The organism is Kitasatospora sp. GP82 (assembly GCF_029892105.1).
Taxonomy (GTDB): Bacteria; Actinomycetota; Actinomycetes; order Streptomycetales; family Streptomycetaceae; genus Kitasatospora.
Genome location: NZ_JARZAJ010000017.1, coordinates 57,672 through 114,440, shown reverse-complemented (window position 1 = coordinate 114,440; position 56,769 = coordinate 57,672). Strand labels below are relative to the sequence as shown.

50 protein-coding genes, 7 tRNA genes and 1 pseudogene (1 of these 58 cut by a window edge) are annotated in these 56,769 nt (G+C 71.5%); 34 read left to right on the top strand and 24 right to left on the bottom strand.

Annotation, left to right across the window (positions count from 1 at the left end; genetic code table 11):
- The 3 genes from pheS to P3T39_RS19795 all read left to right on the top strand — a co-directional run.
- Positions 1–542: the final stretch of a phenylalanine--tRNA ligase subunit alpha gene (gene pheS, locus P3T39_RS19805; protein WP_280699547.1), read on the top strand. Its footprint begins 580 nt before the window's first position; 542 of the gene's 1,122 nt are visible here — the last part of the coding sequence; its start codon lies off the left edge, out of view; its stop codon occupies positions 540–542.
- Positions 542–3,037: a phenylalanine--tRNA ligase subunit beta gene (gene pheT, locus P3T39_RS19800; protein WP_280699543.1), complete on the top strand. Its 2,496-nt coding sequence runs from the start codon at positions 542–544 to the stop codon at positions 3,035–3,037. Before pheS ends, pheT begins: the two co-directional genes overlap by 1 nt.
- Positions 3,038–3,527: 490 nt before the next feature.
- Positions 3,528–4,364, top strand: coding sequence for a chitosanase (locus tag P3T39_RS19795; RefSeq protein ID WP_280699540.1), 837 nt, complete (start codon positions 3,528–3,530; stop codon positions 4,362–4,364).
- Between the two features lie 76 nt (positions 4,365–4,440).
- Here the strand turns inward: P3T39_RS19795 and P3T39_RS19790 are convergent, their stop codons facing one another.
- The 3 genes from P3T39_RS19790 to P3T39_RS19780 form a co-directional block, all read right to left on the bottom strand.
- On the bottom strand, positions 4,441–5,439 hold the full coding sequence (locus P3T39_RS19790) for a phospholipase D-like domain-containing protein (protein WP_280699538.1): 999 nt from the start codon (positions 5,437–5,439) through the stop codon (positions 4,441–4,443).
- 218 nt (positions 5,440–5,657) lie between these two features.
- Positions 5,658–6,215 (bottom strand): DoxX family membrane protein, encoded by a 558-nt coding sequence (locus tag P3T39_RS19785; protein WP_280699536.1) that lies wholly within the window; start codon positions 6,213–6,215, stop codon positions 5,658–5,660.
- 289 nt (positions 6,216–6,504) lie between these two features.
- The gene (locus P3T39_RS19780; protein ID WP_280699534.1) at positions 6,505–7,374 is read right to left on the bottom strand and encodes a 3-hydroxybutyryl-CoA dehydrogenase; all 870 of its coding nucleotides are present in this window, start codon (positions 7,372–7,374) and stop codon (positions 6,505–6,507) included.
- Positions 7,375–7,697: 323 nt separating this feature from the next.
- On the opposite strand from P3T39_RS19780, the gene P3T39_RS19775 reads away from it, so the two are divergent.
- Positions 7,698–8,516, top strand: a complete 819-nt coding sequence (locus P3T39_RS19775; RefSeq protein WP_280699532.1) for an SDR family oxidoreductase — start codon at positions 7,698–7,700, stop codon at positions 8,514–8,516.
- A gap of 22 nt (positions 8,517–8,538) precedes the next feature.
- On the opposite strand, the gene P3T39_RS19770 is transcribed toward P3T39_RS19775, so the two are convergent.
- The 6 genes from P3T39_RS19770 to P3T39_RS19745 form a co-directional block, all read right to left on the bottom strand.
- A complete protein-coding gene (locus P3T39_RS19770) occupies positions 8,539–9,558 on the bottom strand; it encodes a 2-dehydropantoate 2-reductase N-terminal domain-containing protein (RefSeq protein WP_280699529.1) in 1,020 nt (339 codons plus the stop codon).
- Between the two features lie 40 nt (positions 9,559–9,598).
- The gene (locus P3T39_RS19765) at positions 9,599–10,798 is read right to left on the bottom strand and encodes a polysaccharide deacetylase family protein (RefSeq protein ID WP_348534362.1); all 1,200 of its coding nucleotides are present in this window, start codon (positions 10,796–10,798) and stop codon (positions 9,599–9,601) included.
- Complete coding sequence (locus P3T39_RS19760) at positions 10,791–11,000, bottom strand: hypothetical protein (protein WP_280699525.1); 210 nt, start codon at positions 10,998–11,000, stop codon at positions 10,791–10,793. Before P3T39_RS19760 ends, P3T39_RS19765 begins: the two co-directional genes overlap by 8 nt.
- A 105-nt stretch (positions 11,001–11,105) precedes the next feature.
- Positions 11,106–12,002, bottom strand: coding sequence for an alpha/beta hydrolase (locus P3T39_RS19755; RefSeq protein ID WP_280699523.1), 897 nt, complete (start codon positions 12,000–12,002; stop codon positions 11,106–11,108).
- Positions 12,003–12,140: 138 nt separating this feature from the next.
- Positions 12,141–12,671, bottom strand: a complete 531-nt coding sequence (locus P3T39_RS19750; RefSeq protein WP_280699521.1) for a GNAT family protein — start codon at positions 12,669–12,671, stop codon at positions 12,141–12,143.
- 12 nt (positions 12,672–12,683) lie between these two features.
- A complete protein-coding gene (locus P3T39_RS19745; RefSeq protein WP_280699519.1) occupies positions 12,684–13,100 on the bottom strand; it encodes a VOC family protein in 417 nt (138 codons plus the stop codon).
- A 417-nt stretch (positions 13,101–13,517) separates the two neighbouring features.
- On the opposite strand from P3T39_RS19745, the gene P3T39_RS19740 reads away from it, so the two are divergent.
- Positions 13,518–13,643: a hypothetical protein gene (locus P3T39_RS19740; protein WP_280699517.1), complete on the top strand. Its 126-nt coding sequence runs from the start codon at positions 13,518–13,520 to the stop codon at positions 13,641–13,643.
- A gap of 6 nt (positions 13,644–13,649) precedes the next feature.
- Here P3T39_RS19740 and P3T39_RS19735 read toward each other — a convergent pair whose 3' ends face one another.
- On the bottom strand, positions 13,650–14,003 hold the full coding sequence (locus tag P3T39_RS19735) for a hypothetical protein (protein ID WP_280699515.1): 354 nt from the start codon (positions 14,001–14,003) through the stop codon (positions 13,650–13,652).
- A gap of 183 nt (positions 14,004–14,186) precedes the next feature.
- Between P3T39_RS19735 and P3T39_RS19730 the strand changes: the two genes are divergently transcribed.
- A complete protein-coding gene (locus tag P3T39_RS19730; protein ID WP_280699513.1) occupies positions 14,187–15,362 on the top strand; it encodes a methyltransferase in 1,176 nt (391 codons plus the stop codon).
- On the opposite strand, the gene P3T39_RS19725 is transcribed toward P3T39_RS19730, so the two are convergent.
- Together P3T39_RS19725 and P3T39_RS19720 are read right to left on the bottom strand one after the other, a co-directional pair.
- Complete coding sequence (locus tag P3T39_RS19725; RefSeq protein ID WP_280699512.1) at positions 15,272–15,931, bottom strand: TetR/AcrR family transcriptional regulator; 660 nt, start codon at positions 15,929–15,931, stop codon at positions 15,272–15,274. The two genes, P3T39_RS19730 and P3T39_RS19725, sit on opposite strands and share 91 nt — an antisense overlap.
- Positions 15,932–16,336: 405 nt before the next feature.
- Complete coding sequence (locus P3T39_RS19720; protein ID WP_280699510.1) at positions 16,337–17,560, bottom strand: beta-ketoacyl-ACP synthase II; 1,224 nt, start codon at positions 17,558–17,560, stop codon at positions 16,337–16,339.
- A gap of 245 nt (positions 17,561–17,805) precedes the next feature.
- On the opposite strand from P3T39_RS19720, the pseudogene P3T39_RS19715 reads away from it, so the two are divergent.
- Positions 17,806–17,985: pseudogene (locus tag P3T39_RS19715) on the top strand (IS5/IS1182 family transposase); the annotation flags it as partial.
- A gap of 280 nt (positions 17,986–18,265) precedes the next feature.
- Positions 18,266–18,988 carry an alpha/beta hydrolase gene (locus P3T39_RS19710; protein WP_280699508.1) on the top strand — a complete coding sequence of 241 codons (723 nt, stop codon included), beginning with the start codon at positions 18,266–18,268 and terminating at the stop codon, positions 18,986–18,988.
- 28 nt (positions 18,989–19,016) lie between these two features.
- On the opposite strand, the gene P3T39_RS19705 is transcribed toward P3T39_RS19710, so the two are convergent.
- Positions 19,017–19,244: a hypothetical protein gene (locus P3T39_RS19705; protein ID WP_280699505.1), complete on the bottom strand. Its 228-nt coding sequence runs from the start codon at positions 19,242–19,244 to the stop codon at positions 19,017–19,019.
- A 519-nt stretch (positions 19,245–19,763) separates the two neighbouring features.
- Here P3T39_RS19705 and P3T39_RS19700 point away from each other — a divergent pair.
- Positions 19,764–20,078 (top strand): hypothetical protein, encoded by a 315-nt coding sequence (locus P3T39_RS19700; protein WP_280699503.1) that lies wholly within the window; start codon positions 19,764–19,766, stop codon positions 20,076–20,078.
- A 307-nt stretch (positions 20,079–20,385) separates the two neighbouring features.
- Here P3T39_RS19700 and P3T39_RS19695 read toward each other — a convergent pair whose 3' ends face one another.
- The gene (locus P3T39_RS19695; protein WP_280699695.1) at positions 20,386–21,210 is read right to left on the bottom strand and encodes an aspartate/glutamate racemase family protein; all 825 of its coding nucleotides are present in this window, start codon (positions 21,208–21,210) and stop codon (positions 20,386–20,388) included.
- Positions 21,211–22,387: 1,177 nt separating this feature from the next.
- On the opposite strand from P3T39_RS19695, the gene P3T39_RS19690 reads away from it, so the two are divergent.
- From P3T39_RS19690 to P3T39_RS19600, 19 genes are all read left to right on the top strand, one after another.
- Positions 22,388–22,768: a VOC family protein gene (locus P3T39_RS19690; RefSeq protein WP_280699500.1), complete on the top strand. Its 381-nt coding sequence runs from the start codon at positions 22,388–22,390 to the stop codon at positions 22,766–22,768.
- A 222-nt stretch (positions 22,769–22,990) separates the two neighbouring features.
- On the top strand, positions 22,991–24,019 hold the full coding sequence (gene argC, locus P3T39_RS19685) for an N-acetyl-gamma-glutamyl-phosphate reductase (protein WP_280699498.1): 1,029 nt from the start codon (positions 22,991–22,993) through the stop codon (positions 24,017–24,019).
- A 104-nt stretch (positions 24,020–24,123) separates the two neighbouring features.
- A complete protein-coding gene (gene argJ / locus P3T39_RS19680) occupies positions 24,124–25,275 on the top strand; it encodes a bifunctional glutamate N-acetyltransferase/amino-acid acetyltransferase ArgJ (protein ID WP_280699694.1) in 1,152 nt (383 codons plus the stop codon).
- Between the two features lie 10 nt (positions 25,276–25,285).
- Positions 25,286–26,227, top strand: coding sequence for an acetylglutamate kinase (argB, locus tag P3T39_RS19675; protein WP_280699496.1), 942 nt, complete (start codon positions 25,286–25,288; stop codon positions 26,225–26,227).
- Entirely contained in the window at positions 26,224–27,432 is a 1,209-nt protein-coding gene (locus P3T39_RS19670) for an acetylornithine transaminase (RefSeq protein ID WP_280699494.1), read from the top strand. Before argB ends, P3T39_RS19670 begins: the two co-directional genes overlap by 4 nt.
- 18 nt (positions 27,433–27,450) lie before the next feature.
- Positions 27,451–27,999: an arginine repressor gene (locus P3T39_RS19665; RefSeq protein WP_280699492.1), complete on the top strand. Its 549-nt coding sequence runs from the start codon at positions 27,451–27,453 to the stop codon at positions 27,997–27,999.
- A 153-nt stretch (positions 28,000–28,152) separates the two neighbouring features.
- Positions 28,153–29,346, top strand: coding sequence for an argininosuccinate synthase (locus P3T39_RS19660; RefSeq protein WP_280699490.1), 1,194 nt, complete (start codon positions 28,153–28,155; stop codon positions 29,344–29,346).
- Between the two features lie 77 nt (positions 29,347–29,423).
- Positions 29,424–30,848 (top strand): argininosuccinate lyase, encoded by a 1,425-nt coding sequence (gene argH / locus P3T39_RS19655; RefSeq protein ID WP_280699488.1) that lies wholly within the window; start codon positions 29,424–29,426, stop codon positions 30,846–30,848.
- Positions 30,849–31,018: 170 nt separating this feature from the next.
- The gene (locus tag P3T39_RS19650; RefSeq protein ID WP_280699486.1) at positions 31,019–32,401 is read left to right on the top strand and encodes an FAD-binding oxidoreductase; all 1,383 of its coding nucleotides are present in this window, start codon (positions 31,019–31,021) and stop codon (positions 32,399–32,401) included.
- Positions 32,402–32,405: 4 nt separating this feature from the next.
- Positions 32,406–32,957: a sigma-70 family RNA polymerase sigma factor gene (locus P3T39_RS19645; RefSeq protein ID WP_280699484.1), complete on the top strand. Its 552-nt coding sequence runs from the start codon at positions 32,406–32,408 to the stop codon at positions 32,955–32,957.
- Between the two features lie 224 nt (positions 32,958–33,181).
- Positions 33,182–33,682: a GNAT family N-acetyltransferase gene (locus P3T39_RS19640; protein ID WP_280699481.1), complete on the top strand. Its 501-nt coding sequence runs from the start codon at positions 33,182–33,184 to the stop codon at positions 33,680–33,682.
- Between the two features lie 483 nt (positions 33,683–34,165).
- Positions 34,166–35,191 carry an ATP-binding cassette domain-containing protein gene (locus P3T39_RS19635; RefSeq protein WP_280699479.1) on the top strand — a complete coding sequence of 342 codons (1,026 nt, stop codon included), beginning with the start codon at positions 34,166–34,168 and terminating at the stop codon, positions 35,189–35,191.
- Complete coding sequence (locus tag P3T39_RS19630; RefSeq protein ID WP_280699477.1) at positions 35,188–35,925, top strand: methionine ABC transporter permease; 738 nt, start codon at positions 35,188–35,190, stop codon at positions 35,923–35,925. Before P3T39_RS19635 ends, P3T39_RS19630 begins: the two co-directional genes overlap by 4 nt.
- A gap of 93 nt (positions 35,926–36,018) precedes the next feature.
- Positions 36,019–36,846 carry a MetQ/NlpA family ABC transporter substrate-binding protein gene (locus tag P3T39_RS19625; RefSeq protein WP_280699475.1) on the top strand — a complete coding sequence of 276 codons (828 nt, stop codon included), beginning with the start codon at positions 36,019–36,021 and terminating at the stop codon, positions 36,844–36,846.
- A 198-nt stretch (positions 36,847–37,044) separates the two neighbouring features.
- Positions 37,045–37,701 carry a GNAT family N-acetyltransferase gene (locus P3T39_RS19620; protein ID WP_280699473.1) on the top strand — a complete coding sequence of 219 codons (657 nt, stop codon included), beginning with the start codon at positions 37,045–37,047 and terminating at the stop codon, positions 37,699–37,701.
- Positions 37,702–37,860: 159 nt separating this feature from the next.
- Positions 37,861–39,120, top strand: coding sequence for a precorrin-6y C5,15-methyltransferase (decarboxylating) subunit CbiE (gene cbiE, locus P3T39_RS19615; RefSeq protein WP_280699471.1), 1,260 nt, complete (start codon positions 37,861–37,863; stop codon positions 39,118–39,120).
- A 523-nt stretch (positions 39,121–39,643) separates the two neighbouring features.
- Entirely contained in the window at positions 39,644–43,591 is a 3,948-nt protein-coding gene (cobT, locus tag P3T39_RS19610) for a nicotinate-nucleotide--dimethylbenzimidazole phosphoribosyltransferase (protein WP_280699470.1), read from the top strand.
- 97 nt (positions 43,592–43,688) lie between these two features.
- Positions 43,689–44,924, top strand: a complete 1,236-nt coding sequence (gene cobA, locus P3T39_RS19605) for a uroporphyrinogen-III C-methyltransferase (RefSeq protein WP_280699468.1) — start codon at positions 43,689–43,691, stop codon at positions 44,922–44,924.
- A 305-nt stretch (positions 44,925–45,229) separates the two neighbouring features.
- A complete protein-coding gene (locus tag P3T39_RS19600) occupies positions 45,230–46,039 on the top strand; it encodes an RNA methyltransferase (RefSeq protein ID WP_280699466.1) in 810 nt (269 codons plus the stop codon).
- A gap of 181 nt (positions 46,040–46,220) precedes the next feature.
- Here the strand turns inward: P3T39_RS19600 and P3T39_RS19595 are convergent, their stop codons facing one another.
- The gene (locus P3T39_RS19595) at positions 46,221–48,326 is read right to left on the bottom strand and encodes a serine/threonine-protein kinase (RefSeq protein ID WP_348534361.1); all 2,106 of its coding nucleotides are present in this window, start codon (positions 48,324–48,326) and stop codon (positions 46,221–46,223) included.
- Between the two features lie 463 nt (positions 48,327–48,789).
- Between P3T39_RS19595 and P3T39_RS19590 the strand changes: the two genes are divergently transcribed.
- Positions 48,790–48,960 carry a hypothetical protein gene (locus P3T39_RS19590; protein WP_280699464.1) on the top strand — a complete coding sequence of 57 codons (171 nt, stop codon included), beginning with the start codon at positions 48,790–48,792 and terminating at the stop codon, positions 48,958–48,960.
- A gap of 255 nt (positions 48,961–49,215) precedes the next feature.
- On the opposite strand, the gene P3T39_RS19585 is transcribed toward P3T39_RS19590, so the two are convergent.
- From P3T39_RS19585 to P3T39_RS19565, 5 genes are all read right to left on the bottom strand, one after another.
- Positions 49,216–49,287: transfer RNA gene (locus P3T39_RS19585), tRNA-Val, on the bottom strand.
- 41 nt (positions 49,288–49,328) lie between these two features.
- A tRNA-Val gene (locus P3T39_RS19580) sits at positions 49,329–49,400 on the bottom strand.
- A 43-nt stretch (positions 49,401–49,443) separates the two neighbouring features.
- Positions 49,444–49,515, bottom strand: a tRNA-Val gene (locus P3T39_RS19575).
- Between the two features lie 33 nt (positions 49,516–49,548).
- Positions 49,549–49,622, bottom strand: a tRNA-Cys gene (locus tag P3T39_RS19570).
- Positions 49,623–49,661: 39 nt separating this feature from the next.
- A tRNA-Gly gene (locus P3T39_RS19565) sits at positions 49,662–49,734 on the bottom strand.
- A gap of 427 nt (positions 49,735–50,161) precedes the next feature.
- Here P3T39_RS19565 and P3T39_RS19560 point away from each other — a divergent pair.
- From P3T39_RS19560 to P3T39_RS19550, 3 genes are all read left to right on the top strand, one after another.
- Positions 50,162–51,178 carry a chorismate-binding protein gene (locus P3T39_RS19560; protein WP_280699693.1) on the top strand — a complete coding sequence of 339 codons (1,017 nt, stop codon included), beginning with the start codon at positions 50,162–50,164 and terminating at the stop codon, positions 51,176–51,178.
- 32 nt (positions 51,179–51,210) lie between these two features.
- The gene (locus P3T39_RS19555; protein WP_280699462.1) at positions 51,211–52,044 is read left to right on the top strand and encodes an aminodeoxychorismate lyase; all 834 of its coding nucleotides are present in this window, start codon (positions 51,211–51,213) and stop codon (positions 52,042–52,044) included.
- Between the two features lie 195 nt (positions 52,045–52,239).
- Entirely contained in the window at positions 52,240–53,082 is an 843-nt protein-coding gene (locus tag P3T39_RS19550) for a GNAT family N-acetyltransferase (RefSeq protein WP_280699461.1), read from the top strand.
- Positions 53,083–53,140: 58 nt separating this feature from the next.
- On the opposite strand, the gene P3T39_RS19545 is transcribed toward P3T39_RS19550, so the two are convergent.
- The 3 genes from P3T39_RS19545 to P3T39_RS19535 all read right to left on the bottom strand — a co-directional run bounded on the left by P3T39_RS19545 (position 53,141) and on the right by P3T39_RS19535 (position 55,050).
- The gene (locus P3T39_RS19545) at positions 53,141–53,644 is read right to left on the bottom strand and encodes a DsbA family protein (protein ID WP_280699459.1); all 504 of its coding nucleotides are present in this window, start codon (positions 53,642–53,644) and stop codon (positions 53,141–53,143) included.
- 73 nt (positions 53,645–53,717) lie between these two features.
- A complete protein-coding gene (locus tag P3T39_RS19540) occupies positions 53,718–54,287 on the bottom strand; it encodes a CGNR zinc finger domain-containing protein (RefSeq protein WP_280699457.1) in 570 nt (189 codons plus the stop codon).
- A gap of 349 nt (positions 54,288–54,636) precedes the next feature.
- Complete coding sequence (locus tag P3T39_RS19535) at positions 54,637–55,050, bottom strand: SsgA family sporulation/cell division regulator (RefSeq protein WP_030056266.1); 414 nt, start codon at positions 55,048–55,050, stop codon at positions 54,637–54,639.
- Between the two features lie 381 nt (positions 55,051–55,431).
- Between P3T39_RS19535 and P3T39_RS19530 the strand changes: the two genes are divergently transcribed.
- Positions 55,432–55,503: transfer RNA gene (locus tag P3T39_RS19530), tRNA-Val, on the top strand.
- Positions 55,504–55,724: 221 nt separating this feature from the next.
- Positions 55,725–55,796 (top strand) — tRNA-Val (locus P3T39_RS19525).
- Positions 55,797–55,888: 92 nt separating this feature from the next.
- Here P3T39_RS19525 and P3T39_RS19520 read toward each other — a convergent pair.
- Positions 55,889–56,662, bottom strand: coding sequence for a 3'-5' exonuclease (locus P3T39_RS19520; RefSeq protein WP_280699454.1), 774 nt, complete (start codon positions 56,660–56,662; stop codon positions 55,889–55,891).
- Positions 56,663–56,769: the final 107 nt, after the last annotated feature.

Sequence of the window (56,769 nt, the reverse complement as noted above, 5' to 3'; positions counted from 1 at the left end):
CCTCCCCGGTCCAGGCCCGCACCCTGCTCGACCGCGAGCCCCCGGTCTACGTGGTCTGCCCCGGCCGGGTCTACCGGACCGACGAGCTGGACGCCACCCACACCCCGGTCTTCCGCCAGGTCGAGGGCCTCGCCGTCGACGAGGGCATCACCTTCGCCGACCTCAAGGGCACCATCGAGCAGCTGGTCTCCAAGCTGATCGGCGACGGCCTCGAACTGCGTTGGCGGCCTTCGTACTTCCCGTTCACCGAGCCGAGCGCCGAGATCGACCTGCAGTGCTTCGTGTGCCGCGGCGAGAGTGTCGGCAACCCGGACAGGCCCTGCCGGACCTGCTCCAGTGAGGGCTGGATCGAGCTCGGCGGCTGCGGCGTGGTCAACCCGCGTGTGCTGGTGGCCTGCGGCGTCGACCCCAACCGCTACAGCGGCTTCGCCTTCGGCCTCGGCCTTGAGCGAATTCTGATGAACCGCCACAACGTCGCCGACATGCGCGACATGGTCGAGGGTGACGTCCGCTTCACCCTCCCGTTCGGGATGGAGATCTGATGCGCGTCCCGCTTTCCTGGCTGCGCGAGTACGTCGACCTTCCGGCGGGTGAGACCGGCCGCGATGTGGCGGCCCGGCTGGTCCGCGCGGGTCTGGAGGTCGAGACAGTCGAGCAGATCGGCGCCGACCTCAAGGGCCCGCTGGTGGTCGGCCAGGTGCTCTCCATCGAGGAGCTGTCCGGCTTCAAGAAGCCGATCCGGCACTGCTTCGTCAACGTCGGCGACGCCAACGGCACCGGTGAGCCGCAGGAGATCGTCTGCGGTGCGACCAACTTCGCCGTCGGCGACAAGGTCGTCGTGGTGCTCCCGGGCGCCGTGCTGCCCGGCCCCTTCCCGATCGCCGCGCGGCAGACCTACGGCCACACCTCGGCCGGCATGATCTGCTCCGCCCGCGAGCTCGGCATGGGCGACGACCACAACGGGATCATCGTCCTGGAGTCGCACCACGAGCCCGGCACCGACGCGATCGAACTGCTCGAACTGACGGACGAGGTCCTGGACATCGCCGTCACCCCGGACCGCGGCTACTGCCTGTCCATGCGCGGTGTGGCCCGCGAGGCCGCCGCCGCGTACGGGCTGCCGCTGGCCGACCCGGCGCTGCTGGACGTGCCCCCGGCCAACTCCTACGGTCACCTGGTCAAGGTCGCCGACCCGGCGGGCTGCGACCGCTTCGTCGCCCGTACGGTGACCGGCATCGACCCGAATGCGCAGTCGCCGATCTGGCTGCAGCGCCGCCTGCAGAAGTCGGGCGTCCGCCCGATCTCGCTGACCGTCGACATCACCAACTACGTGATGCTGGAGGTCGGCCAGCCGCTGCACGCCTACGACCGCGGGCGGGTCGACGGCGCGATCCTGGTCCGGCGCGCGGAGGAGGGCGAGTCCCTCACCACCCTGGACGGCGTCCAGCGCAAGCTGTCCGCCGAGGACCTGCTGATCTGCGACAACTCCGGGCCGATCGGCCTGGCCGGGGTCATGGGCGGCGCCTCCACCGAGATCCTCGACCCGGCCGCAGGCCCGGGCACCACCGAGGTCATCATCGAGGCCGCGCACTTCGACCCGGTCTCGGTCGCCCGCACCGCCAAGCGGCACAAGCTGCCCTCCGAGGCGTCCAAGCGCTTCGAGCGCGGCGTCGACCCGGAGGCCGCCCGCGCTGCCGCCCAGCGCGCCGTGGACCTGCTGGTCCTGATCGCCGGCGGCACCGCAGAAGCCGGGGTCACCGACATCGCGGCCCCGCACCCGCTGCGTACCATCGCGATCGCCGCGGACCTGCCGGACCGGGTGGCGGGCACCGAGTACGGCCGCGAGACCGTCACCCGGCGCCTTCAGGAGGTCGGCTGCACCGTCGTGGGCACGGACGTCCTCGAGGTCACCCCGCCGAGCTGGCGCCCCGACCTCACCGACCCGTACGACCTGGCGGAGGAGGTCATCCGGCTCGAGGGCTACGACAACGTGCCCGCCCGGATGCCCACCGTCCCGCCGGGCCGCGGCCTGACCGAGGCCCAGCGCTTCCACCGCCGCACGGGTGTCGCGCTGGCCGGGGCCGGCTACGTCGAGGTGAACAACTACCCGTTCGTCGGCGAGCCCGCACTCGACGCCCTCGGCCTGGACAAGGACGACCGGCGCCGCCGCACCGTCACGCTGGTCAACCCGCTCAACGACGAGGAGCCGGGGCTGCGCACCACGCTGCTGCCGGGTCTGCTCGGTGCGCTGCGCCGCAACGTCGGCCGGGGCAACACCGACCTGGCGATCTTCGAGATGGGCACCGTCTTCCTGCCCAAGGACGAGCTGAAGGTCGCCCCGCGCCTGCCGGTCGACCGCCGTCCGACCGACGATGAGCTCGCCGCGCTCGACGCCGCGCTGCCCGACCAGCCGCGTCGCGTGGCTGTCGCCCTCGCGGGCGAGCGGTTGCCCTCGGGCTGGTGGGGCAAGGGCGCCGGGGCCTCCTGGGCGGACGCCGTCGAGGCGGCCCGTACGGTGGCCGGTGCGGCCGGTGTCGAGCTGACGGTCCGTCAGGGCCAGCTCGCCCCCTGGCACCCGGGCCGCTGCGCCGAGCTGCTGGTCGGCGACCGCATCGTCGGCCACGCCGGTGAGCTGCACCCGCGTGTGATCAAGGCGCTGAACCTGCCGGAGCGCACCAGCGTGATGGAGCTCGACCTGGACCTGCTCATCGCCGACGGCCCGCAGCGGGTCAGTGGCCCCGCCGTGTCCTCGTACCCGGTGGCCACCCAGGACGTCGCCCTGATCGTGGACGCCAAGGTGCCGGCCGTCGAGGTGGAGGCCGCGCTGCGCGAGGGCGCGGGTGAACTGCTTGAGTCCATCCGGCTGTTCGACGTCTTCACCGGCGAGCAGGCGGGCGAGGGCAAGAAGTCGCTGGCGTACTCGCTGCGCTTCCGTGCCGCCGACCGCACGCTGACGGCCGACGAGGCCTCGGCGGCGCGCGAGACGGCGGTCGCCGCCGCCTCGGCGCGTACGGGTGCGGTGCTGCGCGGCGCCTGACGCGCTGGTGCGCTGACGCACTGACGAGGGCCCTGCCCCGGAGCTTCCGCTCCGGGGCAGGGCCCTTCGGTGTTCTGGGGCACCTCACCGAGGATCCGAGCCGGTTTCGGACATTCCCCGGGACCGGGCGTCCGCCGGTGCACGAGGGGTTGTGCACCGGCGGGCCGGACCGCTCGGAAGTCCGTGCTGGTCGTCCGGGGGACCGGGTCCGGCCGAATCTCGCCGCCCGGGATGCGGCTCCGAGAGCGACTCCGGAGCGGTTCGGCGGACGGCCGGCTGATCCGAGGAAGCGACCGTGACCTGCGAAGTCCCGTGTCCCCGGCGGATGTTGAGCCGGGGTTTCCGGCTGTCCTGGTGAGCCGGGCGCGGTGGATCCGGCGCGTCGCGCCTCTTGCGGCGGTCGGAGAGGCAGGCTTTTAATCAGTTAGGAAAGTTTCCTAACTCACTCCTCGGGCATCTCCGTGCCCGGCGACAGAAGACGGAGCGTCATATGAACTCGCAGCACCGGGTCGGCCGCATCGCCCTCGCAGTCGCACTTGCCGTGATACCCGCAACGCTCGCCACCGCCGGGGTCGGTCACGCCGCCGCGCCGGCCGCCGTCACTGTGAAGGCCGGGGTCGGCCTGGACGACGCGCACAAGAAGGACATCGCCATGCAGCTGGTGTCCAGCGCCGAGAACTCCTCGCTGGACTGGAAGGCCCAGTACAAGTACATCGAGGACATCGGCGACGGCCGCGGCTACACCGCCGGGATCATCGGCTTCTGTTCCGGGACCGGCGACATGCTCGAACTCGTCCAGCACTACACCGACTTGAAGCCCGGCAACGTGCTCGCCAAGTACCTGCCCGCACTGAAGAAGGTCAACGGGTCCGCCTCGCACTCCGGCCTCGGCACCCCGTTCACCAAGGACTGGGCCGCCGCCGCCAGTGACACCGTCTTCCAGCAGGCCCAGAACGACGAGCGCGACCGCGTCTACTTCAACCCTGCCGTCAACCAGGCCAAGTCGGACGGGCTGCGCGCGCTCGGCCAGTTCATCTACTACGACGCCATCGTGATGCACGGCCCCGGAAACGAGTCCGACAGCTTCGGCGGGATCCGCGCCGCCGCGATGAAGAAGGCCAAGACCCCCGCGCAGGGTGGCGACGAGGCCACCTATCTGAACGCCTTCCTGGACGCCCGCAAGGTCGTCATGAAGAAGGAGGAGGCCCACAGCGACACCAGCCGTGTCGACACCGAGCAGCGGGTCTTCCTCAATGCCAGGAACTTCGACCTCAACCCGCCGCTGAAGTGGAAGGTCTACGGCGACCCGTACAGCATCAACGGCTGAGAACGCCCACCGAGGTGGGGTGACGGCGGCCCGTCACCCCACCTCGGCCGTTCCGGGGGGAACCCGCCCAACAGCCCTAGTACGGCGTGCCGTTGGCGAAGTCGTTGGCGAAGGTGCTCTCGATGCCGCTGAGCACGGCCGGGTCGTCGATGATCAGGCCGAGCTCGCGGTTGCTGTTCAGCGAGTTGTCGGAGAAGTTCTCCGAACCGGCGAAGACCTTGGCGGTCGAGGTGCCGTAGTCGGCGACGATGGCCTTGGCGTGGATATACAGGCCGGTGGTGGAGGAGTACGTGACGACCGAGCCGCCCGCCGCCGTCACCTGGCCGAAGTTGCTCCCGTAGCTGCTCGGGTTCATGCCCACCACGCGGACGGTCACCCCGCGCTGCTCGGCCGCCACGATCGCGTTCACCAGGTTGGTGTCGCCGAACTCCAGCTCCTGGACGTCCAGGGAGGTCTGGGCACCGTTGATCAGGTCCAGCAGGCGGCTCTCGGAGCCGGTCGGCGACCAGACCAGGTTGTCACCGTCGGCCGGGGTGATCGAGGTCTTGGCGTAGTCCGCGTCGAAGACCTGCTCGATCGCCGAGACATCGGCCGAGTCGTTGTCGAAGACGCCGTAGTCACGGCTGGAGGAGTAGTAGGTGGAGTCCAGATTCCCGGTCAGGATCAGGGACTTGGCGCCGTCCACCGTGATGGTCTTCTGGTGCGTGTAGACGTAGGCGGAGGAGGAGTACGTCACGCCGACGCCCGCCGCCTTGAGCGTCGAGTAGGCCGAACCGTTGACCGAGGTGTGCTTGGCGTCCAGGATCACCCGGACCTTCACGCCGGCCTTCTGGCGGTTCACCAGCGCGTTCACCGCGGTGGTGTCCCGCAGCTCGTACATGGTGACGTCGACCGACGTGGTGGCCGACCCGATGAAGTCGTCGACCGCACTGTGGCTCTGGTCCGGGAAGGCGAGCAGCGAGTACGTCCCCGTCGCCGCGGGCGCCTGGCCGGCGCCCACGAGCAGGGATATCGCGGACAGCAGCGCGGTGCCGACAGCGGCACCGGACCGACGGGCGAGACCGAATCTGGACATGCTGAACTCCGGCTCCAGGATGGGGCGTTGGGCCCTTGCGAAGTGGGGGCTTGTTGGTGCTCCGTCATGATGGGCCCGCCGGGGTTTACGCGGGTAGACGCAGAAGGTTAATTTCTGACGGCGCGACAGGATCGGGCGCTTGGTGAGCTCTTGGGATACGGCACGACGGCCGCGCGGGTTCTCTACCCGCGCGGCCGTCGGCTCCGGCTTTCGGCCGGCTACTTGCGCAGCAGCAGGATGACCGAGGCGGTCGCCAGGCCCAGCACGACGGAGGCTGCGCCGTACGCCAGCCGGTGCGAGCGCAGGCCCGGCAGGAAGCGGTCGAGGGCGAGCCGGCCGGGGCCGGTGAGGGTGAGTGCGGCAGCGGCGGCCGTCAGCAGCAGCTCGTACTCCACGCCCTTGGGCGCGAAGAACCCGCCGCCCCAGGTGACCGCGAGAGCGTTGACCATGGTGCCGACGAGGGCCGCGCCCGCCAGCGGAGTGAGCAGCCCGACGGCCAGGCCGAGTCCGCCGAGGGTCTCGGTGAGACCGGCGACGACGGCCATCGCCTTGCCGGCCGGGTAGCCGCTCATGGTGAAGAAGGCGCCGGTGCCGTCGAGGCCCCCGCCGCCGAACCAGCCGAACAGCTTCTGGCTGCCGTGGGCCGCCATGGTCAGGCCCAGTGCGAGGCGCAGCAGCAACAGTCCGGCGTCGTAGGCGTGCGGGGAGGCGGCCGACCGTGGGGCGGTGGCCTGGCCGGTGCGGGCGGCGGACGAGAGGACGGTCGTGTTCGGCATGCGGATCTCCAGCGCTCGGGGTGATTCAAATTTGAACCGAGGGGGAGACTCGACCGTACATGTTTATTCAAGTTCGAACAACTCCCGGGTGTCGCAATCGGACACCTGCTGGCGGATCGTCAGATGAGCCGTGCCGCAGCATGCTTATGCGGCTCTTGCCGCCCACGGCGCGCGCTGGTGCCCGCACAAGGCAGAGCGAGGGTGTCCGTCCCGGCCATCGAGCCCGAGACGGACACCCTCGCTCAGTATCCGCAGCCGCCGCTGCGGATCAGTCATTCGGAACCGCTGGTCAGGCGGTCGCGGTGTAGTCGTAGAAGCCGCGTCCCGACTTGCGGCCGAGCAGACCTGCGTCGACCATGCGGGACAGCAGCGGGGGAGCGGCGTACAGCGGCTCCTTGTACTCCTCGTACATCGACTCGGCGATGGAGACGATGGTGTCCAGGCCGATCAGGTCGCACAGGCGCAGGGGGCCCATCGGGTGCGCGCAGCCCGCCTCCATGCCCTTGTCGATGTCGGAGGCGGTGGCCACGCCCGACTCGAACATCCGGACCGCCGAGAGCAGGTAGGGCACCAGCAGGGCGTTGACCACGAAACCGGCCCGGTCGCGGGCGCGGATCGGCTCCTTGCCGAGGGCCTGCACCGCAAACGCCTCGATCCGGGAGGTGGTCTCGGCGGAGGTGGTGAGGGTGGGGATGACCTCGACCAGCTTCTGCACCGGGGCGGGGTTGAAGAAGTGCAGGCCGATCACCTGCTCCGGCCGGGAGGTGGCGGCGGCGAGCTTGACGATCGGAATGGAGGACGTGTTGGAGGCCAGGATGGCGTCCCGGCGCTCGACCACCCGGTCCAGGGTCTCGAAGATCTGGATCTTGATGTCCTCGCGTTCGGCGACCGCCTCGACCACCAGGTCGCGGTCGGCGAAGTCGGCGAAGTCGAGGGTGAAGGAGAGGCGGGCGAGGGCCTCGTCGCGTGCCTCCTCGGTCAGCTTGCCACGACGGACGGCGGTCTCCAGGGAGTTGGTCAGTCGGGTACGGCCCAGTTCGAGGGCGTCGCCGCTGGCCTCGGCGACCAGGACCTCCAGGCCCGAGCGGGCGAAGACCTCAGCGATGCCCGACCCCATGAGGCCGCAGCCGATCACTCCGACGCGCGCGATGTCACTCACTCAGTTGCCCTTCACGGTGATGCTGGGGATGACCCAGCGAGGTGCTGTGTTCAGCGGGAGGTGTACCCGGCCTGGTGGGCCGGGTACATCGCCTCGACGACGGTACTACTTGTGCTAACGCTCGTTCGCGTCCGGGCGCCGTCCGGCCGGGCTGGGCCGATCGGATGAGATGCGTCACGTTCGCCCGTGTGCCCTGGCCGGGCTGCGCCGTCGGCCCACCGCCGTCCCGCCAGAATCCAGAGTGCGAACGAGACCGACCGGCACGCGACACCGCGGGCCCTACTGCCGGTCGGTCCAAGCCGAGGCGGGAGCGAGGAGCACGGATGCTGACGGGATCGCTCGTAGGAAAGGTCGCACTCGTCACCGGGGCGGGCCGCGGAATCGGCCGGGAGATCGCCATCGGCCTGGCTGCCGAGGGCATGGCGGTGGGCCTGCTCGGACGCACCCAGCAGACCCTGGTCGACACCCTCAAGGAGTGCGTCCGCCACGGCGCGCGCGGCGTCGCGGTGACGGCCGACGTGACCAGACCCGGTGCCGTCCGCGAAGCCGTCCGGACGGTGGAGCGGGACCTCGGGCCGGTCGACTTCCTGGTCAACAACGCCGGACAGGTCGACAGCACCGAGGCGCCGCTGTGGGAGGTGGACGCCAACCAGTGGTGGCAGGTGGTGGAGACCAACCTGCGCGGCCCGTTCAACCTGATGCGCTGCGTGCTCCCGGCCATGGTCGAGCGCCGCCACGGCCGGGTGCTCAACCTCAACTCCGGCTTCGCGCTTCGCCCGGACGGCCGCTACACCGCGTACGCGACCTCCAAGGGCGCGCTGCTCCAGCTCTCCGACAACATCGCCGACTCGCTCGCCGCCCACCACATCGTGGTGCTCGACATCAGCCCCGGTGCGGTGGCCACCGACATGACCGCCGGGATGCCGATGTTCGCCGAGACGACGGAGTGGGGGAGCATCCCGTACATGGTCGCCGTCGTGGTGGACGTCGCGCGGGGGCGCTTCGACGGCATGCACGGCCGGTTCATCCACGCGGACCGGGACAACCTGGGGGAGCTGGTCGCCCGGGCCGAGGCGATCCGCGAAGCGGACGCGCGCACGCTGCGGCTGCGGCCCTACGGCCCGGACGATCCGTTGGCCTAGGCACTGCCCGGCCGGTGCCCTCTCAGCTTCCGGGCCCGGCCAGGGCCGCGAGTTCCTCCTCCGGCAGGCTGCCGGGCGGGCGGCCGGTGCGGGCGAACTCCTCGGCCAGCAGCTGCAGGGCCTCGTTGGCCGGTGTCGGCACCCCGTGCAGGCGGCCGAGCAGCACCACCTCGCCGTTCAGGTAGTCCGTCTCGATGCTGCCGGTGCCCCGGACCAGGCTCTGGGTGGACGAGCCGCCGACCCGCTCCTCGCCCTCCAACGGCCTCAGCTCGATCCGGTCGCGGCGCTCGGCGTCCTGCTCCTCGACGGTGGCGTACGGGATCCCGGCGGCGCGCAGCACCGCCTCGTACTCCGCCCGGGCCCGGTGGTACACCGCCAGTCGCAGCCCATCGGTGACCGGTCCGGCGACCGCCTCCAGCGCGTTGCCGACGTTGCCGAGCAGCTTGCCGTACTTCCAGCGCATCACGTCCTCGCGGACGGGTGCCCCGAAGAGCGACTTCTCCAGGTCGGCCGAGATCTGGCGGGCCGTGTCGTCACTGCCCGAGGGGTAGCGCCCGAGGTGGAGGATGCCGCTCAGCGGGGCCCCGGAGGCGGAGACCCGGCCGGGTTCCAGATGGGTGGAGGGCAGCCAGACACACATCCCGTATACACGGCGGAAGTGCCGCAGGGCGAGCCGCTCGTTCTCCACGCCGTTCTGGGCGCAGACCACGGGCAGCAGCTGCCCGGCCGTGCCGCCGCCGATGCCGGTGTCGGTGACGGAGACCGGGCGGGAGGCCCACTCGGTCAGGGCCGCCTGGGAGTGCTGGGTCTTGACCGCCAGGATCAGGACGTCGTCCGGCCGCAGGTCGATCTCGCCGGGGCCGGTGACAGTCGGGATGGGCAGCGCCCGGACACCCTCCGGAGTGGAGAGCCGCAGCCCGCCGGTGCGCAGCGCGGCACCGTGCGCACCGCGCGCGACCAGCACCACCTCGAACCCGTGCTCGTACAACCGCCCGCCGATCGTGCCGCCGATGGCACCGGCGCCGATGATGATGTAGCGCATGGCCAGCAGCCAAGCACAGGCGGCCGGTTGGGGACAGGCGTTACGCGCAGAGCTGACTCGCCGTCACGGCGGTCAGGCCGAGTCCGGCAAGGCCTTCCAGGATCCCGGGCAGGGCCTCGACCGTGCCCTTGTGCCCCATGTGCAGGGCGACCACCGAGCCGCCGATGGCCGCGTTGAGCACTCGCCGCTGCACCACCTCGGAGCCGGGGTCGGTGTAGTCGCGCGGGTCCACGTCGAAGGAGAGGCAGTGCTCGTACCCGACCAGCCTGGCCTGCTCACGCACCATCGGGGTGGCGTACTGCGCGGCGGAGGGGCGGAACCAGCGGCCGATCGAGCCCGTGAGCCGCTCCAGTCGGTCGGCGCACTGCTGGACCTCGGCCCGGGCCGCAGCCGCGGGCAGGTGGGAGATGTCGCGGTGGTTCTGGGTGTGGTTGCCGAGCTCGTGGCCGCCGTCCAGGATCCGCCGGGCCATCTGCGGCTGCTGGTCGAGCCAGCTGCCGACGACCAGGACGGTGAGCCGGGCGCCGTGCTCCTCGGCGGCGGTGAGCAGGGCCAGGGCCAGTGCCGGATCGCCCTGGCCGTGGAAGGTGAGGGCCACCTGGGGGCGGTTGCGCGGCCCGTTGGTCACCTCGACGGGGGTGTTCGCGGCGAGCGTCGGCAGCGCCGGTGCCGTCGGCTGCGCCGGACTCGCGGGAACGGTCGGGGCTGTGGGGGAAGCCGTGGTCGGCCCGGGACCGACGGGCACGGTGGACGGTGTCGGGCTCCTGCCGGCCCGTTCCGGGGTGGCACCGGCGCCACCGGCGCCATCGCTGTCGCCGCAGGAGGTCGTGACACCGGTGGCGGCGGTGATCGCGGCCAGCCGGGCCGTGGAACGCAGCACTGTGCGGCGGTCGACTGTCATTGCGGGCCAGCCTAGGCAGCGCTGAATGCCGGGGCGACCGGGACGCGCGGAGCACCCGGGTGACGTCGCGGCCGGGGCGCCTTCGGAACTGGGAGTCGTAGGGCGCGGTTGGCTTCGATTGCAGCCCTGTGGCACGGTCGGCCGGTCACTGATGCAGAAACCCAGCAGGTCCATCAGCAGCGAGCGGCGGCCCGCCAGCAGCGGGTCCAGCGCGGCCTCGGTGAAGTGCGCGGGCGAGCTTGCGCCGAGCCCGTGGACGTAGATCCGGACCGGCTCGGTGCCGGGTAGTTCGACCCAGCGGATCAGATCGCCGCCGGGTGCGACGGGAGCGCTACGCATGTGCGGCCGTCTCCTCCACCGTGTTCTCCCTCGTTGCCTGCTGCTCCTTCCAGACCAGGTGGGCCGCGTACACCTTCTGCCAGAGCGCCTCGCGCTCGGCCGGACCGCAGTCGGGCAGTGCGATTCCGAAGCGGTCGGCCACCGTGGCGTACCACTCGGCCTGGTCGGTGATCTCGCGGCGCTGCCGCCCGGTGGCGTCCACCCCGGCACGCAGCCGCGCAGTGCCTCGACGCCGTCGGCGTCCCGGTGGACGGCGCAGCTCGCGCGGGCGAACTGGGACTCCGGCCCGGCCGCGTACCCGCCCCGGTCAGCGGCAGAGGACGTCCCGCGCGGGCCGGCGGCCGTTGAGCAGGAAGTCCGTCACCGTCCGGTCGCCGCAGGCGTTGCCGTTGGCGAGGTAGGCGTCATGGCCGCCCGAGTCCACCGCCACCATCCGTGCCCGTGCGCCGAACGCCTCGCGCAGCCTGAGCGCGCCGCTGAACGGGGTCGCGGGGTCGCGCAGGTTCTGGACCAGCAGGATGTTCGACGGGCCGTCCGGCGTGACCTCGACCGGCGCCTCGGCGGGCGGGGCCGGCCAGAAGGAGCAGGGCATCACATTGACCGGCATTCCGGCCGTCAGCGGGTGTGCGGCCCGGTCGGTGGTGACCGCCTGCTGATAGCCCGCCGTCGAACGCGGCCATACGACGTCGTTGCAGGTGGTGGCGATCCGGCGGGCGGTCTCCACGTTCCTGGCGATTCCGCCGTCCGGGGCGGGCCAGGGCCGGAGCCTGACCATCGACAGGTCCTCGTGCGCCAGATCGCAGCTCACGGGAGTGGAGCGGCCCACACCGCGCGGGTCGAAGCCGACGATGTCGTACGCGTCCCGGACGGCCTGCGGCAGCCGCTTCACCGCGCTGGAAGGGCCGTTGAGGCCGGAGCCGCCCGGTCCGCCCGGGATCAGCAGCAGGACGCCCCGGCGCTGCCCGGGCTGCTCGCCGGCGATGCGCGAGACGGCGATGGTGATCTGCTCGCCGTGCGGGCGGCTGTAGTCCAGCGGCACCGAGACGGTCGCGCACCGCTGACGCGAGTCCAGGCCGGTGCCCTGGCAACTGCCCCAGGAGAGTGGGGATTCGCTCGCACCTGAAGCCCGGGCGACGGGCGCGGCCAGGGAGAGGACGGCTGAGGCTGCGGCCAGCGTCGCAGCTGTGCGGTGGATGATCGGCATGGCGTGAAGTCTTCTCCGCCGGGCCGTGTCACCCAATCCTGCCACCAGGTCCTTCGAGGGTGGGGTTTGCCCTACCGCGGTGCAACCGACGTGTTCTGACGAGGCGTCCGGCGGGTTCGCCGACTTTGACCCGTCGGCTCAGCCGAGCGGCGGGTCCTCGGTCAGCTCCTCCGCCAGCAGGTCCATCAGCAGCCCGTCGTGCCAGCTGCCGTCGGAGGCCCGCTCGTAGCGTCGCAGGATGCCGACCGGCCGGAAGCCGACCTTGCGGTAGCAGGCGATGGCGGCCGCGTTGTCGGCGGCCGGGTCGATCACCAGCCGGTGGAATCCGTGGGCGGTGATCAGATGGCGGGCCAGCGTGCGGACGGCATCCGTGCCGAGGCCGTGGCCGTGCACCTCGGGGTGCAGGAAGATGTCGATCCCGGCGTGGCGGTAGTCCGGCTCGTTCTCGGCGTACCACTGGATCGCACCGACCACGCGGCCCCGGTACTCGACGGTCAGTGTGCTGGTGCCCGGGTCGGCGAGGTCCCGTGCCACCTCGCCCGCGAGGTCCTCGCCACCCCGCCAGCGGGCGAGGACCTCGGGAGTGGCCCGGATCTCGGCGAGCAGCGGGATGTCCTCGAGGGTGGCCGGCCGTAGCGTGACATCGGTGCCGTACAAGGTCCTCTGCATGCCCGGAAGCTATCAGCCCGCCGCGCCCGCCTCGTCCGGGCGCTCCTGGACGGCCCAGCTGTTGCCGTCGGGGTCGTCGAAGAAGACGAAGGAGTTCCAGGGGCCGCCGGGGCCGTCCTGCTGGACGCCGTCCGCGAAGTGCTTGACCCCGCTGACGTCCACGCCCCGCTCGGCCAGCTGCGCCCTTGCCGCCTCCACGTCGGCGACGACCAGTTGCAGGCCCTTGAGCGAGCCCGGTACGCCCTGCGGCAGCCCGGTGCCCACGGTGATGGAGCAGCCCGAGCCGGGCGGTGTCAGCTGGACGACGCGGAACTCCGGGCCGAGCCGGGTGTCGACATCGACGTTGAAGCCGACCTGTTCGCTGTAGAACCTCTTCGCCCGGTCCACGTCCGAGACGGGGACCACGACCACTTCCAGCTTCCAGTCCATGCTGCACCGCCCTCTCCGTGAGCCGCTCTGCGCCTCTCGGTCTCCCGGCCTCTGCGGGCCGCCGGCTCCCCGGCCAGTATCGGCCGGGGAGCCGGGCCCCGCCCTTCGGTAGACACCCCGTCCCGCCCGAAGGAGGTGCCAGCGGATGCCGTCGCCCGGGAAGGCCCGGCGGTACCGGCGCCAACTCCAGTACGTACCAGTCGGGTTGAAGTGAGCTGGGGTGCGGCGACGGCTCGGTCTCCCGTACGTGTGCCGTCCGTCTGCCGCCGCCGGAGCCGTACCGCCGGGTGCGCAGATCACGGGGGCGGAGACAACCAGTTGCGCGGCCCGCCGAGCGCGCCGTCCGCCCACCACCGGCGCTCCGGGTGGACGGTACGCGAACGGGGACGCACTACAGCCGGCGGGCCACATGTGTGGGTGTCGGACGAGCTGAGCGACGGACGGCTGACGGTGCTCTGGGAGGAGCAGCCGCAGACCATGTCGGCATACGTGGGTGATGCCCTCAACGACCGCGCCGATTTCTTTCGCGCCGGCCGTCCCTGATCGCTCTCAATCGGCGGACGGGTCCTCGGCCGAGTCCGAGTCGGGGTCCGAGTCCGAGTCCGAGTCCGAATCCGGGTCCGCCGAGGGCCCGGCCGTGCGGCCTGCGGTCGGGGTGGCCGTCGGGGCCGCTGTCGGGGTTCTGCTCGGGGTCTGACTGTGGGTCCGACCCGAGCTCGCGCTCGCCGAGGACGAGGGTGGACCGGTCGGAGCCAGCGTGACCCGCTCGACCGGTGCCGACGAGCTGTCTCCGTCGGATTCGCCCACCAGGGGCCAGTGCCCGGCCCCGACCAGGTAGCCCGCGAGGAACAGGGTTGCGGCGAGCGCCAGTCCGAGGCTGGCGAGGGTGATTCGTGTGCGCATGGCCACATGCTATGACTACCTGATGTAGTCGTAAGTCAACTCAACGTGCGCACGCCAGTGTCGGCCGCCTCGGAGGTCCGAGCGCTCCCGGCGGGCGGGGTTACCCCGAGCCTCGCCGCCGTCCAGGCCCTCACCTGCCACGATTGCCGTGCGTGCCGGGGACTCGGCTAGCCTGAGGGCACGATGAACTGCTTCACAACGCCATGGGGTGACTTCGAGCTCACCCGCTTCCCCGAGGACCCGCGCGAACGGCTTCGTGCCTGGGACGCCGCCGACGAGTACCTGCTGCGGCACCTCAAGGGGATCAATGGCGAACCCGTGGACCTGTCCGGCACCGTCGTCGTGCTCGGCGACCGGTGGGGCGCCCTGGTCACGGCACTCGCCGACCATCGGCCCGTGCAGATCACCGACTCCTTCCTCGGCCGACAGGCGACCCGGGCCAACCTTGCCCGCAACGCACGCGACGACCGGCCCGGTGGAGTCGATGCGGACGCCGTACGGCTCCTGTCCACCAGGGACACCCCGCCGGAGCGCATCGACGTTCTGCTGATCCGCGTGCCCAAGAGCCTCGCGCTCCTGGAGGACCAGCTGCACCGCTTGGCGCCCGGCATCCATGCCGGCACCGTCATCGTCGGCACCGGCATGGTCACCGAGATCCACACCTCCACGCTGAAGCTGTTCGAGAGCATCCTCGGCCCGACGCGCACCTCGCTCGCCACGAAGAAGGCGCGCCTCATCTTCTGCACGCCGGACCCCGAACTCGCCCCCGCCGCCAGCCCGTGGCCGAGCAGCTACGAGCTGCCCGCCGGCCTCGGCGCCGCCTCCGGGCTGACCGTCACCAGCCATGCGGGCATCTTCTGCGCGGAACGCCTCGACATCGGTACCAGGTTCCTCCTGCACAACCTGCCGCAGCGCCACGGCCGTGAGCATGTGGTGGACCTCGGCTGCGGCAACGGCGTGGTCGGCACGGCAGCGGCCCTGGCCAACCCCCAGGCCGAGCTGACCTTCATCGACGAGTCCTACCAGGCCGTCGCCTCGGCCGAAGCCACCTTCCGGGCGAACGCCGGCTCCGACCGCAGGGCCGAGTTCCTGGTCGGTGACGCCCTCTCGGCCGTCCCGCCCGGCACGGTGGACCTGGTCCTCAACAACCCGCCCTTCCACTCGCACCAGGCCACCACCGACGCCACCGCCTGGCGCATGTTCACCGGCTCCCGCCGGGCGCTGCGCCCCGGTGGCGAACTATGGGTCATCGGCAACCGCCACCTCGGCTACCACCTCAAGCTCCGTCGCCTCTTCGGCAACTGCCAAGTGGTCACCAGCGACCCGAAGTTCGTCATCCTCCGCGCCGTCAGGAACTGACCCCACCCGTCACGCCCCCCTCCTCCTCGTTCGGCTCCACTCCGGTGAAGCACGTCCGGCGACATGAGGGTGACGGCAGGGCGGCCTCGTGCCCCGGTAGGAGCGCTGCCGTCCTGCTGCGCCTGTTCGATCAGGGCGGCGAGAAGCCGCTCCGCGGGCCACGCGTCGTGCAGGAAGACCTTGGCGATGGCCGGATCGGTGAGGCTGCGCGCGTAGTACGCGGCGAACACCCGCAGTGCCATGTGCCGTTGCTCGTCCAGCGGCAGGAACTCCTCCAGGACGGCCCGCAGCAGGGCGCGCGGCTCGACGGGGGAGTGCAGCGCCTGGATCCTGCTCCGCGCTCGCAGCTCGTTCTCCTCGTGCAGCATCTGCAGTGCGGCGACCAGGAGTTGGTGCTTCCCGGTGAAGTGGTACTGGACGACCCGCAGGGAGACGCCTGCCTCGGCTGCGATCTCCCGCATGCTGGCCGCATCCAGGCCCCGCGTTGCGGCGATGCTCCAGACGGCCTCGGCTATCGAATGACGCCTGCCCGTGCGGAGGATCGGTGCGGCGGGTTCGATTCCGCGCACAAGAGGGTGCTGGCGAGTGCGGCGGGTGAGTCGGACTGACGGCCCAGGTGGCGTCCCTGCTCAGCTGTTCACGCAGTCTTCGCGGTGAGCGCACCTGCCCACAGCGGTGTCGTAGGCCAGATGGCTTCCGCCAAGCCGGTCGCACAGGAAGGCGCCCCGGGGCAGAGCAGTAGTACCGTCGGCGCGAGACTCAACTGATGTCGTGTCATATGGCAGGGCTCCCCCCCAGAAGGGGGCACGGTCATCCGGCAGCCCCCTGCCTTCGAGACCTCCTGCCGGCGATGCCCGAGCACAGCTGCAGTGCACAGGGTTCGCCGGCCTGAGCGCTGGAAGTTCTCGGCCACAACGGTTGGGTGGGTCCCGCCGAGGACTGGTGCTCGGCTCGGCGGGGCCGTCGACTCCGATTCAGGGGGTGGGGGTGAACACGAGCGAGGCGTTGTGACCGCCGAAGCCGAAGGAATTCGTCAGAGCTGCCGTCAGCCCGCCGTGCCGCGGTTGGCCGGTGACGATGTCCAGCTTCACCTGCGGGTCGAGGGCATCGAGGTTCTGGGTCGCGGGGATGACGTGGTCGCGGACCGCGAGGATCGCGGCGAGGGCGCCTATTGCTCCCGCCGCCCCGAAGAGGTGGCCGGTCATCGACTTGGTCGCGGTGACGGCCGGGTGGGTGCCGAGGGCTTCGGTGATCGACTGGGCTTCGACGAGATCGCCCTTGGGCGTCGAGGTCGCGTGGGCGTGGACGTGTTCGATGGCGAGCGGGGACAGCCCGGCGGAGGCCAGGGCCAGGCGCATGGCGCGGATTTGGCCGTCGGGATGCGCGGCGGTGATGTGGTGTGCGTCCGAGGTGATGCCGGCTCCGGCGAGCGTCGCATGGACGCGGGCCGCTCGGGCGGCGGCGAACTCGGCGCGCTCCAGGACGATTAGGGCGGCGCCCTCGCCGATGACGAAGCCGTCGCGGTCGACGTCGAAGGGCCGGGACGCCTGCTGCGGTGCGTCGTTGCGTGTCGAGTGCGCCTTGGCCTGCGCGAACCCGGCCAGCGGCAGCGGGCAGATACAGGCTTCGGTACCGCCGGCCACGACCACGTCGGCCCGGCCGAGACGGATCAGGTCCAGGCCCATCGCGATCGCCTCGGCCCCCGAGGCGCAGGCGCTGACCGGGGTGTGGGCACCGCCGCGGGCCCCGAGCTCGATGCTGACCCAGGCGGCGGGCCCGTTCGCCATCAGCATCGGGACGGTGTGGGGCGACACGCGCCGCACCCCGGAGGCTTCGAGCACGTCGTCCTGGCCGAGCAGGGTCAGTGCGCCCCCGGTGCCCGTGCCGATCACGACGGCCAGCCGGTCCGGATCGACATCGGGCCTGCCAGCGTCGGCCCATGCCTCGCGGGCGGCGACGAGTGCGATCTGTTCGCAGCGGTCCATCCGGCGGGCCTGTACCCGGTCCAGGACCTCGGTCGGTTCGACCTTGAGCCTGCCGGCGATCCGCACGGGCAGGTCGGCCGCCCACTCCTCCTCGATCGCGCTGATCCCGGACTGCCCGGCCAGCATCGCGGACCAGGTCGAGGTGACGTCGCCGCCGAGCGGTGTCGTGGCTCCGAGACCTGTGACCACCACGTGGTTGGTGTTGGCACTCACTGGGTGAACCCCCTTTGTAGTGGAGATACAACTTCCCGCACGGACGTTCTGCGGGAAGAGATCGACTCACCGGCCACTCTGCCAGGGGCATGACGGTCGATCAGGTGTGGCGATCCACGGAGTCCGGCGCCCTGGGTTTGTAGGGTATGGCCATCTGCCGTCATGGCCGACACCGGCACGCCCCGCGCGCAGTGCGAAGCAGGTCGAGGATGAGTGCCCCCCGTAGTACTTCAGCGGACTCTTGCCGCGGCCACTCGGGCGGCAGGCCACCCGCGTTCGACCGCGAGGACTACAAGGGCCGCCACGCCGTTGAGTACGGCATCAATCGCCTCAAACGCCACCGGGCCGTCGCCTGCCGCTTCGACAAGCTCGCCGTCCGATTCCAGGCGACCGTGTTCGTCGCAGCGATCGCCGAGTGGCTGTGAAGCAGGCACGCCCGTCCTGGCCTTCCACTCGGGAAGCTGAGATGAGACCCCAAGTAGCTCTGCGTAGTGTTCCGACTCCGTGGCATCCGGCCACGGAGCCTCCGCAAAAACCCGTTGGCGGACCACGGCGACCACTGCTAGCCTGCCGGAGGCCGTGCGAGAGAACGAGGAGGTGGTACCCGTGAACGCAGTATCGACATGGGTGCTCCCCTCCGGGGTCACGGTCGGGCGATAGGTCGTCCGGGAGCGCCGTTCAAGAGCACTCCCGAAAGGCACGACCATGCGATTCACTTCTGAGCAGCGCCTCGACGACGGCGTCCTCGAACGCGAATTCACCCTCGGCGAGATCCCCGGCGTCCTGTGGACGCCTGGATCCGCACCGGCCCCGCTGATCCTGATGGGTCACAACGGCGGCTTGCACAAGCGGGAATCCCGGCTGGTGGCCCGGGCCCGGCACGCCGCGGGGGAGTACGGCTACGCGGTGGCCGCCATCGACGCCCCCGGGCACGGTGACCGGCCCCGTTCCGCCGTCGACGAGCAGGCCCGCGCCGACCTCCGCCGGGCGATGGCGGCCGGCGAGCCGGTCGACGAGATCTTCGAGTCCTTCATCGTCCCGATGGTCGAACAGGCGGTCCCGGAATGGCGGACCACCCTGGACGCCCTCCTTTCGCTGCCCGAGATCGGCGGCCCGGTCGGGTACTCGGGGATGACCGCCATCGGCATTCGGCTGGCGGTGGTCGAACCGCGCATCGCGGCCGCCGGTTTCTTCGCCGGGGGTTACGTGCCCCGCGCCCAACGCGAGGAGGCCCGGCAGGTCACCATTCCGTTGCTGTTCCTGCTGCAGTGGGACGACGAAGGGAACCCCCGGCAGCGGGCCCTGGACCTGTTCGACGCCTTCGGCACCAAGGAGAAGACGCTGCACGCCAATCTGGGCGGGCACGCCGGCACCCCGTGGTTCGAGGCGGACGACGGGGACCGGTTCTTCGCCCGGCACCTGAAGTGAGGCCGGGCCGTCAGGCCGGCAGCAGACGCTAGGCGGTGTCGGCCAGGATGCCGCTCATCGAGGACAGGCCCCGGCCCTCCTCGATGGCGGCGGCCAGCAGATGCACAACCGCCTCGATCGCGGCGGTACCGGCCATCGGCGGTACCGGCCGGTCGGGGCAGCGCTCGGCCACCAGCGCCTCCATCAGCTGGGCCCACGCCGTGAGGCACTCGGCCCGTCCCTTGCGGATCGCCGGGCAGGCGACCGACTCGACCACCAGCGCCCGGGCCGGGGTTGGCGGCCAGCCGCCGGCAGTAGGTATGCATCGCGGCGTTCACATCTTGCTCATCGGTGCTGCAGCGGGCATGTCCGACGCGCCGAGTCTCAGTCACACCTCCAAGTGCTCCGGTTAGCCCCTTTCACCGGGACGGTTCGCGGAACACCTATACGGAAGACCCTGACCTGGGGCTCCGTTCCCGTCGGCCGGTGTTCCGTTGAGGGATCCCCTTACGGAACACCTCGGCAGGTCGATCGTCGGCGCTGTCATTGAGCGAGCACGCTGTCGGCCGACCACACCCCATCACGATCCGTCCGGCCGCGTCGTCTGCCGGCCGTCTGCGAACCAAGCGCAACATGGAGCACGCCAAATCCCACACCGAACGCTGGTCACAGGCCGTAGTGACTACTACGCAGGGCTACTTGGGGTCTCATCGCAGCTTCCCGAGTGAAGAGCCGTCCTGTCAGCCGGACGCGCCATCCTGTCCCGCGTCAGCAACGCGTGTCCCTCGAAGGTTCCGTGGCCGCCACCTACCACCGCGCAGACAGCGAGAACGGTGACCACATCGACGACCCGTCCGAAGACGCCATCTTCATGCTCATCGACGACCTGAACGACTCCGACAGCACCTTCGTCGTCATCCAGCCCGACGAGGACGACCCCACCTGGTACGTCTCCGTGGCCGTCCTCGACACCGGCGAGGGCTACGAAGTAGTCTGCCGCGACACCCGCAGCCGCGAGCGCGATGTCACCACGAGCGACAACATCAGCGACATAGCGCACGAGATCGTGTTGCGGCTCAAGGGCCGTAGCCGCCCCAGGCCAACGAGCTGAGCGGCAGCGTTCCAAAACACGGCGTAGTCGAGGTCGTGGACTTCGGCGCGACCCCGGAGGGCGCCCAGGTGCTGGCCGCGCTGAAGTCGCTGCTGGATCTGATGGGCCGCAAGAAGGTGGGACCTGCCGGGATAGACACCGAGTTGCTGGCCGGGTCGTGGCCCCATCCATTTGACAGCGCGACCACAACTACGGATAAGAGGTCGCGCAGATAGGCTAGTTGTCACGCTCTGTGATTTCCCGGGGTCTGCCGCGAACGGAGTGGCTGTACGCCTGGCCGACGAGATGAAGGGGTTCCGGGGCTTGCTCAGATCGCTGGAGCAGCCATCGAGGCGCGAGTTGCGGCAGTGATGAGAATTTCGCGGGGCACCCGCGCTGCGGCGGCAAGAGCGCGACCCACCGGGTAGGCGTGGGCGCCTGCTGGGAGATTTCCGCGGCGCCCGCTGAGTACCACGTCGATGGAGCCCGTGCTGCTGTGCGATTTTGTGGTTCTGTCCAATCGCCGCAGTGTTTGGCGGGCGACTGCCTCCGCGCTGTCGTACAGGGTGGTTCCGGTGGGCAGGCTCCGCAGAATCTCTGGCGCTACCAGGGGGTAGTGCGTGCATCCCAGCACCACGGAGTCGCAATTCCGGGGGGTCCGCTTTGCCGCGTCGGCGATCGCTTCCGTTGCTGCGGCCATGTCGCCGTGGTCGATCGCCTCGGCCAGACCGGGGCATGCGACACGCGCGACAGGCCGGCCGTTCGCGTAGTCCGCGATCAGGCGATCCTGGTAGTCACTCGACGTGGTCCGGACTGTTGCCCACACGGCGATGCCTTGGCCGGTTGCTGCGGCCGATTTCACGGCGGGCACGGTTCCGATCACAGGCACACGGGGTTCAAAACTCTCGCGCAGAGCGTCGATCGCGGTGACGGTGGCGGTGTTGCAGGGGACCACGATGGCCTCCGCGCCCCGCTGGACGGCCAATTGGGCGGCACTGAACAGACGGTCCGTGACGAAGGAGGCCGTTCTCGATCCCCAGGGGGCGCCGTCGGGGTCCAGAAGCAGAAGCAGATCGAGTTCCGGGGCGAGGTGCCGAAGCCATCCTGTGGTGGAAAGGAGGCCAAGCCCTGAGTCGATCAATGCCACCGTCATGGGAGTCAAGCTACCAGCCGACCACTGGCGCAGGTGGCGGTCCGTCACGGGCGGCTCGGCCAGGGACTGAGCGAAGGTCCGCGCGTCGGCGGCCTCGGTGGCCAGCTGGTCGGCGGGGCTCTCGGGAGTGGTCATGGGTCTGTCCTCCGGGGCGGTGGTCGGCGGGGTGAGCTGCGGTCCGGCGGCTGGGGCGCAGCCGCCGGGGCGGGGTCGGGGCTTGAGGAACATCCATGTCAGATCGTGCGCTAAGCCTTCTCAGTGCTGATTGGCACCTTGACCTGGGGCGATTGCGTGCCGGAGCCTTCGTAGGTCGCTGTTGTCGATCTTCGGAGAGTTGTGACCGACCGGCGGTGCAGTCCGTAGGAATTCGGCGCGTGTCCCTCCCCGGTCGCGGTGCTCGCGCCAGAGCATCGCGTGGGCTGAGCACAGGTCGCCGTGCCCCATCGTGGATCTCTCGCAGTCCGCAGTCAGGCAGTTCCACCGGTAGACCGGGTGGTTCGGCGGGACCTTGACGATGTCGGGGCGGAACAGCTGGTCGAACGACGGGGCGCTTCCCCGCGCGGCCGAGCACCCGCCGGGCTCCCACCGGGGCCCAGGGCCGGCCCGTGTCGGCGCCGTGCAGCTGGACCAGGAGCATGCCGTGCCGGGCGCCACCCGGGTACTCGCTGGTGAGGTAGTCGAAGTAGGTGTGCACCATCGCCGGGCTGACCCGCTTGATCAGCCCTCCTGTCACCGTGCCGTGCTCGATCCGCCAAGGGTGCTTGGTCTTCGCCTCGGCCCGGTTCGGGTTGTCCGGCCGGTGGCAGACGTGCAGGTGAGGACTGCGGCACTCGCCGCAGGCAGCGTTCTCCCGCAGGTGCAGGTCAACCAGGTGCAGCCCGCAGAGCTCGCCGATCCGAAGCCCTCCGTCGGCCAGCCAGGTCACCAGCAGCCGGTCCCGGGCCGAGTTCACCGTCTCCGGCAGCCGCCGACCCCGCCCCCGTACCAACGACGGCGGGACGCGCTTAAGCACTGGGCCCTACCCTGGAGACGCGATGTGGCCAGGCGAGGGCCTGAAATCAATTCGACCCCGCTCGCCTCGCCCGGTACGGTCGCGAGCTTGTTCTCACTGCAGGGAGCCCATGAGATCCGCGTGCGGCCGCCCCGGCAGTTCCCATGCTGAGAGTAGGTTTCGTCAATGGCATGCCGTATCAGTGAGCTCGTGCTCAAGTGCCACGACCCCGAGGTGCTGGCGCGGTTCTGGTGCGAGGTCTTGGACTTCATAGAGCTCGATCGCGAAGAGGAGGGCTGCATCGAGATAGGTCCGCGCGAAGGGTTCGGCGGCCCGCAGCCGACGATCTTCCTCATCCGCAACGACGAGCCGGAGAACGGGCATGCCCGGCTGCACATCGACGTCAACCCCACCGACCGCGATCAGGACGCCGAGCTCGAGCGCCTCCTGGCCGCCGGGGCCAAGCTCGTCGACATCGGTCAGCCTGCGGAGGCGTCCTGGCACGTCCTCGCCGATCCAGAAGGCAACGAGTTCTGCCTGCTCAAGCGCCGCCTCGACCCACTCTGACGGCCCTCGCCCAACCGATGCAGCCGCCACCCCGCAACCGCCAACAGGATCTGGGAACCGCCATCTATAGCTAGGGGTCGCAGCCCGGGCCAACTGCGGCGCTCAGCGGGGCCAACCTGACGCTCACGGGCCAACTCGGCCGGCAGTCCGCTCCGCCGGAGGCTCCTTGCATGAATGTTCCGTGATGCGTATATTCATGCCAAGCTGCTGAGGAGGAACGTCATGGCATTGCGCGTCGCCGTCGCCGGCGCCAGCGGGTATGCGGGTGGTGAGGTGCTGCGCCTCCTGCTCGGGCATCCGGAGGTCGAGATCGGCGCACTGACCGGCGGGTCGAACGCCGGGGTGCGGTTCGGGGAGTTGCAGCCGCATCTGCTGCCGCTGGCCGACCGGGTGCTGGAGCCGACCACGCCCGAGGTGCTGGCGGGGCACGATGTGGTGTTCCTGGGGCTGCCGCACGGGCAGTCGGCGGCCGTCGCCGAGGCGCTCGGCGAGGACGTCCTGGTGGTGGACTGCGGCGCGGACTTCCGGCTGAAGTCCGCCGCGACGTGGGAGAAGTTCTACGGCTCCCCGCACGCGGGTACCTGGCCGTACGGCCTGCCCGAGCTGCCGGGTCACCGGGAGGTGCTCAAGGGCAGCAAGCGGATCGCCGTCCCCGGCTGCTACCCGACGGCCGTCTCGCTCGCGCTCTTCCCCGCGTACGCGGCGAAGCTGGCCGAGCCCGAGGCGGTGATCGTCGCGGCCTCCGGTACGTCCGGTGCGGGCAAGGCGGTCAAGGCGCATCTGCTCGGCAGCGAGGTCATGGGCTCGATGAGCCCGTACGGCGTCGGCGGCGGCCACCGGCACACGCCGGAGATGGCGCAGAACCTGAGCCCGGTGGCGGGGGAGCCGGTCACCGTCTCCTTCACCCCGACCCTCGCCCCGATGCCGCGCGGCATCCTGGCCACCTGCAGCGCCAAGGCCAGGCCGGGGGTCACCTCCGAGTCGCTGCGCCAGGCGTACGCGGCGGCCTTCGCGGGCGAGCCCTTCGTCCGGCTGCTGCCCGAGGGGCAGTGGCCGCAGACCAGTTCGGTCTACGGCTCCAACGCCGCGCTGATCCAGGTCGCCCTGGACGAGCACGCCGGGCGGATCATCGCGATCAGCGCGATCGACAACCTGGTGAAGGGTACCGCCGGCGGCGCGGTGCAGAGCATGAACATCGCCCTCGGCCTGCCGGAAGAGCTGGGCCTCCCCGTGAATGGAGTCGCACCGTGACGGGCACTCGGAGCACCGCAGGTCCAAGCGCCGCAGGTCCAAGCACCACAGATCCGGGCAGCGCAGATCCGGGCAGCGCAGGTCCGGGCACAGGCGGTCGGAACATCGGCGTCACGGCGGCCAAGGGCTTCCGCGCCGCCGGCGTCACCGCGGGGATCAAGGCGTCCGGCACCCCCGACCTGGCCCTGGTGGTCAACGACGGCCCCTCGCTCGCCGCCGCCGGCGTCTTCACCTCCAACCGGGTCAAGGCCGCCCCCGTGCTCTGGTCCGAGCAGGTCCTGAAGGGCGGTCAGGTCTCAGCCGTCGTCCTCAACTCCGGTGGCGCCAATGCCTGTACAGGACCGCTCGGATTCCAGGACACCCACACGACGGCCGAGAAGGTCGCCGAGGAGCTGAAGCTCAACGCGGGCGAGGTCGCCGTGGCCTCCACCGGCCTGATCGGTGTGCGGCTGCCGATGGACATCCTGCTGCCCGGCGTCGAGCTGGCCGCCGAGGCGCTCAGCGCGGACGGCGGCGAGGCCGCCGCCATCGCCATCAAGACCACCGACACCGTCCACAAGACCGCCCAGGTCGCCCGGAACGGCTGGACGGTCGGCGGTATGGCCAAGGGTGCGGGCATGCTGGCCCCGGGCCTGGCCACCATGCTGGTGGTGCTGACCACCGATGCCGCCGTGGACAGCCGGGGTCTGGACGAGGCGCTGCGGGCCGCCACCCGTACCACCTTCGACCGGATCGACTCCGACGGCTGCATGTCCACCAACGACACCGTGCTGCTGCTGGCCTCCGGCGCGGCCCGGGTCACCCCGGACGCGGACGAGTTCGCCGAGGCCGTCCGTACGGTCTGCGACGATCTGGCCCGGCAGCTGATCGGCGACGCCGAGGGTGCCAGCAAGGACATCAGGATCGACATCGTGAACGCCGCCACCGAGCAGGAGGCGGTGGACGTCGCCCGGACGATCGCCCGCAACAACCTGCTCAAGTGCGCCATCCACGGCGAGGACCCGAACTGGGGCCGGGTGCTGGCCGCGATCGGCACCACCCGGGCCGCCTTCGACCCCGACCGGCTGGACGTCGCCATCAACGGCGTCTGGGTCTGCCGGGGCGGCAGTGTCGGCGAGGACCGCGACCTGGTGGGCATGACGGGTCGTGAGGTGGTCATCACCGCCGACCTGAACGCGGGACAGGCCGGTGCCACGGTGTGGACCAACGACCTGACCGCCGACTACGTGCACGAGAACAGCGCCTACTCCACCTGAGCCGGGGGACATGAAGACCGTGCAGATCGCACCCAAGGGCGAACAGGCCCGCAACAACACCGCCCTGCCGAAGGCGATGACGCTGATCGAGGCGCTGCCCTGGCTGGAGCGCTTCCACGGCAAGACCGTGGTGATCAAGTTCGGCGGCAACGCCATGGTGGACGAGGACCTCAAGGCGGCCTTCGCCCAGGACGTGGTCTTCCTCCGCTACGCCGGGCTGCACCCGGTCGTGGTCCACGGCGGCGGCCCGCAGATCAGTGCGCAGCTGGACAAGCTGGGCCTGAAGTCCTCCTTCACCAACGGTCTGCGTGTCACCACCCCCGAGACCATGGACGTGGTCCGGATGGTGCTGGCCGGGCAGGTGCAGCGCGAGCTGGTCGGCCTGCTGAACGAGCACGGCCCGTTCGCGGTCGGGATGACCGGCGAGGACGCGCACACCATGACGGCCGTCAAGCGGTACGCCGTGGTGGACGGTGAGCAGGTGGACATCGGCCTGGTCGGGGACATCGTCAACATCGAGGCCGGCGCGGTGAAGGCGCTGATCGCGGATGGCCGGATCCCGGTCGTCTCCAGCATCGCGCGCGGTGCCGACGGCCATGTCTACAACATCAACGCCGACACCGCCGCCTCCGCCCTCGCGGCCGCGCTCGGTGCCGAGATGCTGGTGGTCCTCACCGATGTCGAGGGCCTCTACGCGGACTGGCCCATCTCCGACGACGTGATCAGCCAGCTCAGCGCGAGCGAGCTGGAGAAGATGCTGCCGAGCCTGGCCAGCGGCATGCTCCCCAAGATGGAGGGCTGCCTGCGTGCCGTCCGCTCGGGCGTCGGCACCGCACGCGTGCTGGACGGCCGGGTGCAGCACTCGCTGCTGCTGGAGATCTTCACCGACGAGGGCATCGGCACGATGGTCGTCCCGGACGACGAGCCGACCGTACTGGGGGGACTGGCATGACGAGCAACGCCCGACTGACCCAGCGCTGGCAGCACTCGCTGATGAACAACTACGGCACCCCCCGGATCCCGCTGGTGCGCGGCGCCGGTGCCAGGCTCTGGGACGCCGACGGCAAGGAGTACCTGGACCTGGTCGGCGGCATCGCGGTCAACGCGCTCGGCACCGGCCACCCGGCCGTGGTCGAGGCGGTCACCCGGCAGATCGGGCAGCTGGGCCACATCTCCAACCTCTTCCTGGCCGAGCCGACCGTACGGCTGGCCGAGCGTCTGCTCGGGCTCTTCGGCCGTGAGGGGCGGGTCTTCTTCTGCAACTCCGGTGCCGAGGCCAACGAGGCCGCCTTCAAGATCAGCCGTCTGACGGGCCGTACGCATCTGGTCTCCGCCCAGGGCGCCTTCCACGGCCGGACGATGGGCGCCCTCGCGCTCACCGCCCAGCCTGCCAAGCAGGACCCGTTCCGGCCGCTGCCGGGCGAGGTCACGCACGTACCCTTCGGCGACATCGAGGCACTGCGCGCGGCCGTCACCACCGAGACCGCCGCCGTCTTCCTGGAGCCGATCCAGGGCGAGAACGGCGCCGTTCCGCTGCCGCCCGGCTACCTCGCGGCGGCCCGGGAGATCACCCGGGCGACCGGCACCCTGCTGGTACTGGACGAGGTGCAGACCGGCATCGGCCGTACCGGGTACTGGTTCGCGCACCAGGCCGAGCAGGGCGTCGAACCGGACGTGGTCACGCTCGCCAAGGGCCTCGGCGGCGGGCTGCCGATCGGCGCCACCGTCGCCTTCGGCGCGGCCGCGGAACTGTTGCAGCCCGGCCAGCACGGCACCACCTTCGGCGGCAACCCGGTGGCGGCGGCCGCGGGTCTCGCGGTGCTGGAGACCATCGAGGCCGAGGGGTTGCTCGAACACGTCGAGAAGATCGGCGAGCACCTGCGCAGCGGTGTCGAGGCGCTCGGCGATCCGCTGATCAGCCATGTGCGGGGTGCCGGGCTGCTGCTGGGCATCGTGCTGACCGAGCCGGTCGCGGCGCAGGTCCAGGCAGTGGCGCAGGAGGCCGGGTTCCTGGTGAACGCGGCGGTCGCGGACGCGGTGCGGCTGGTGCCGCCGCTGGTGCTCACCCGGCAGGAGGCCGACAGTTTCCTGGCTGCCCTGCCGGAGATCCTTCGTTCGGTCCGGGCGGGAGCCCCCGACGCGAAGCACCGAGCGTAGTCCGGGAGAATTATCAGTATGACCGCATCCCACCCCGACCAGCCCGCCGCCGGTCCGACGCCGCAGGTCCCGCAGACCCGCATGGCCCGGCACCGGCGGATCGTGGACCTGTTGACCCGTCAGCCCGTCCGCTCGCAGAGCCAGCTGGCCAAACTGCTGGCCGACGACGGACTCGTGGTCACTCAGGCCACCCTCTCGCGGGACCTGGACGAACTGGGTGCGGTGAAGATCCGCAACCGGGACGGCGCCCTGATCTACGCCGTCCCGGCCGAGGGTGGCGACCGTACGCCGCGTGCGCCGATGGGGGAGTCGGCCAGCGAGGGCCGGATGGCCCGGCTGGCCGGCGAGCTGATGGTCTCCGCGACCGCCTCGGGCAATCTGGTCGTACTCCGTACGCCGCCGGGTGCGGCGCAGTTCCTGGCCTCGGCGATCGACCAGGCGGAGGTGTTCGAGATCATCGGCACCATCGCGGGCGACGACACGGTGCTGCTGATCAGCCGCGACCCGGCGGGCGGCCAGGCGCTGGCCGACCATCTGATGCAGCTGGCCCAGTCCAAGGCCCAGTAACCCGCCTGCCGGGCGCGGTAGTCCACCTGGCGGACAGCACAAGTAAACAGTTTTGAATTTCATACGGTGTCGTGCATACTTATGCCTAACGCCGTATGGGACACGCATACCGCTGGCCCTTGCCCTGTTCGCACTGTTGTGAAGGAGAAAGCCGTGACCGAGCGCGTCGTACTCGCCTACTCGGGCGGTCTGGACACGTCCGTCTGCATCGGCTGGATCGCCGAGGAGACGGGCGCCGAGGTCATCGCCGTCGCCGTCGACGTCGGCCAGGGTGGCGAGGACCTCGACGTCATCCGTCAGCGCGCGCTGGACTGCGGCGCGGTCGAGGCCGAGGTCGCGGATGCCCGCGACGAGTTCGCCGACGAGTACTGCCTCCCGGCCCTCAAGGCCAACGCCCTCTACCAGGGCCAGTACCCGCTGGTCTCCGCGCTCTCCCGGCCGGTGATCGTCAAGCACCTGGTCGCCGCCGCGCAGAAGCACGGCGCCACCACCGTCGCCCACGGCTGCACCGGCAAGGGCAACGACCAGGTCCGCTTCGAGGTCGGCATCAACTCCCTTGCCCCCGGCCTGAAGTGCATCGCCCCGGTCCGCGACTACGCGATGACCCGGGACAAGGCGATCGCCTTCGCCGAGTCCAAGGGCCTGCCGATCGCGACCACCAAGAAGTCGCCGTACTCGATCGACCAGAACGTCTTCGGCCGGGCCGTCGAGACGGGCTTCCTCGAGGACATCTGGAACGCCCCGATCGAGGACGTCTACGAGTACACCCAGAACCCGGCCACGGCCCGTGAGGCCGACGAGGTCGTCATCACCTTCGAGGCGGGCGTCCCGGTCGCCGTCGACGGCAAGAAGGTGACGGTCCTCCAGGCCATCGAGGAGCTCAACAAGCGGGCCGGCGCGCAGGGCGTCGGCCGCCTCGACATGGTCGAGGACCGGCTCGTCGGCATCAAGTCCCGGGAGATCTACGAGGCGCCCGGCGCGATCGCCCTGATCACCGCCCACCAGGCCCTGGAGAACGTGACCGTCGAGCGCGAACTCGCCCGCTACAAGCGGCAGGTGGAGCAGCGCTGGGCCGAACTCGTCTACGACGGCCTGTGGTTCTCCCCGCTCAAGCGCGCCCTGGACGGCTTCGTCAACGAGGCCAACCAGCACGTCAGCGGCGAGATCCGGATGGTGCTGCACGGCGGCCGCGCGGTGGTCAACGGCCGCAAGTCGGACCAGTCGCTGTACGACTTCAACCTCGCCACCTACGACACCGGCGACACCTTCGACCAGTCGATGTCCAAGGGCTTCATCGAGATCTTCGGCATGTCCTCGAAGATCGCCGCCCGCCGCGACCTGGCCTGACAGGCCATCCCCCGCGGTCCCGGCTGCACCCCCACGCAGCCGGGGCCGCCACCCACACCTCGTAAGGAGCCCACGCGATGTCGTCCGACCAGAATGCAGATGTCCGTCTCTGGGGCGCTCGCTTCGCCGACGGTCCTTCCGAGGCGCTGGCCAAGCTCTCCGCGTCCGTCCACTTCGACTGGCGCCTCGCGCCGTACGACATCGCGGGCTCCAAGGCGCACGCCCGGGTGCTGCACAAGGCGAAGCTGCTCAGCGACGAGGAACTCGACGGCATGCTGGCCGGACTCGACCAGCTGCTCGCCGACGTCCGGTCCGGAGCCTTCACCGGCACCATCGCCGACGAGGACGTGCACACCGCCCTGGAGCGCGGCCTGCTGGAGCGGCTCGGCGCCGACCTGGGCGGCAAGCTGCGGGCGGGCCGCTCGCGCAACGACCAGATCGCCACCCTGTTCCGGATGTACCTGCGGGACCACGCGAAGATCATCGGTGGGCTGATCCTGGACCTCCAGCACGCCCTGGTCGGCCTCGCCGAGGCGCACCCCGACACCGCCATGCCGGGCCGCACCCACCTCCAGCACGCGCAGCCCGTCCTCTTCTCCCACCACGTCCTCGCGCACGTGCAGGCCCTCGGCCGGGACGCCGAGCGGCTGCGCCAGTGGGACGCCCGAACCGCCGTCTCCCCGTACGGCTCCGGCGCGCTCGCCGGATCCTCGCTGGGCCTGGACCCGCAGGCGGTGGCCGCCGAGCTCGGCTTCGAAGGCGGCTCGGTCGGCAACTCCATCGACGGCACGGCCTCGCGCGACTTCGTCGCCGAATTCGCCTTCGTCACCGCGATGATCGGGATCAACCTCTCCCGGATCGCCGAGGAGGTGATCATCTGGAACACCAAGGAGTTCGGCTTCATCACGCTGCACGACGCCTTCTCCACGGGCTCCTCGATCATGCCGCAGAAGAAGAACCCGGACATCGCCGAACTGGCCCGGGGCAAGTCCGGCCGCCTGATCGGCAACCTCACCGGGCTGCTCGCGACACTGAAGGCCCTCCCGCTCGCCTACAACCGCGACCTCCAGGAGGACAAGGAGCCGGTCTTCGACTCCTGCGACACCCTCGAGGTCCTGCTGCCGGCCTTCACCGGCATGATGGCCACCCTCACCGTGCACCGCGAGCGCCTCGAAGAGCTGGCCCCCGCAGGGTTCTCGCTGGCCACCGACATCGCCGAGTGGCTGGTCAAGCAGGGCGTACCTTTCCGTGTCGCGCACGAGGTGGCGGGCGCCTGCGTCAAGGTCTGCGAGGCCCAGGGCATCGAACTCGCCGACCTGACCGACGACCAGTTCGCCGCGATCTCCGAGTACCTCACCCCCGACGTCCGCTCGGTCCTCAGCGTCCACGGCGCCATCGCCTCCCGCAACGGCCGCGGCGGCACCGCCCCCTCCGCCGTCGCCACGCAACTCGCCGAGCTCAAGGCCGACCTGGCCACCCAGCAGGACTGGCTCCACCCCTGACCCAGAGCAACTTGCACCTCCCGCCCCGCGCCCCTTGGGAAGTACCCGTAAGCGCAAAGTGCTCACCCAGGCGTTGGTGCAGCGCAGCTTCTCGCGCCCCTTGGGGCAGGCCCGTCAGCGCAAGGGGTTTCGCGCGAGCCGCTGGGGGCGGTCCGGTCGATACTGGGGGCATGGGCGCCAGAGCCGCCGCAGCACTCCAACATGGGTTCCGAGGGCAGCTGATCGCCCCCGGCGACCCGGAGTACGACCGGGCCCGTGCGGTGTGGAACGGGGCGATCGACCGGCATCCCGCCCTGATCGCCCGCTGCAGCGGCACCGCCGACGTCCTCCTCGCCGTCGAGGTGGCCCGTGAGCAGGGGCTGCCGGTGGCGGTCCGCGGCGGCGGCCACAGCATCGCGGGCCTGGCGCTCTGCGAGGGCGGTCTGGTGGTCGATCTCTCGTCGATGCGGGACGTCCGGGTGGACGCCGAACGGCGGATCGCCCATGCCCAGCCCGGGGTGACCTGGGGCGGCCTCGACCAGGAGACCCAGCGCTGTGCCCTGGCCACCCCGGGCGCGCCGATCTCCAGCACCGGAATCGCCGGATTCACCCTCGGCGGGGGTTTCGGCTGGCTCAGCCGCGCGTACGGCCTGGCCTGCGACAACCTGCTGGAGGCCGAGCTGGTGACCGCCGACGGGCGGGTGGTCACGGCCAGCGCGGCCCGGAATCCCGAACTGTTCTGGGGCATCAGGGGCGGCGGCGGCAACTTCGGCATCGCCACTTCCTTCTCCTACCGGCTGCACCCGGTCGGCCCACAGGTGCTCTGCGGCATGCTCCACTTCGCCGCCGACCGGGCTCCGCAGGTCCTCCGTGCCGTCCGTGGACACCTGCGCGGAGCGCCCGACGGTCTCTCCGTCACCTGCCTTCTGGGCACCGCCCCGGCCGATCCGTCCCTGCCCACCGAGGTGCACGGCACCCGGGTGATCAGCGTTGCGATGTGCTACGCCGGGCGGCCCGAGCGGGGCCGTGGCGCGATGGCGCCGCTGCGCGCCCTGCCGGGGGTGCTCGCCGACACCGTCCAGCTCCGCCCGTACACCGTCTGGCAGCAGGCGCTCGACCGGGGCCGCGGCCCGGGTGCGCGCAACTACTGGAAGGCCGAGTACCTGGCCACCCTGAACGACACCGCCATCGCCACCCTCACCGGGGACTTCGCGCGGATCACCTCGCCGCTCTCCCGGATCCAGCTGGTGTTCCTCGGTGGTGCCATCGCCCGGGTCGGTGCGGACGACACCGCCTACACCCACCGCGCGGCCCCCTACCTGCTCGCCGTCGAATCCCGCTGGCACCAGCCCGCCGAGGACCCCGTGCACACCGCCTGGACCGGACGGCTGTGGACGGCCATGCGCGCCTACTCCTCCGGCGGAGCCTCCGTGAACTTCCTCGGCCAGGAAGGCCCGGGCCGCATCCTGGAGGCGTACGGCCCGGCGAAGTACCGGCGGCTCACCGCGCTGAAGGATGTCTACGACCCCGGCAACCTCTTCCGCGTCAACCAGAACATCCCGCCGAGCTCCTGAGCGGGTGACAGAGCGTCACCTGTCGCCGCGATCGGCGGTCATACCCGGTGTGATCCCCGTCGCCGAGCTGCGCCCCGCCTTCGCCCCGCTCGCCGCCGCACTGGCGCACCGGCACCGCCTCGACCCGCAGGACCTGGAACAGGACGTCTGGTTGCGGGTCCTGGAACGGGCCGCCGAGGGCACCCTGCCGCGCGACCGCGTCTCCTGGGTACGGGCCCTGACCGTGCAGTTGGCCGCCCGGCCCGACGTTCAGGATGGCGGGCCGCCGGCCGCCGAGCAGCGCTCGGTGCCCTCCGCCGAGGACCAGCTACTGGCCGCCGACCGCCGCCGCGCCGTCCGCCGGGCCCTGGCCCGGCTGCCCGGACGCTGCCCCGACCTGCTCGCCTCACTGGCCGAGTCACCCGAACTGACGTACCGGCAGGTGGCCGAACGCCTCGGTGTCCCGAGGGGCAGTATCGGGCCCACCCGCTCCCGCTGTCTCGGCTGCCTGAGAGCCCTGCTGTACAGCCATCGGCCGGCGAGTGACGCTCGCCACGTCGTGCGTCCGGAAGGTTGAGAGCGGGGGACGCCTGGGTAGAGCGGTGGCTAACGCCCCCCTTGACGGTGGCCGGGGCGGCCGGATACTGAGCGTGAGCGAAGGTCGGGCTCCGGAGACCGCCGGGGTCCGGCGCTGCGCTACCCCCGGTCAGGGTCGATCCCCGTCCGGGCACACCTCCGGCAGAGCAACCGGCGCCGTACCCAGACCCGGCGTTGGGAACCAACGATGGGGAGGCCCCGCACATGGGCATGAGCGTGATCATCTCGGTGGCGACCGAGGAGGACGCGGAGCAGATCCTCAAGCTCCAGTACCTCGGCTACCAGAGCGAGGCCGAGCTGTACGGCGACTGGGGCATCGAGCCGCTGACGCAGACGCTGGAGAGCCTGCGGGCCGAGCTGGCCGAGCGGCATGTCCTGGTGGCCAGGCTCGGGGACGAGGTCGTCGGCACCGTCCGTGGCCGGGTGGACGAGAGCGGCGTCGCCCGGGTCGGCCGTCTGGTGGTCCACCCCCGGATGCAGCGCCACGGCCTGGGCGGCCGACTGCTGGAGGCCGTCGAGCGGCAGTTGCAGGAGGGGTGCGAGGTGCGCTCCTTCGAGCTCTTCACCGGCCACCGCAGCCTCGGCAATCTCCGCCTGTACGCCCGGCACGGCTACCAGCAGCGCGATGCCCGCGAGGTGAGCCGCCGGCTCACCCTGGTGACCCTGGAGAAGCCCGTCCACGCCGCGTTCGCCGCCACCGCCTGAGGCACTGCCTGTGGTCCAGACCATTGGCGCCCGGTCCGCCCGGACCGGGCGCCCTGTGCTTGGTACGACTGGGGCGTGTCCGTAATGCGGACAGCAGATCCTGGTAATTGGGACCGAGTGCATATGTCTGATTTACTTGCTTCCATGACTGCGACAACGACCTGCACCCCCACCGGCGCCGCGCCGGCAGGTGAGCGCTGCATGTGCTGTCGAATGTGTCACTGCTGAGGGCCACCGCCCCTGCTCGCGCCCCGAAGCGAGCTCCCCGCTGAAAGGTCCGGCGCCCGTAGCGCGGCACTGTTCGGCCCACTCCTTGATCGGACCCGTAAGGGCCACGCCCACGCGCGTCCCCGCCCCCCGGCGGCCACGATCGAGGTATGGCAGCGGGACCTCACCCCCTTCACAGGCGTGCCCGAGGCATGCCGCTGACCGCCACCGGTGCGGCGGCCACAAGCCGTCCGCCCCTGACCAACGGAAGCAGCTGTGATCACCACCAAGGACCTCACCAAGGTCTACCGCTCCCGAGGCCGCGAGGTCACCGCCCTCGACGGGGTCGACCTGCATGTCCGCGAGGGCGAGGTCTACGGCGTCGTCGGAACCAGCGGCGCAGGCAAGAGCACCCTCATCCGCTGCGTGAACATGCTGGAGCGCCCCACCAGCGGCACCGTCACCGTGGACGGTCTCGAACTCACCGGCCTGCCCGGCCAGGAACACCGCGCCGGCCGTGACCTCCGCGAGGCCCGCCGCCGGATCGGCATGGTGTTCCAGCACTTCAACCTGCTCGCCTCGAGGACCGTCCAGCAGAACGTCGAGCTCCCGCTGGAGATCATGGGCCTGGACCGCACCCAGCGCCGCCGCAAGGCCGCCGAGCTGCTCGACCTGGTCGGCCTCGCCGACAAGGCCCGCAACTACCCCAGCCAGCTCTCCGGCGGCCAGAAGCAGCGCGTCGGCATCGCCCGGGCCCTGGCCGGCGACCCCAAGGTGCTGCTCTCCGACGAGGCCACCTCCGCGCTCGACCCGGAGACCACCCGCTCCATCCTGGCGCTGCTGCGCGACCTCAACCGGCAGCTCGGCCTCACCGTCCTGCTGATCACCCACGAGATGGACGTCATCAAGTCCGTCTGCGACTCCGCCGCCCTGATGCGAGGCGGCAAGGTGGTCGAGTCCGGCGAACTCACCGAGCTGCTGGCCACCGAGAACTCCGAGCTGGCCCGCGAGCTCTTCCCGCTCGGCGAGTTCGGCCACGGCAGGCCCGGCAACACGGTGCTGGAGATCACCTTCCAGGGCGACACCTCCGCCCAGCCCTTCGTCTCCCAGCTGGCCCGTACCTACCAGGTCGACATCAACATCCTCGGCGCGGCGGTGGAGCACATCGCCGGCCGGATGGTCGGCCGGATGCGGGTCGAGCTGCCCGGCGGCCACCAGGACAACGTGGTCCCGATCGGCTTCCTGCGCGAGCAGGGCCTGCAGGTGGACGTAGTGAACGAGGCGAACGGAGCCGTCGCATGACCTGGGACCAGATGCAGGAACTGATGTGGCCCGCCACCGCGGAGACCCTCCAGATGGTCGGCGTCGCAACCGTGTTCACGGTGCTGCTCGGTCTGCCGCTCGGCCTCCTGCTGGTGCTCACCGACCGGGGCGGCGCGCTGCAGAACGTGCTGCTGAACCGCGTCATCGGCGTCATCGTCAACGTCGGCCGCTCACTGCCGTTCATCATCCTTATGGTCGCCCTGCAGACCTTCACCAGGACCGTCGTCGGCACCAGCATCGGCTGGCAGGCCGCCAGCGTGCCGCTCACCATCGGCGCCATCCCGTTCTTCGCCCGCCTGGTCGAGACCTCGGTCCGCGAGGTGGACGGCGGTCTGCTGGAGGCCGTCCACTCGATGGGCGGCGGCACCTGGACCACCGTCCGCAAGGTGCTGCTCCCCGAGTCGCTGCCCGCGCTGGTCTCCTCCGTCACCACCACGATCATCGCGCTGATCGGTTTCTCCGCGATGGCCGGCACGGTCGGCGGCGGGGGCCTGGGCACCCTCGCCGTCCAGTACGGCTACCAGCGCTTCGAGACGACCTTCATGTGGGTCATCGTCGCCGAACTCGTCGTCATCGTGATGGCCATCCAGCTGATCGGCGACATCCTGGTCCGCCGTCTGACCCACCGGGACCAGGCCACCGGCGTCACCCGGCTGCTGCGCTCGCGCCGTGACCAGACCGTCGAGGACGAGGAACTCGTTCTGCCCCACTGACCACGCAGCCGCCCGAACGGGCAGGCTGCGAGACCCAGGCCACCGGACCAACCACCCGGTGGGCCGTCCGCTCCATGGAGAAAGGCACTTTTCGTGCGTAACGTCCTGAAGTCCACCGCCGTCGTCGCCACCGCGGGCCTCGCCCTCACGCTGACTGCCTGCGGCAGCAGCGGCTCGTCCGCCGGCTCCTCGCCGGACAAGCCGCTCGTCGTCCTCGCGAGCCCCACCCCGCACGCCCAGATCCTGGACTACGTGAAGAAGAACCTGGCCGACAAGGCCGGGCTGAAGCTGGACGTCAGGGTGGTCACCGACTACGTGACCCCGAACACGGCCGTCCAGGACGGCTCGGCCGACGCCAACTACTTCCAGCACGTCCCGTACCTGGAGGACTTCAACAAGAAGCACGGCACGGACATCGTCTCCGTCGAGCCGGTCCACCTGGAGCCCCTCGGCCTCTACTCCAAGAAGGTCAAGTCCGTCGCCGAGCTGCCGGACGGCGCCACCGTCGGCCTGCCCAACGACGCCACCAACGAGGGCCGGGCGCTGAAGCTGCTGGCCGACAACAACGTCATCAAGCTCAAGGACGGGGCCGGCACTGCGGCCACCCCGGCCGACGTGGTCGCCAACACCAAGAACCTGAAGTGGAAGGAGCTGGACGCCGCCCAGCTGCCCCGCTCCCTGGGCGACCTGGACGCGGCCGTCATCAACGGCAACTACGCGCTCGACTCCGGCCTGAAGCCGGCCACCGACGCCATCCTGCTGGAGAAGGCCCAGGGCAACCCGTACGCCAACATCCTCGCGGTGAAGAAGGGGCACGAGAACGACCCGCGGGTCCAGAAGCTCGCCCAGCTGCTGCACTCCGACGAGGTCAAGAAGTACATCGACGACACCTTCAAGGGCTCCGTCCTGCCCGCGTTCTGATCGGCCGTCCGACCAGCATCCGAACTGCCCGACCGGGACCCCGCGCATCAGGTGCGGGGGCCCGGTCGGGCAGTATGCAGAGGGGACGGCCGCAGGGCGCAGGATCTGACGTGCCGTCGCCGGATTTGCCGGTACGCTGACACGGCCGAGTACGGCTGGGGCGTACGGTGTGTCCACGACCCGGCGAGGAGAGACGGCATGGCAGCGAGCTTCCCCGAGACCGCGATCAGCACCGACAGGCTGCTGCTGCGCCCCCTTGTGGACGAAGACGCACCCGGCCTGGTCGCGATGATGGACGACGAGTCGGTGCACTCCTGGACGGCGATCCCGCAGCCCTTCACCGAGGCCCACGCCAGGGACTGGATCCGCACGCTCGCGCCCGCCCGCCGGGCCGAGGGGCGCGGAATCGTTTTCGCCGTCACCGAGCACCTGACCCAGCGCCTGGTCGGCGTGGTCGAACTGCGCGGCACCGACTGGCGGCTGCTCTCCACCGAGGCCAGCTGCATCGTCGCCGCGTGGGCCCGCGGCGAGGGCTATGCCCCGGAATCCCTGCTCGGTGTGGCCCAGTGGCTCTTCGAGGACCGCGGCTTCCTCCGTCTGGAACTGCGCACCGCCGCCGGCAACACCGCCGCCCAGCAGGTCGCCCAGAAGATCGGCTGCATCAGCGAGGGCATCCTGCGCAGTGCCTGGATAGTCCGCGGCGGCGACTGGACGTCGCCGGGACGAGGGCCGGTCGGCGACGGCCCGGACGGCGAGAGCCGCAGCGACCTGATCCTGTGGAGCCTGCTGCCCGAGGACCTGGAGACGGTGTCCGACGGCGGCCGGGCCGAGCAGCGCTACGTGCTCCGCGACTGACACCCACCGCCCGCACCCCGGCCACGCACGGCTGTGCGGGTTGGCGACGGCGGCCGGGCCGTACCCGGTAGCCTCTGCTCGGGACGGACGGCATGGTCCGGACCGGTGTGTGGGGCGGTAGGCGCCTCGGGGCGGAAGAGGCGAGGAGAACAGCCGCAGATGGCTGACCGGATCACGGTCATCGGGTGGGACGGCACGCCGCTGACGGAGGCGGCCAGCTCGGCACTGGCGGGCGCGACCCTGGTTGCCGGTGCGCCCTATCAACTGGCAGCGCTGCCGGTCCCGGCAGCGGCCGAGCGGATCGTGCTCGGCAGTATCGGAGCGGCGGCCCGGAAGATCGCCGAACACCGCGGCGCCGCCGTCGTGGTCGCCGAGGGCGACCCGGGCTACTTCGGTGTCGTCAGGGCCCTGCGCAACCCCGAGTACGGACTGGAACTCGAAGTGCTGCCGGCCGTCTCCTCGGTGGCCGCTGCCTTCGCCCGGGCGGGGATGCCCTGGGAGGACGCCCAGGTGGTCTCCACCCACGGCGGGCGGCTGCGCCGAGCGGCCAACGTGTGCCGCGCCCACTCCAAGGTCGCCGTGCTCACCACCGCCGACGCGGGTCCGAGCGAGCTGGCCCTGATGCTCCGCGGGGTGCACCGCACCTTTGTGGTCTGCGAGGCGCTCGGCACCCCGGACGAGGACGTCACCGTACTGACCTCCGAACGGGTGCCCGACCACGTCTGGCGCGACCCGGCGGTGGTGCTGGTGATCGGCGGCGCGGGTCAGATCCAGACCGTGGGCGAGGCGGCCGGCTGGCTGGCCGGACGGCCCGTCGGCTTCCCCGGAACGGCGCGCGGCTGGGCGCTGCCCGCCGAGGCGTACGCGGGCGTGGAGCGAGGCGCGTCCGCAGCGGACGCAGGAGGACGCGCGCTTCCCTCCCACCTCCGTGCGCTGGCCGTCGCGCGGTTGGGACCGGTTCCGGGTGACCTGATCTGGGTGGTCGGGGCCGCGAGCGGCGCGCTGGCGGTGGAGATCGCCCGCTTCGGCGCGGCCGTGGTCGCCGTGGAGGCGGACCGCTCGGCCTGCGCGCAGATCGCGGTCAACGCGCGCCGGTACGGGGTCGAGGTGGAGGCCGTCCACGGGGTCGGCCCCGAAGTCCTCGGCGGACTGCCCGAACCCGACGCCGTGATGGTCGAGGCGGGCGGCGCCGAAGCCGTCCGCGTGGTGGTCGCGCGCCGCCCGGGACGCCTGGTCGCGGTGGCCCACACACTCGCCGAGGCCGAGGAGATCCGCGAGGTCATCGCGGCAGCGGGCTACCGGGTGGACGGCGCACTGCTGCAGGCCGCGCCGCTCGGCGCCGGGCGCGGCGCGGCGGCGGGCCTCTCCATCGGGCCGGGGGAGCAGAGCCTGGTCCTCTGGGGCGAGCAGGGTTCCTGACTCCCCGTCCCCCGAGGACGTGGTGAGTACGTGTACGGCCTGTCGAGATATCGGGTGGGTGAGGTTGTCCGGGGGCGGTGATTCCCGTCGCATCCGGTCAGGGATTCGAGAGGGTGTCAGCCAGGGCCGGTAGGGTGGCGTCCTGGTTGTGCCCGATGAGCTGTTGGTCGTGCCCTATCCGGTGCGGTTGTCATCTTTTTGACGTGGTGCAAGCCACATCAATATGGAGCGTGGGCATTCGACGCGACGCGTTCCGGGCCGGAAGAATGCCGTAGGGTCCGGTGCGGTCGTGCCGCATGCCCCGGGTTGTCGTTGTTTCTGATGGTGTGCCATCCCTGGTGGGGCGGCGCACGGGCCGGGGTGGCGCAGCGCGTCGGAGAGGTTCACCGCCGCGCGCCGATGCGGCGGACGCCAGTAGGTGGACGGGCGGGCCGGAGCGCGGTCAGCCCCGAGCGGAGTTTGGCGTTGCGGTCGGCGGATCGCGTCGCCAAGGGCGCGAAAGCGGCCTGGAAGGAGCTTTGACATGACCGATGGCGGCCACGTCCCCAACGAGGGACTGCCGGAGCACCTGCTCGGCGGAGCCGAGGTGCTCGGCCGGCCGGAGGGCGTCGCCGTACCGGGTGTCGCCGTGCCAGGTGCTGCCGTACCCGGAGTTCCGTCCGCCGAGGCGGGGATGCCCGGCGGGCCGATGACGGGCGTACCGATGGCAGGCGGGCACATGCTCTCCGCCACGGTGCCCGCGCAGGGCGGCGAGGGCTGGGCGGCCGAGCACCGGCCCGCGTACACCTTCCTCGACCAGCCGGACCAGGAGGACGACGACGATGTCCTGCTGATGCCCGGGCCGCAGGGCTCGTGGGGCGAGTCGGTCGTGCACGGGCCGGTCGAGACGGTACTGGTCGCCGATCCGACCGCCGCCGACGCCCAGCCGGGTTCCGTCGCGGTGGCGGACACCATGGCGCTGCGCACGGTGGACGAGAACGTCCTGGCGTCGCTGCCCGAGCAGGCCGTCGGTACGCCGGTGGAGCCGTCCTGGCCGCCGGTGGCGCCGCCGGTCGCGGGGGTGGGGGAGATGATCGAGGAACCGATGGGTCAGGGCGTCCAGGATGCCGCCGCGGGTGTTCCCGTGGCCCAGGCCGTACCGGGGCAGCCGGTGGCGCCGCAGGCGGCCACCGCCATGCCGACCGCCGCTGTCCCGGCACCGACCATGCCCGTGGGTGCCGTTCAGGCACCGCCGGTCGCCGCACCGCCGACGGCGCCTCAGCCGCAGCGTCGCCCGCTGCACGCGGGCCCGCCGATCCCGGACCCCTCGCTGATGACCGGCCAGGTTCCGGTGCGCTCCCTCGCCGACCGTGGCCCGTCCGGGCAGCTCGACCCCCAGGCGTTCGGCGCCCGTCCGGCGCCGCAGGGCAGTACCCCCGCGCACGGCGTGCCGGTCTTCGTACCGCCGGTCGCGGCGGAAGTGCCGGTCGCCCCGGTACAGGTTCCCGTCCAGGTCCAGCCCGAGGCCCAGCCGGCGGCTGTCGAACAGGTCGTCGTCGAACCGGTAGTCGCCGAACCGGTGGCCGAGGCGCCGTCGGTGGAGGCTCCCGCGGAGGCCGCCGTCGTGGCGCCCATCGAGGCTGCCCCGGTGGAGACGGCTGCGGTGGAGGCCGCTCCGGAGGAGGCCCAGCCGGTGGCTCCGGTGGTCGCGGTGGCTGCCGGGACACTCGTCGCCGAAGCCGTCGCGGTTGAGGCGCAGCCTGTGGAGGCGGTGTCCGCCGAGGCCGCCCCGGCCGCGGAGGCGCCCGCCGCCGAGGCCCCGGTTGCCGAGCTGCCCGCCGCTGACGTGCCGGCGGCTGACGCACCCACCACTGACGCACCCACCACTGACGTGCCGACTGCCGCTGTGCCTACCGCCGAGGACTCGGCCGTCGAGGTCCAGCCCGCCGACGTTCAGCCCGGCGAGGCCCGGCCTGCCGAAGACCTGGGTGCCGAGGGTGCCGCTGTTTTCGCGAGCACCGATGCCCAGCCGGTCGATGTTGTGGCGGCGGAGGCCGCTGAGGCCCAGGAGTCTCCGGCCGTCGAAGCCCAGCCCGTGGAGGCCCCTGCCGCAGAGGCAGAGGCTGTCGCTCCGGAGGCCACCGAGGAGGCCCCGTCGGCTGTGGTCGAGGCTCCGTCCGCCGAGGCGGCGTCGCCCGAGCCCGCGGCTGCCGAGGAGCCGTCCGGCGAGGCTGTGCCCACCGAGGCACCGGCTGTCGAGAACGAGCCCGCCGAGGCTCCGCAGGCGGTAGTCCCGCCCCAGCCGAGTGCACCGAGCCCGCCCCGCCGCATCGCCGCGTTCCTCGCCGACCCGGCCCCGCACGGGCTGCCGACGGTCGAGGCCGAGCAGCTCCCCGAGGCCGCTGCGGAGGCCGGTCAGCTCACCGATCAGACCGTCGGTCAGGCCGCCGAGCCGGCTGCGCAGTCGGTCCCGGAGGTGACCTCGGAGCCGGTGCCCGAGACCGTTGCCGGTACCGGTGACGTCCCGTCCGTGCAGGCCGTCGAGGCCCAGCCCGAGCCGCAGCCCGCGTCCGAGCCGCAGGCCGAGCCCTCGACCGAAGGCCAAGGCCAGACCCAGGCAGGCCAGGACTCCGCCGGACCCGAGCCCGAGCCCGAGGCCGCTGAGCCCGAGGTGGCCGAGTCCGAGGTGGCCGAGTCCGAGGTGGCCGAGTCCGAGGTGGCCGAGCCCGTCGACCGTGGCCCCGCCGCTCCCGGGTACGACGAGCTCGGTCGGGACGCCGTGCACCAGGTGATCCGCGAGCGCCGCGACATCCGCAACGGCTTCCGCCCGGACCCGATCCCGCACGAGGTGCTGATCCGGGTCCTGGAGGCCGCCCACACGGCGCCCAGCGTCGGCTACTCCCAGCCGTGGGACTTCGTGGTGATCCGTTCCGCGAAGACCCGGCAGAAGATGCACGCGCTGGCGGAGCGTCAGCGCGATGCGTACGCGGAGTCGCTGCCCAAGGGCCGCGCGAAGCAGTTCAAGGAAATCAAGATCGAGGCCATCCTCGAAACCCCGGTCAACATCGTGGTCACCGCCGATCGCACGCGCGGCGGCCGCCACACCTTGGGCCGGCACACCCAGCCGCAGATGGCGCCGTACTCGGCCGCCCTCGCCGTCGAGAACCTGTGGCTGGCCGCTCGCGCCGAGGGTCTGGGCGTCGGCTGGGTGAGTTTCTTCGACGAGGAGGAGATGGTCCGCGAGCTCGGCCTGCCCGAGCACCTGGACGTGGTGGCGTACCTGTGCGTCGGGTACGTGGACTCCTTCCCCGACGAGCCGGAGCTGCAGCAGCAGGGCTGGGCGAAGAAGCGCCCGCTGTCCTGGGTGGTGCACGAGGAGCAGTACGGCAACCGCGCGCTGCCCGGCGAGGAACCGCACAGCCTGCTCTCCGAGACGCTGCGCGGTATCCGGCCGCTGGACGCCAAGGCACTCGGCGAGGCGTGGGACCGGCAGAAGCGGATGACCAAGCCCGCCGGTTCGCTCGGCCTGCTGGAGATCATCGCGGCGCAGCTCAGCGGTCTGAGCCGCAAGTGCCCACCGCCGATCCCGGAGCCGGGCTGTGTGGCGATCTTCGCGGGTGACCACGGTGTGCACGCCCAGGGCGTCACCCCGTGGCCGCAGGAGGTCACCGCGCAGATGGTGTCCAACTTCCTGGCCGGGGGAGCGGTGGTCAACGCCTTCGCCGCCCAGGTCGGCGCCGAGGTCTGCGTGGTGGACGTGGGCGTCAAGTCCGAGCTGCCCGAGGCGATCCAGCAGGGCAGGACCACCGGTCTGCTGCCGCGCAAGGTCAAGCCGGGCACCGACGACATGACCCAGGGCCCGGCGATGAGCCGCGAGGAGGCGCTCAAGGCGATCGAGGTCGGCATCGAGACCGCCCGCGACCTGGTCGCGGCCGGGAACAAGGTGCTGATCACCGGTGACATGGGCATCGCCAACACCACCGCCTCCGCCGCGCTGATCTCGGTCTTCACCGGCAGCGACCCGGCCGAGGTGACCGGTCGCGGCACCGGTATCGACGACGCGACCCACAGCCACAAGGTCGAGGTCATCCGCCAGGCACTGGCCCTGCACCAGCCCGACGCGGCCGACCCGATCGGCGTACTCTCCGCCGTCGGCGGACTGGAGCACGCGGCCATCGCCGGCTTCCTGCTCGGCGCGGCCTCGCTGCGTACGCCGGTCATCCTGGACGGTGTGATCGCCGGCTCGGCCGCGCTGGTCGCCAAGGCCATCGCGCCCGAGGTGCTGGCCGCCTGCATCGCCGGTCACCGCTCGGCCGAGCCAGGACACCAGGCCGCGCTGGCCAAGCTCGGGCTGCGTCCGCTGATCGACCTCGATCTGCGGCTCGGCGAGGGCACCGGCGCTCTGCTGGCGCTCCCGCTGGTGCAGAGCGCCGCCCGCGCGATGCACGATGTAGCCACCTTCGACTCCGCCGGGGTCACCGAGAAGGAATAGGCCCCGCCGACTGCCTCCCCGTACCGCGCCGAGGCGCGCCGGTACGGGGAGCCGTCACACTCCTACAACCCCCTCCGTCGATCCAGGAGCCACCCGTATGAGCGCGCCGACCCCGCACCCCAGCACCGAGGGCCTCACCCCGTACCCGGTCGGACTGCTGCTCACCGGCCGACGCATCGTCGTGCTCGGTGGTGGCCAGGTCGCCCAGCGCAGGCTGCCCGCGCTGATCGCGGCGGGGGCGGACATCCACCTGATATCGCCGAGCACCACGCCCGCCGTCCAGGCCATGGCCGACGCGGGCGAGCTCACCTGGCACCGACGCGGCTACCGGGACGGCGACCTCGCCGACAGCTGGTACGCCCTGGTCGCCACCGACGACCCGGACGTCAACGCCGCCGTCAGCGCCGAGGCCGAGCGCCTGCGGGTCTTCTGCGCCCGCAGCGACGACGCCTCCGCCGCCACCGCCTGGACCCCGGCCAGCGGGCACGACGGCGGCGCCACCGTCGCGGTCCTCACCGGCGACCCGCGCCACTCCGCCGCCCTGCGCAACGCCATCGTGGACGGCCTGCGGGACGGTTCCCTCGCCGCGCGCCAGTACCGCGCACACGGCGCGGGCGTCGCCCTGGTCGGCGGTGGCCCCGGCGACCCCGACCTGATCACCGTGCGCGGACGCCGCCTGCTCGCCGACGCCGACGTGGTCGTCGCCGACCGCCTCGCCCCGCGCGAGCTGCTCGCCGAACTGCCGCCGCACGTCGAGGTGATCGACGCCTCCAAGATCCCGTACGGCCGCTTCATGGCCCAGGAGGCCATCAACCAGACCCTGATCGAGCACGCCAAGGCGGGCAAGTTCGTGGTCCGGCTCAAGGGCGGCGACCCGTACGTCTTCGGGCGTGGCGGCGAGGAACTGCTGGCCTGCGCCGAGGCCGGGCTGCCGGTCACCGTCGTGCCCGGCATCTCCAGCTCGATCAGCGTCCCCGCCGCCGTCGGCATCCCGGTCACCCACCGCGGCATGACCCACGAGTTCACCGTCATCTCCGGCCACGTCGGCCCCGACGACCCGCGCTCGCTGGTCAACTGGGAGGCCGCCGCGAAGATGAGCGGCACCCTGGTGCTGCTCATGGCCGTGGACAAGATCGGCGAGATCGCCGCCAAGCTCATCGAGTACGGCCGCGCGACCGACACCCCGGTCGCCGTCGTCCAGGAGGGCACCACCGCCGCCCAGCGCCGCCTCGACGCCACCCTGTCCACCGTCGCCGAGACCATCACCGCCGAGGGCGTCAAGCCACCCGCCGTGATCGTCATCGGCGACGTGGTGAACGTCCTGACCCACTGAACCCAACCCCCTCAGGACGCTGCGCGAAGCGGGAGTCGAATAGCGGTCAGGCAGTCCAGTGCGCCGACCGGCAGCGTCTTCAGAGGCGCGGGGAACTGCGCGAAACGGAAGACTCCGGCGCCGCACCCGCCCGACAGGAACAAGTTGCACCGCCCCACCAGGGCACGAGGTACAGGGTGCCCACCGGGCCGGGCCGACCGCAGTCACCTCCCGCCTCGCACAGTTCCCCGCGCCCCTCCCCGCCGACCGCCTGCCGACGCCCCCGCGTTTGGACCGTGGCCCGCCGACCAGGCAAGATCGGGCTCGTGTCCGAACCCCGCACCATCACCGACCCCGCAGACCCGCGCCTGGCCGACTACACCGGCCTCACCGACGTCGAGCTGCGCCGCCGCCGCGAACCCGCCGAGGGCCTGTTCATCGCCGAGGGCGAGAAGGTCGTCCGGCGTGCCCTGGCCGCCGGATACCGGATGCGGTCGATGCTGCTGACTCCCAAGTGGCTGGACGTCATGTCCGACGTCATCGAGGCGGCCGAAGCCCCCGTCCACGTGGTCGAACCCGGTCTTGCCGAGGCCGTCACCGGCTACCACGTCCACCGGGGCGCGCTCGCCTCGATGGAGCGCAAGCCACTGCCCGAGGCCGCCGAACTGCTCGCGGACGCCCGCCGGGTGGCCGTCCTGGAGGGCCTGGTCGACCACACCAACCTCGGCGCGATCTTCCGCAGCGCCGCCGCCCTCGGCATGGACGCCGTCCTGCTCTCCCCGGACTGCGCCGACCCCCTCTACCGGCGGGCCGTCAAGGTCTCCATGGGCGCCGTCTTCGCCGTCCCGTACGCGCGTCTGGACCCGTGGCCCGCGGCGCTGGACACCGTACGCGCGGCCGGCTTCCAGCTGCTCGCCCTCACACCGGCGGAGTCGGCGGCCGACCTCGCCGAGGTGGCGCCGCACCGGATGCCGAAGGCCGCCCTGATGCTCGGCGCCGAGGGAGACGGCCTCACCCGCCGTGCGCTGGACGTCGCCGACCGCTGGGTACGCATCCCGATGGCCCACGGTGTCGACTCCCTCAACGTCGGCGCCGCAGCCGCCGTCGCCTTCTACGCGGTCAGCGCCACACCGTGATGACGGGCCGTCAATCCTGCTGTCAGGGAGGATATTCGGGCAGCTAGGGCACATCGCCGCTGCCATCCTCCTGCGCCGCAGTCCGGCTCGGCCGTCCCACCGAGCCGTCCCACCGAGCCGTCGCGGGCGCGCCGCGCCAGGAACGCGGCGCCGCCCACCGAGCGCCCCGAGGGGCTCCGGTTCAGCCGGAGGCGCCGCCCGACCCGGTGGCCGGAGTCGCGGTACCTCCCGTACCGCCGGTGACCCCGGCGCCCGGCCAGGACTCCTCCAGGGTGCCGTCGCCCCGGACGGTGTAGCGGGTGGTCGATCCCGCGCCCGTCTGGGAGATCCGCTCCTCGCGCACGAGCGCGCCGTTGTCGACCCGCCAGGTCGTCGCCGCCTGTGGGTCGGCCACCGAGGTACGGGAGGCCAGCAGGACGGGTGTGCCACCGCTGAAGGCGAACAGCTCCACCAGATCCACCGGTACCGCACCCTCGGCCCGCCGCAGCACCACCAGCGCCGCCGGAGCGTCCCGGTACCGGGCGGGCAGGGCCGTGCTCAGCGCGACCTGGGCGCCCTCCGTGGAATGCCCGTCCCGCAGGCGGATCGCGGGGCCACCCGTCGGGTCGGAGTAGCTGCGATTGGACCAGTCAACGGTCGGCACCGCACCGACCGCAGGCCCGAGCACGGCATCCCCGGTCCCGTGTGCGACCGCCGCGAACGGCGTCGGCGACGCCGGCGGGGAGGACTGCGGGGACGACTGCGGAGCATCGTCCACCGAGAGCCCGGCCCCCGGTGCGGACGGCGACGCGGATGCGCCGCTCGGACGCCCCTGCCCCTGGTTGCTCCGGTTCTCGCACCCCTGGGCCGCCGCAATCGCCAGCGCCACCCCGACCGTGACGGTCACGAAGACCACCACTCGCTGCCGCAGCAGCCGACGCCGGGCCTCCGAAGGCCGACCGGGCGCCGGCGTGTGCTGACGATCCCGTGGCCTGACCGGACGACGCCCCGGCGAGGGAGTCTGGCGCTCCCTCGCCGACTGCGGCTGCTCACGCCTCGGCTGCCGCTCCCGCACGCCCTCCTGACCTGTCTCCTGTCCCAGGTCAGGATGCGGCATCGGCGCTGTCGCAGACTGCGCGCCGGGGCGGCGCTGCGCCCCCGCCGGTACGCCCTGTGCCCCGCCACCCCGTTGGCCGGCGGCCTGGTGGGCGGCTGCCTGCTGCGCGGCCCGGGCGCTCGCGCGCTGGGCGGCGGCCCGCTGCGCCGCGGCCCACGGCCCCAGCACCCGCCCGGGGCCCGAGGCTGCCGAGCCGCCCCGGCCTCGCCCGCTGTCCGCAGGCGGCCCGGCCAGAGCCCCGGCCGGGCCGCCGGCCGCAGGGCCGTCGGCCGCAGGGCCGTCGGCCGCAGCGCTGCCTGTGCCGTCGGGATTACCCGTCTGGGGCGCCGTCGTGCCGCCCCACGACGGACCGGCGGAGGAGCCCAGCGCCGCAGCCCGTGCGGCGAGCTCGGTCAGCCGCTCGTGCAGTGCCGCCGCCCCCGGCCGCTCCGTCGGCTCCTTGGCCAGGCACGCCCGTACCAGCGGCGCCAGTGGCGGCGGCACCGCCGACAGGTCGGGCTCCTCGTGGACCACCCGGTACAGCAGCACTTCCGAGGACGCCCCGGAGCCGAACGGAGAGTCTCCCGTCAGCGCGTACGCCAGGGTCGCGCCGAAGGCGAAGACGTCCGTCGCGGGGGTGACCGAGGCTCCGCGTACCTGCTCGGGCGCCAGGAAGCCGGGCGAGCCCACGGCCGTACCGACGTGCGTCAGCGTGCTCGCCCCGCGCGACCAGGCGATGCCGAAGTCGATGATCCGGGGACCCTTGGGGGAGAGCAGGATGTTCGAGGGCTTGAGGTCGCGGTGCACGACCCCGGCCTCGTGCACCTTGACCAGCCCGTCGGCCAGCGCGGCGCCGACTCTGGCGGCTTCGGCCCAGGGCAGCGGTCCGTCGTCGCCGACCCGCTTGTAGAGCGAGGGCCCGGGGACGTACGCGGTGGCCAGCCACGGTCGGTCGGCCTCGATGTCGGAGCCCACCACCCGCGCGGTGCAGCCGCCCCGGATCCGCGAGGCGGCCGCGATCTCCCGTGCGAAACGGGTGCGGAACTCCGGGTCCCCGGCCAGCTCGGCGCGGATCAGCTTGAGCGCGACGCGCTGCCCCTTGCGGTCGGAGCCGAGGTAGACCACGCCCATCCCGCCGGCGCCCAGCCGCCGGTGCAGTCGGTACGGACCGACGATGCGGGGGTCCTCACGCCGCAGCCGCGTCATCGCCATGTCCGTGTTCCCGTCCAGCCTGTGGGGTGAGCCCCCGTCGGATGGGGCACCGTCAGAAATCCTTCTGGCACAGCTTACGGACTGCGTGCTGCGGTGTGCTGATACGCAACACCCGTGGTGCCGGTCCGATTGTCGGACTCAGACCGATCCGCCCTCGGCGAGGGCTCGGAGCCACCCCGCTGACCAGCGGCGGAGCAGCCCCTCGGGGACGGTCTCGGGGTTCCCTCGGGGATCCGATCGAACCCGTCTCCCCCTGCGGTAGTAGTCCTGCCCGCTCCGCATCATCCTTCGGAAGGCCAGGAGAACGGTACGCGGGCATGACGACTGGGCACGGCTCCGCGAATACCGTTGATCTCAGCGGTGGGCGGCCGGCTCGTCCCCCGAGGTAAACCGCCCACCGCGTAGATCCGGACACACCATCCGTGGCCGGTATCGGCAGCAAGGCACGGGGAGGAGCACGATCATGGCCGACAGGTCCCGCTTCAAGCGGTCGCCGCAGTCCGGAAGCACCAGGCACCCGGCGGTTGCCATAGCCATGGCTCTGCCCTGTGCGGTTCTGCTGCTGGTGCTCTTCGGCGGCTGGGAACAACTGGCGACACAGACGAAGGCGGTCGCCGATCTGATCGGGCGCTGACCCTTGGGGAAGGGTGAGCGCCTGCCGAGAACAGCACGCGCCGTCAGGGAAAGACGCGGACGGGCGGAGGCGGTGCGTACTGCTCCTCGGCAGATACAGGTGCCGGGTGCGGAGGTCGGTGAGGGCCTTCCGTACCCGGCACCTCTTCTTCTGCCTGCTGCGTTCACCTCGGACTGCGCATACCTCGGACTGCGCTTGCCTCAGAACGTGCCGAAGGCCGTGACCCGGTGAGGATCACGGCCTTCGATCTTGCTGTGCGCGATACTGGGATTGAACCAGTGACCCCTACCGTGTCAAGGTAGTGCTCTCCCGCTGAGCTAATCGCGCCTGGTAAGGCGGTACTGCGTCAGACCCCATAGGGATCCGAGTGCGCGATACTGGGATTGAACCAGTGACCCCTACCGTGTCAAGGTAGTGCTCTCCCGCTGAGCTAATCGCGCCTGGTAAGGCGATGCTACGTCAGGCCCCTGAGGGCTCCGCAGGTGCGCGATACTGGGATTGAACCAGTGACCCCTACCGTGTCAAGGTAGTGCTCTCCCGCTGAGCTAATCGCGCGGGGAGGCCCCCTGGCGAACCAGGGGAACCCCTTGGAGGTGGAGACGGGATTTGAACCCGTGTACACGGCTTTGCAGGCCGTTGCCTCGCCTCTCGGCCACTCCACCAGGCAACTGAGGAGAACGATCTTACCCTGTTCTCCATCGAGCGGACGACGAGATTCGAACTCGCGACCCTCACCTTGGCAAGGTGATGCTCTACCAACTGAGCCACGTCCGCCTGTCTCCCGGGCCCTTCACCGCTTTCCTGCGGCTCCGTGTCCCGGCGACGTGTTGAACTTTAGCGGAAACCTGGGCCAGCTCAAATTCCGTTCCCGCAGCGTGCCACCGAGGTGCGGTGGAGATGGTGCCCCGTCAGCCGTCCCGGACCCCTTCCGAGGGCTCTGCCGTCCGCCCGCGGACGATCCGCGCAGACGTCCCGTGGCGAACCCCACCTCGGCGCTTCGGGCAGTGGCCGAAGCACGCCCCTCGATGCGCCGCGGTGGCCGCAGACCAGCGCGCGGACCGCAGTGCCCACCCCTTGAGACCTACACTTCAGCCACCAGCCCATCGCCTCACCCCCGCGCCCACGCCCGCGCGGAGCAGCACCGAATCCGTGCAGGAGAACCGTGTCCGGCCGCATCACCGCCCCTGACCCCGCCGCCCCGATAGCCCGCTTCGGCGGCCGCCTCGCGACCGGGCTGCGTGAGGTCACCTCGGATCCGGCCGCCCTCGACTCCGCCGGATTCTGGGCCGTCGCGTACGACTTCGAAGGCCGTCTCACCTGCGCCCGCTTCGACGACGTCCGCCTTGATCCGGCGCCACCGCGCACCGACGGCTGGCTCGGGCCGAGGGCCGACGGCTGGCACAGCTCGCTCGACCGGGAGGCCTACACGGCCGGAGTCCGCCGCATCCGCGAGCACATCGCGGCCGGCGAGGTCTACCAGGCCAACCTCTGCCGTGTCCTCTCCGCGCCCCTGCCCGACCCCGCCCGCAGCGACATCGACTCCCTCACCGGACTGCTCGCCCACGGCAACCCCGCCCCGTACGCAGGGACGATCCGGCTGCCCGAGCACGGCGTCGAGATCGCCACCGCCTCACCCGAGCTCTACCTGCGCCGCGACGGCCGCACCGTCTCCTCGGGGCCGATCAAGGGCACCGGCCGTACCGAGCACGACCTGCTGGACAAGGACCACGCCGAGAACGTGATGATCGTGGACCTGGTCCGCAACGACCTCGGCCGGGTCTGCGCCACCGGCAGCGTCACCGTCCCCGACCTGTGTGTGGTCGAGAAGCACCCGGGTCTGGTGCACCTCGTCTCCACCGTCCGGGGCACCCTGCGCGAGGACGCTGGCTGGCCCGAACTCCTCGGCGCGACCTTCCCGCCCGGCTCCGTCACCGGTGCGCCGAAGTCCAGCGCGCTGAGGATCATCGACGCCCTGGAGACCGCCCCGCGCGGACCGTACTGCGGTGCGGTCGGCTGGGTCGACGCGGACCGGGGAGAGGCCGAACTCGCCGTCGGCATCCGTACGTTCTGGATCGACCGCAGCGGCAAGGACCCCGTCCTGTGCTTCGGCACCGGCGCCGGGATCACCTGGGGCTCCGATCCCGAGCGCGAATGGGACGAGACCGAACTCAAGGCCGCCCGCCTCGTCGCGATAGCGTCGGGCACCGGTACGTACTGACCCGCCCGCCCCCACCCGAGGAGCTGCCCGTCATGTCGAATCCGACCGGAATCTGGGTCAACGGTTCCCTGCTCGCGAGCGGCGACGCGATGGTCTCCGTCCTCGACCACGGACTCACCGTCGGTGACGGCGTGTTCGAGACGGTCAAGGCGGTGGAAGGACGAGCCTTCGCGCTCACCCGCCACCTGGAGCGGCTGACCCGCTCCGCCCGCGGCCTGGGCCTGCCGGATCCGGACCACGACCGGGTCCGCGAGGGCGTCGAGCGGGTCCTCACCGCCAACCCGATGCCGCTGGGCCGGGTCAGGATCACCTACACCGGCGGGATCTCCCCGCTCAGCTCCGAGCGCGGCACCGCCCCCGCCACCCTCGTCGTCGCCATCGGCAGCGCCGCCCCGAGGCCCGACACCACCGCAGTCCAGACCGTCCCCTGGCGTCGCAACGAGCACAGCGCCGTGGCCGGCCTGAAGACCACCTCGTACGCCGAGAACGTGGTCGCCCTCGCCGCCGCACACCGGGCCGGAGCCTCCGAGGCCCTGTTCGCCAACACCGCGGGGCGCCTCTGCGAGGGCACCGGCTCCAACGTCTTCGTCGTCCTGGGCGGCCGGCTGCTCACCCCGACGCTCGCCTCCGGCTGCCTGGCCGGCATCACCCGGCAACTGGTGATCGACTGGACCGGCGCCGAGGAGAGGGACCTTCCCTTCGAAGCCCTCCAGCAGGCCGAGGAGGTCTTCCTCACCTCCACCACCCGCGACGTCCAGGCCGTCACCCGCGTCGACACCCGCGACCTCGCGCCCACCCCGGGCCCGGTCACCCTCAAGGCCATGGCCCAGTTCGCCGAGCGCAGCGCGGACGACATCGACCCCTGAGAGAATCCGCTGGGAATCCTCCGCACGGCGCACGGGCACCGTGCAGGGCCGGTGCCCGTCCGGGCCGTCTCCGCAAGCCCAAACCGCTTGGGTGGCAGACGTGTTGGGCCGATCGACCGTCCCGCGGGCGGCTTCCGGCCGGCTGGGACGGGCGAGCCCGGATAGAGAACGGCGGGGATGGGGAAGGGAGCACTCATGACCACCACGCTGCGCCCCGAGCGCCCCGAGGAGCCCGTGCCCGGAGGCGGCCGCAGCCGCCGCTGGCAGATCTGCGTCAACGGCCGACCGGTGGGCGGCCTCCGCACCACGGCCCTGCCCCAGGGCAGCCAGTGGTGGGGCGACATCTCCGAAATGGAGGTGGCCGAGGGCCGCAGACGCGGCCGGGCCACCGTCGGCGCCCTGGCCGCCGAGGAGGTCCTGCGCGGCTGGGGCTGCACCCGGGTGGACGTGAACATCCCCGCCGGGGCGACCGCCGCGCTCCGCCTCGCCCAGGCCCTCGGTTACACCGAGCGGATGCGCAACATGGCCAAGCGCCTCGGCCCGGCGCCCGCACTGCCCGCCGGCCTGTCGGCCCGACCGATCGGCGAGGTCGAGTACCCGGACTGGCTCGCTGCGGCCAAGGCCGGGTACCTGCACGACCTCTGCGCCTCCGGCCTGACCGAGCAGCAGGCCCGCGCCAAGTCGGACACCGACCACCAGCACCTGCTGCCCCAGGGCCACGCCACCCGGGACGTCGCCCTGCGCCGCCTGTACGACGCCGAGGGAACCCCGCTCGGCACCCTCTGGGTCGCCCTGCACCAGAGCGCACTCCCGGACGGCGCGCCACTGGCCTGGGTGATGACCGTAGAGGTCGAGCCGGGGCAGCGCGGCCGCGGCTACGGCCGCGCCCTGATGCTGCTGGCCGAGCGCGAGTGCCTGGCGGCCGGGGTACGGGACATCGGCCTCAACGTCTTCAGCAGCAACACCGTCGCGACCGGCCTGTACGACTCGCTCGGCTACCGGGTCACCAAGCGCGTCCTCGGCAAGTCACTGCTCTGACCGGTCGCGTCGGACCCGGTCGTGTCCGACCGGTCGCGGCGGCGGGAGGGCCGAGAGCTCAGGACCGCGCGCGCTGCTCCTCGATGATGGCGACGATCCGCTCGCGCAGCCCGTCCTGGCTCTTCCCGCCGTCCAGCCGCTGCCCGGCGATCACATACGTCGGTGTACCGGTGACACCGATCGCCTTGCCCTCGGCCTGGTCGGCGTCCACGATCAGGGTGTGCCGGCCGTCGACCAGGGCGGTGTCGACCTCCTCGGCGTCCAGGCCGATCTCGGCGGCGATCTGGACCAGCAGCTTCTCGCCGCCCCGGTCCAGGTCCTCGACCCGCTCCAGCAGCGCCTCCACGTACTGCCAGCCCTTGCCCTGGTCGAACGCCTCCTCGGTAGCCTGCGCCGCCGCGTACGCGTGCTTGTGCTTCTCCAGCGGGAAGTGCCGCAGCTCGATGGGCAGCGCGTCGCCGTACTGCGCCCGCAGCGCCCGTACGTCGTCCAGGGCGGTGCGGCAGTCCGGGCACTGGAGCTCGCACCAGAGCTCAAGGCGGGGGAGGGAGGCTTCGATCATGCCCTCAGTCTGTCACCCGAACAGGCACCCATCAGGCCCACCGGCGCCATGTCCCTGCCACCGGCCGCAGACCTCAGCCGGCCGGAACGGCGTCCGCCGAGCGCTGCCGTGCCCGGTAGGCGGCCACGTGCAGTCGGTTCCCGCAGGTACGGCTGTCGCAGTAGCGGCGGGAGCGGTTGCGGGAGAGGTCCACGAAGACCCGGGCGCAGTCGGGAGCCTCGCAGCGGCGCAGCCGCTCGCGCTCCCCGGCCATCACGATGAAGGCCAGGGCCATCCCGAGTTCGGCCGCCAGGTGGTCGCCGATCGCGGCGTGCGGGGCGAAGTAGTGGATGTGCCAGTCGTGCTCGTCGTGGTTGGTGAGGCGAGGCGTGGTGCCGGCTGCGGCCACCACCGCGTTCACCAGCTCGGCAGCCTCCTCGGTGGTACCGACGGAGAAGATCTCGCGCAGCTGGGAGCGGAGCCTGTGCACGGCCGCCAGGTCGGCGGCGGACAGGGAGTCGACCTCGCTGATGTCCTGGCGCTCCACGAATGCACCGAGTGCGGCGACATCCGGCAGCTGCTCGCTGCCGCACGCGTCGGCCGAGGTGTTGAGCAGCTCCACCAGAACACTCAGCGAGCACTCGGTGTCATGGGTGATCAGCACGTGAGGGCTCCTCGCGCGGCGGGGGCCTCGGCCTCCCGCGTCGGTCGTCACCCGCGACTCTACCGGGAGGGGCCGTCAGAGCGGCGTATGTGCGCGCGACCCGGATCCGCAGCGCCGGAGCGATATCTGCCGGTATCGACGAAAGCGCCCGGCAGGGTGGCCGGTCATCCCGACAGGGATGACCGGCACCGGTGCCGGGCGCCTTCGTCCTTACCGATCAGGTCGGGCCGGCAGCTCCGGTGGGAGCTGCCGGGACGGGCCCCGAGGCCGCGTGGTGCGCGGCTGACTGTGCGACCGTGCCCCCGAGTAGGACGGACGCTGTGAGGTAGCGGCCCCACCGCCGAGGCGGTCAGCTCTCGGCGAGGATGTGGGACAGCTCGCGGTCGAGATCGAAGTGACGGTGTTCGGTGCCTGGCGGCACGGCGGCGTCGGTGCGCTTGAGGAAGGACTCAAGCGCCCGGGCCGGGGCCTCCAGCAGGGCCTCTCCCTCCGGAGAACTCAGGGCGATGCAGACCACACCCTGTCCATGGCTGCGCGAGGGCCACACCCGGACGTCGCCGGTCCCGGTGGGTCGATGGAGCCCCTCCGCGAGGAGATCACGGGCGAACACCCACTCCACGGTCTCGTCAGCACCGGTGTGGAAGGTCGCATGCACGGCATAGGGGTCGGCAGTGTCGTAGCGCAGGCCCGCGGGGACGGGCAGTGACGACTCACTCGACACGATGAGGCGCAGGTGCAGCTCGCAGCTGACCGTGGTGTTCATAAGCGCCAGGGCCTTTCGCTCAGTGTGCGCTCGGGGAATCGCACGTCGGCGAACGGACCATCCCACCTGAAAGCCCGGTGTAAACCCGTCTGTCCCGATTCAGGCGCGAGTCGTACCCCTTCCGGCGCATTGCGGAATGGCCACGGCGCCCCCGTCGGGCCCGAGTGCTCCGGGAAGCCGGGGCGGTTATCGCGGCATGGCCGGGCGAGTGGTCCGCCGGATGACGGGCGCATGGTTGTGCGAAGCGACAATCCGGGTCGAGTCCGGTCGGCGTGGGAGGTCCGGTGGCGGGTGCTGTCGGCGCTGCGGCAGCCCGCCGGGGTGGGGCGATGGGGTGGTTCGGAGCACCCACTCGGATGCGGTAATGTTTTCCCTGCACCCGGGCGATTAGCTCAGCGGGAGAGCACTTCGTTCACACCGAAGGGGTCACTGGTTCGATCCCAGTATCGCCCACCGGAATGCATTGCAGGATGTCGGGCCCCGGCCAGGAAATGGTCAGGGCCCGACATCTTTTTGCATTCACCCCTTGTCCGCTTCGAGTTGTCCGCTCGCGAGCTGATTCGCAATCAGCGCCCTTGTGGCGGGAGCGAACTGAGGGGAACGCCGGCCATGGCTGCACGGGGCCGGATTGTGCAGGCAAGGCCAAGTGGTGCTAGAGTTCTTCTCGTTGCCACGGGCGATTAGCTCAGCGGGAGAGCACTTCGTTCACACCGAAGGGGTCACTGGTTCGATCCCAGTATCGCCCACCGAGGTCAACACTCAGGCCCTGACCGGGAGTTCCGGTCAGGGCCTGAGTCGTTCCCCGAGCCCTCGGGCCGCGGGCCGTCAGGGCAGGTGCTCAGGCGGCCGCCTCGCAGCGGTGGTCGGCCACGAGGCGCCGACCGCAGGTGCAGCGGGCTGGGCGCAGTGGCCAGTGGAAGTCCACCCGCTCGCTGTTGCCCGAGCGGTCGAACCAGTTCTGCAGGCCGCGCGCCTGCGCCGCGTGCCAGGTCCGTTGCCGCAGATGCAGCTCGGCGGCGGTGAGCGTCCCCAACGGGCTGGCGTAGCGGGCGCCGAGGGAGCGTACGAGGTCGAGGGCGGCGGTCGCGTCGGCGGTGGCGTCGTGGGCGCCGACCAGGGTGACGCCGTAGTGGGCGCAGAGATCCGTCAGGGTGCGGCGGCCCTTGCGGTAGCGGTCCACGTACCTGTCCAGGACCCGGGGGTCGAGCACCAGCAGCTCGGTCTCGCCCAGGGAGTCGGTCAGCGAGACCTCGCGGTGGCGGCGCAGTTCGCGGTCGAGCAGCGTCAGGTCGTACGGGGCGTTCATCACCACCAGCGGGACGCCGGCACGGGCCTGTTCACCCAGGGCCCGGGCGATCTCGGCGACGACGGTGCGCGGCGGGCGGCCGTGGGCGCGCACCTGCTCGTCGGTTATGCCGTGCACCGCGCGGGCGCCGTCCGGGATCGGTATGCCGGGGTCAGCCAGCCAGGTCACGGCCTGGATGTCGGCGCCGGGGGCTCCCTGGAGCACCAGGGCGGCGGAGACGATGCGATCGGTCTCCACGTCCACGCCGGTGGTCTCGGTGTCGAAAGAGGCGAGCGGTCCCTCGTACCAGCGCTGAGAATGCTGCATGACTGCCCCTCAGGTGCCACTGGGCGTTGCTCGGCGCGCCACCGAGGACCAGCGGCGCGCCGGGTGGAGCGGCGTTTCTGCCCTGGTGATACCGCAGTTGACGCTCC

Coding starts and splice junctions, on each gene's coding strand:
- pheT (WP_280699543.1), top strand. CDS start 542: ATGCGCGTCCCGCTTTCCTGGCTGCGCGAGTACGTCGACCTTCCGGCG.
- P3T39_RS19795 (WP_280699540.1), top strand. CDS start 3,528: ATGAACTCGCAGCACCGGGTCGGCCGCATCGCCCTCGCAGTCGCACTT.
- P3T39_RS19790 (WP_280699538.1), bottom strand. CDS start 5,439: ATGTCCAGATTCGGTCTCGCCCGTCGGTCCGGTGCCGCTGTCGGCACC.
- P3T39_RS19785 (WP_280699536.1), bottom strand. CDS start 6,215: ATGCCGAACACGACCGTCCTCTCGTCCGCCGCCCGCACCGGCCAGGCC.
- P3T39_RS19775 (WP_280699532.1), top strand. CDS start 7,698: ATGCTGACGGGATCGCTCGTAGGAAAGGTCGCACTCGTCACCGGGGCG.
- P3T39_RS19770 (WP_280699529.1), bottom strand. CDS start 9,558: ATGCGCTACATCATCATCGGCGCCGGTGCCATCGGCGGCACGATCGGC.
- P3T39_RS19765 (WP_348534362.1), bottom strand. CDS start 10,798: ATGCGTAGCGCTCCCGTCGCACCCGGCGGCGATCTGATCCGCTGGGTC.
- P3T39_RS19755 (WP_280699523.1), bottom strand. CDS start 12,002: ATGCCGATCATCCACCGCACAGCTGCGACGCTGGCCGCAGCCTCAGCC.
- P3T39_RS19750 (WP_280699521.1), bottom strand. CDS start 12,671: ATGCAGAGGACCTTGTACGGCACCGATGTCACGCTACGGCCGGCCACC.
- P3T39_RS19745 (WP_280699519.1), bottom strand. CDS start 13,100: ATGGACTGGAAGCTGGAAGTGGTCGTGGTCCCCGTCTCGGACGTGGAC.
- P3T39_RS19735 (WP_280699515.1), bottom strand. CDS start 14,003: ATGCGCACACGAATCACCCTCGCCAGCCTCGGACTGGCGCTCGCCGCA.
- P3T39_RS19730 (WP_280699513.1), top strand. CDS start 14,187: ATGAACTGCTTCACAACGCCATGGGGTGACTTCGAGCTCACCCGCTTC.
- P3T39_RS19710 (WP_280699508.1), top strand. CDS start 18,266: ATGCGATTCACTTCTGAGCAGCGCCTCGACGACGGCGTCCTCGAACGC.
- P3T39_RS19695 (WP_280699695.1), bottom strand. CDS start 21,210: ATGACGGTGGCATTGATCGACTCAGGGCTTGGCCTCCTTTCCACCACA.
- P3T39_RS19690 (WP_280699500.1), top strand. CDS start 22,388: ATGGCATGCCGTATCAGTGAGCTCGTGCTCAAGTGCCACGACCCCGAG.
- argC (WP_280699498.1), top strand. CDS start 22,991: ATGGCATTGCGCGTCGCCGTCGCCGGCGCCAGCGGGTATGCGGGTGGT.
- argB (WP_280699496.1), top strand. CDS start 25,286: ATGAAGACCGTGCAGATCGCACCCAAGGGCGAACAGGCCCGCAACAAC.
- P3T39_RS19670 (WP_280699494.1), top strand. CDS start 26,224: ATGACGAGCAACGCCCGACTGACCCAGCGCTGGCAGCACTCGCTGATG.
- P3T39_RS19665 (WP_280699492.1), top strand. CDS start 27,451: ATGACCGCATCCCACCCCGACCAGCCCGCCGCCGGTCCGACGCCGCAG.
- argH (WP_280699488.1), top strand. CDS start 29,424: ATGTCGTCCGACCAGAATGCAGATGTCCGTCTCTGGGGCGCTCGCTTC.
- P3T39_RS19650 (WP_280699486.1), top strand. CDS start 31,019: ATGGGCGCCAGAGCCGCCGCAGCACTCCAACATGGGTTCCGAGGGCAG.
- P3T39_RS19640 (WP_280699481.1), top strand. CDS start 33,182: ATGGGCATGAGCGTGATCATCTCGGTGGCGACCGAGGAGGACGCGGAG.
- P3T39_RS19630 (WP_280699477.1), top strand. CDS start 35,188: ATGACCTGGGACCAGATGCAGGAACTGATGTGGCCCGCCACCGCGGAG.
- P3T39_RS19620 (WP_280699473.1), top strand. CDS start 37,045: ATGGCAGCGAGCTTCCCCGAGACCGCGATCAGCACCGACAGGCTGCTG.
- cbiE (WP_280699471.1), top strand. CDS start 37,861: ATGGCTGACCGGATCACGGTCATCGGGTGGGACGGCACGCCGCTGACG.
- cobT (WP_280699470.1), top strand. CDS start 39,644: ATGACCGATGGCGGCCACGTCCCCAACGAGGGACTGCCGGAGCACCTG.
- cobA (WP_280699468.1), top strand. CDS start 43,689: ATGAGCGCGCCGACCCCGCACCCCAGCACCGAGGGCCTCACCCCGTAC.
- P3T39_RS19595 (WP_348534361.1), bottom strand. CDS start 48,326: ATGGCGATGACGCGGCTGCGGCGTGAGGACCCCCGCATCGTCGGTCCG.
- P3T39_RS19590 (WP_280699464.1), top strand. CDS start 48,790: ATGGCCGACAGGTCCCGCTTCAAGCGGTCGCCGCAGTCCGGAAGCACC.
- P3T39_RS19555 (WP_280699462.1), top strand. CDS start 51,211: ATGTCGAATCCGACCGGAATCTGGGTCAACGGTTCCCTGCTCGCGAGC.
- P3T39_RS19550 (WP_280699461.1), top strand. CDS start 52,240: ATGACCACCACGCTGCGCCCCGAGCGCCCCGAGGAGCCCGTGCCCGGA.
- P3T39_RS19545 (WP_280699459.1), bottom strand. CDS start 53,644: ATGATCGAAGCCTCCCTCCCCCGCCTTGAGCTCTGGTGCGAGCTCCAG.
- P3T39_RS19535 (WP_030056266.1), bottom strand. CDS start 55,050: ATGAACACCACGGTCAGCTGCGAGCTGCACCTGCGCCTCATCGTGTCG.
- P3T39_RS19520 (WP_280699454.1), bottom strand. CDS start 56,662: ATGCAGCATTCTCAGCGCTGGTACGAGGGACCGCTCGCCTCTTTCGAC.